This window comes from Bradyrhizobium sp. Mp19 (assembly GCF_029952935.1).
Taxonomy (GTDB): Bacteria; Pseudomonadota; Alphaproteobacteria; order Rhizobiales; family Xanthobacteraceae; genus Bradyrhizobium; species Bradyrhizobium elkanii.
Map to the genome: position 1 here is coordinate 56,335 of NZ_JASAUT010000014.1, position 55,122 is coordinate 111,456.

Here is a 55,122-nt window from a genome sequence, read left to right on the forward strand (position 1 = left end):
GCGCAGGCCGCTTCCGGGTCTCTGATCAACGCCGCCCGGACTCGCTTGAAGGTCTTGCCCGCCGCTTCGGACACCTCGGCTCGGAATTTGCGCGGATCGTAGTCATTGCCGTCGTGAGCCTTGATGGCCGCGTCGAACGCATTGATCATGGCCATCGCGGCGTCGGGGCTGCCGAGAAGTCTGGCGCCCGTTTGAACGCCGCCGGCACCATTGGCCTCATAGCCGGTGCATCGTTGTTCGAGCACCGCGGCTGCGGTAGCGAGCTGGTCGAGGAACGTCGCCTCGGCGTCGGTGAGCATCGCGGCACGCGCCTGTCCTGGCGCGATCATCGCGAGCAGCGCGATGACTGTCGGTTTGATGTGCATCGTGGTGGTTTCTCCTGCCGGAGCCGCGATCAAATCAACGGTTGCCGAATGACGATAACAAGTCTGCTTCCACGGCATCAGGAGCCACGTCAGCTATTGGCCCCGAGGCCAACGTGCTGAGCGTGCGCCCAGAGCCACCAACGCGCGAGGGCCGGTCGATACAATTCGACGGATCGCCCTAGCCAGCCGATAACCTTAACCGATCCTTGCGCGGTGGCCGCCGTCGCGCGTCGCTGCAATTACAGCGCGGACCCATTTACACGGCCTTAGACTGTTGCTCGGTATTTTCCGCAGATGCATGTCTTCGGGAGCACATCGATGCCCAGCCTGGCCGATCAGCTGGCGCTTTCGCGCAATCGGCCCGCGGGCTTCGATTACATGCGGATCGCGCTGGCGGCGTCGATCATTGGCCTGCACAGCACGAACGTGACGCTCGGGCTCGGCCGCGCGCTGGAAATCCAGAGCACGCTGCGCATCGGCGTCGCGATGATCCTTGCGCTGTTCTTTGCCCTGAGCGGCTTCCTGGTGACGGCGAGCCTGCTCCGGTGCAAGAGCCTGATTTCCTTCCTCGGCCTGCGCGTGCTGCGGATCGGGCCGGCGCTCGCGGTCGAAACCACGCTATCAGCAATCATCATCGGTTCGGTCTTCACAGAACTGCCGTTGGTGCAATATGTCGCCGATCCGAAATTCCACGCCTATTTTCTCAATATCGTCGGCGACATCCATTACGAGCTGCCGGGCGTATTCCTGCACAATCCGCTGCCGGATCTGGTGAACGCCCAGCTCTGGACCGTGCCGTATGAGCTGTGGTGCTACGTCATCCTGGCGCTGCTCGCCGTGCTCACGATTTGCTTCAACCGGGTGGCGTTCCTGGGGTTCATGGTGATCGCCCAGATCGGGCTCATCGTCTACGACATCTGCCGCTGGGACGAGGTGCCGATCCAGCTTCGCCCGCACCTTCTGGTGTTCTGCTTCCTTGCCGGCGTCGGCTTCTACCTCTGGCGCGACAAGGTGCCGTTCAACCGCACTGTGTGCCTGCTGGCGCTGGTGCTGTGCGCCGCCGGCATGGCGACCGGACGCGGCGACGCGCTGGCTCCCGTGCCGGCCGCCTATGTCGCCTGCTATCTCGGCCTGATGAACCCGCGGCGGAGCTGGATCGTCTCGTCAGGCGATTACTCCTACGGGCTCTATCTCTACGGCTTCGTCATCCAGCAATGCGTCGCCACCTTCGGCCCGCCAGTTCAGCACTGGTATCTGAACCTCCTGATCAGCCTGCCGCTCGCCTTCGGCGTCGCCGTCGTGTCCTGGCATCTCGTCGAGAAACACGCGCTTCGGCTCCGAACCCGGGTCGAGAGCCTCGAGGCCGCGGTGCTGTCGCGGATCTCGATCGTCGGCTTCTGGCGCAGGCCGCCCGAGCGGGCCGGCTTGCGCGCAACGCTCGGCAACAGCGGCGCGTCGATCTGACCCGCGCCGGCGGGAAGGACGAGCTTCGGTTCCGATTGAATCAGAACCGAGGCTCTCGCTTCTTGTTTTGACGCGTTTTCTTCACGCGAACCGGGTCCACTTCGCTCGAAAACGCTCTACCATCCTCCCCGCCGCGCTTCTCTTCACAGCAGCGCGTATTGCGACCGCTCGCGCTTGGCGAGCAGCGGCAGCGCTTGCTCCGCGATGTAGGTCTTGAAAGCCGCGCTGTCCTGATGTGCCTTGAACGCGGCTTCGTCCTGGAACAACTCGTAGAACAGGAATTGCGCCGGATTGTCCTTGCCGCGGCCGATCAGGAACAGCTTGGTGCCGGGGTCCTTCTGCGCCTCGGGCAGGAAGCCGTCGAGGATTTCCGCGAGCTTGTCGGCCTGTCCCTCCTTGGCTTCCCATTGCGCCACAACCAGAAGGCCAGCGGTGTTGATTGCATCGCTGATGGTTCTCGTGCTCATCGCATAGTGCTTCATTGGCAGTCCTCCGTTGCGTTGCTCCGATCGAGCTTGCGATCCGGCCCAGGGCGATACGCCGGCGATCGCCATGATCGCTGCGGACCAGCCGACGGCCGATCGCCGGGTGAGCATCATCGTCGTGGTCGAAACTTCCGAACGTTTCATGATCGCCTCCAGATGATTCGCGCCAACCGTCCTGCCGGCCGAACCGCAACGCGAGAGATAGTCGATCGTTCGGCGAACCGAGTTCGGTGATGGTCGAAATGTCGATGTCGTGAACATTTCGATCATGATCGAAGCGTTGCGGCGGCATGACGTGCGACAAACAGATGACTTCGATCAATGCGGAGCCGGCCATGCAGACCATCGCACCAGAGCTTGCCGAACTCGCCGGGCTGATCGCCGATCCCGGCCGCGCCGGCATCCTGTCGCGGCTGATGGACGGACGCCCGCAGACTGCGAGCGAGCTGGCGCTGGTCGCGGGCGTGACGCCCCAGACCGCGAGCTGGCACCTTTCGCGCATGGTCGAGCGGGCGCTGCTCAAGGTCGAGCGGCGTGGTCCGCGCCGCTTCTACCGGCTGGCCACGCCGCTGGTTGCGCAGATGCTCGAGGGCATGATGACGGTTGCCGCGATCGATCCGCACCCGTCCCGGCCGCCGCCGCGCATCGATCCCGAGATGCGCCGGGCCCGGACCTGCTACGACCACCTTGCCGGCGAGCTCGGCGTCGCCGTCACCGATGCGATGCGGGACCGCGGCCACCTCAATCTCGACCAGGAGGCCGGCGAGCTGACTGCTTCCGGCCGTGCATTGCTCGGCGATCTCGGCATCGACCTGCATGCGCCGGCGCGGAGCCGGCGGATCTTGTGCCGGCCGTGTCTCGACTGGAGCGAGCGGCGTCCGCATCTGGCCGGGCGGGCAGGGGCCGCGGTTGCCGACCTTGCGCTGCAACGGGACTGGATCCGGCGCCGGCCGCAGGGCCGCTCCGTCGAAATCACCGACGCCGGACTCCTCGCATTCAGAAATTTGTTCGGCGCGCGCATTTGATTTCGGAGCCGAATTTCGTTACCGGCTAGGGCGTGGATACGCTCAAGGTCAGAGACGCAAAAGACGTCGAAGAGGTGGTGCGCGCGGCGGTCGCCGGCGAGCAGCCACTTGAGGTCATTGGACATGGGTCGAAGCGCGCCATCGGCCATCCGATGGCGACCAATGCGCTGCTCGACGTCTCGGCGCTGAATGCGGTCAGTTCCTACGAGCCGAACGAACTGATCATCAGTGTGCAGGCCGGCGCGCCGCTCGCCGACGTGCAATCCCTGATCGACGCCAAGAACCAGCAATTCGCCTTCGAGCCGATGGACACGTCTGTGCTGCTCGGCACCGCGGGCGCCGGCACGATCGGCGGCATGATCGGCGCCGGACTGGCCGGTCCCCGCCGCATCAAGGCCGGCGGTATCAGGGATCATCTGCTCGGGGCGCACGCGGTGTCCGGGTTCGGCGACAGCTTCAAGACCGGCGGGCGGGTGGTGAAGAACGTCACCGGCTACGACCTCTGCAAGCTGCTGGCTGGCTCCTGGGGCACGCTCGCGGTCATGACCGAGGTGACGCTCAAGGTCATGCCGAAGCCGGAAGCCGAGCGGACGCTGGTGCTGCGCGGGCTCGACGACGCCACCGCCAACAAGGCGATGACGGCGGCGCTGGGCTCGCCCTTCGACGTCTCGGGCGCCGCGCATCTGCCGGGTTCGGCGTTGCGGTCCGGGGGCGGTGCGCTCGCCGGCCTCGCCGCCGGCCAGCCGGTCACGCTGGTGCGGCTCGAGGGGATTTCGGCGTCGGCGGCACACCGGGCGGCCTCGCTGAGCCAGACACTCTCGGCTTATGGCACGGTCGACAGCCTCGCCGACGATGCGTCGGCCGCAATCTGGAGCGCGCTGCGCGATGTGGCGCCGTTCGCGGCGAACGGCGCGCTCGGGGCCTGGCCGGTGTGGCGCATCGTTTGCCCGCCGGCCTCTGGCGGCGCGCTGGGCCAGGCGTTGTCGCGCGCCACCGGCGGCGACGTGATCTACGACTGGGGCGGCGGGCTGATCTGGGCCGCGGTGCCGCCGGGCGCCGACGCCCAGGCCACGCTGGTCCGCGGCCAGGTCGAGGCGATCGGCGGACACGCCACCCTGATCCGCGCCACCGAGGATGTACGCCGGGCGGTCGATGTGTTCCAGCCGCAGGCGGCCGGGCTTGCCGCGCTCGGTGAACGGGTCCGGGCGAGCTTCGATCCGAGGTCCGTCCTCAACCGCGGCCGGATGATGCGAGGCGGGGCTGCATGAAGACCGAGTTTTCCCTGGCGCAGCTCGCCGATCCCGACATCAAGGAAGCCGACAAGATCCTGCGCGCCTGCGTGCATTGCGGCTTCTGCACCGCGACCTGCCCGACCTATGTGCTGCTCGGCGACGAGCTCGACAGCCCGCGCGGCCGCATCTACCTGATCAAGGAGATGCTGGAGAAGGACAAGCCGCCGACGGCCGACGTGGTCAAGCATATCGACCGCTGCCTGTCGTGCCTCGCCTGCATGACCACCTGTCCGTCGGGCGTGAACTACATGCACCTCGTCGACCAGGCCCGAGTCCGGATCGAGCGGGATTACCGGAGACCGCTGACCGAGCGGCTGCTGCGCTCGGTGCTCGCCCTCGTGCTGCCGCGGCCGGGCCTGTTCCGGATCAGCATGATCCTGGCCGGGCTCGCCCGTCCGTTCGCCGCATTGCTGCCGACGCCATCGGTCGGTGCGTCGAGCCCGGGTCTGCTGCGGAGGATCAAGGCGATGCTGGCGCTCTCGCCACGCGGCCTGCCGCAGCCGGGGCCGGCTGCGGGAACCGTGTTTGCGCCGATCGGCCGGCGGCGCGGCCGGGTCGCGCTGCTGCAGGGCTGCGCCCAGCAGGTGCTGGCGCCGCGGATCAATCAGGCCGCGATCAATGTCCTGACCCGGCACGGCGTCGAGGTGGTGCTGGTCAAGGACGAGCAATGCTGCGGCGCGTTGACCCATCACATGGGACTGGACGGCGACGCGCTGGCGCGCGCGCGGGCCAACATCACGGTGTGGCAAAGGGAAGCGGACCAGAACGGGCTCGACGCCATCCTGGTGACGACCTCGGGCTGTGGGACAGTTGTCAAGGACTACGGCTACCTGCTGCGCGAGGACAAAACGTTCGCGGAGCCGGCCAAGCGAATCTCGGCGCTGGCAAAGGATATCACCGAGTATCTCTCGGCTCTCGAGCTCGCGCCTTCAACGCAGATAGGCGACGTCACCGTCGCCTATCACTCCGCTTGTTCGTTGCAGCATGGACAGAAAATCACTCAACTTCCGAAAGAATTGCTTTCCAAGAATGGATTCGTGGTGAAAGATGTGCCCGAGAGCCATTTGTGTTGCGGTTCGGCGGGGACCTACAACATTCTCCAGCCCGACATTGCGAGCAGATTGCGCGATCGCAAGGTCGCCAATATTGCGCTTGTCAAACCGGACATGATCGCTGCGGGCAATATTGGCTGCATGGTTCAGATTGCCGGCGGTACGTCAGTTCCTGTGGTGCACACGATTGAGCTTCTCGATTGGGCGACAGGAGGTCCCCGGCCAGGATTGAATTGATCGACTGCCACTCGAGCATGATCCGGACCTCAGCCTTGCCCTGACGCAACGTGAAGGACCGGCGCTTCCTTGCCACAGACGCGAAGCGATCGCGCGGCCATCATGCCCGACAAGCGAAGTGGAGAGTGCCTCTCCTCGAGGTGCAGCCAACGTCCGGCAAGCGATCACTTCAATACGCCCGGTGGACTCAGATAGCGGCAACAGGAGGACCACGATGGCGAAGTCGAAGAAGGCGAAGAAAAGCAAGAAGGCCAAAAAGGCCAAGAAGGTGGTAGCGGCGAAGAAGAGGTCCGCGAAGAAGTCGGCCAAGAAGGCTGCGAAGAAATCCGCCAGGAAGACTGCAAAGAAATCGGCGAAGAAGTCGGCCAAGAAAGCCGCAAAGAAAACGGCAAAGAAAGCTGCCAAGAAGGCTGCGCCGAAGAAGGCCGCCAAGAAAGCCGCCAAGAAAGCCGCCGCCAAGAAGAGCGCGCCGAAGAAGGCCGCTGCTCCGAAGAAGGCCGCCGCGCCGAAGCCGGCCGCCCCGGTCGCGGCACCCCCGGCGCCCGAGCCGCAGCCGGCTCCGAGCTGGGCCACACCGAGCCACGAACCGGCGCCGGGCTGGATTGCCGGGTCAGCCGATGGGGGCGAGCACCACTAAGCCGCCGCCACATTGCCGAGGTTCAACTGATCGAAGCCGCAGCGCGCCACGCTGCGGCTTCTTCCGTAGGTGCGGTGACGATCCGTGCTTTTGCGGGCACGGCGATTCGCGCCGATGCTCTCGCGCCGGGCCGACTGTTGCCGTTTCCCTCTCCGGATGATCCGTTCAACCGGGGCGGGAGCAGCAGTCTTGTGGTGCAAATGCAACACCCGCAAATCAACATGCGGCAAGATGGCTAGAACGCCTAAAAAGGCGGCACATGCATGTCTTTTTGGCTTCACGGTACCGTGCACGGGCCTCAGATTGATCCACGCGATTTAGTTGCAGTCCGTTAGCGCGCGCCCTGGGGGCCACCGGAGCTGGGCTGTCTGGAAAAGTTAGATGGGGATCGTCATGAAGAAACTGGCTTTGTTAGCAACGGCGCTAGCAATGATTTCGAGCTCGGCAATGGCAGCTGACATGGCGGTGAAGGCCGTCAAGGCGCCGCCGCCGGCTCCGTTCGACCCGTGGGACATCGCCTTTGGCGCTGGCATCATGAGCGACTACATCTTCCGCGGCGTCACCCAGTCCAACCACAATCCGTCGGTCACCGCCTATTTCGAGCCGCGCTACAACGTCAGCAAGGACCTGCAGCTCTACGTCGGTACGTCGACCGAAAGCATCTCCTTCGCCAACCGCGCCGCGGCTGAAGTCGACGTCTACGGCGGTATCCGCCCGACCTTCGGCGCCTTCGCCTTCGACATCGGTGTCTGGGGTTACCTGTATCCGGGTGGAACCTGCTACTACGGCGGCGGTGCCGTGGCCGACTTCGCGGGCAATCCGCTGAGCGCAGAATGCCAGGCGAACACTCTGACCAATTTCAACGTGATGAAGAAGGACGTCTCGTTCTTCGAAGTCTACGGCAAGGCGACCTGGACCATTAACGACAACTGGGCGTTCACCATCAACGAGTACTACTCGCCGAATTTCCTCAACACCGGCGCCTGGGGCAACTACTCGTCGATCATCGGCAAGTACACCGCGCCCAGCACCGTGTTCGGTTCCAGCGGCGTCGGCATGTATGTGTCGGGTGAGTTCGGCCGGCAGTGGCTCGGCACTTCGGACAGCTTCTACGGCGTTCCGGCCTTCCCGAACGGCATCAAGTATGCCGACTACAACACCTGGAACATCGGCATCGGCTTCACCTACAAGGTGTTCACGCTCGATCTGCGCTACTCCGACACCGACATGTCGAAGGGTGATTGCAGCGCCTTCACCAGCGACTTTACCGCGGGCGGCAATACCAACGTGACCCCGATCAATCCGGGCGGCACGGGCTCCAACTGGTGCGGCGCGGCCGGCATCGCCAAGCTCTCGGTCGACCTGACCGCGATGTCCAACTTGAAGTAATCTCTCCTTCCGGAGATCGAGGGGCGGCAGAGCAATCTGCCGCCCTTTTTGTTTTGCGGATAGGTCTGATGGGCACAGGGCGGACAATGGCGAAAGGCGCTCGCGAGACCTGTGGGCTGCCCCCGCTGGGGTAAGCCACAAGCCGTGGCCGCAGCTGACCCGTAGTGCCGCTACGACGCGGCGACCTTGGCCGCGTCGCGCAGGGTGAAGCGGTCGCCGTCGCGGACCAGCGTGACATTGCGCTGATGGAAGGCGTCGAGCGTCGAGCGGTGGCCGATCGAAACCACCGTGGTGCCGGGCAGCCTTTCGGCAATCAGCCTGTACAGCGCGGCTTCCGCCGGCTCGTCGAGCGAAGCCGTCGCCTCGTCCAGGAACAGGAATTGCGGCGCATGCAGCAGCGCCCGCGCGATGCCGAGGCGCTGCTGCTCGCCGAGCGACAGCATCCGGTTCCAGTGCGCCTGTTCCTCGAGCCGCGCCGCAAGCTGCGGCAGTCCGACGGCGGTGAGGACCTCGCGCACCCGTCCGGCATCGAATTGCGCGGCTTCGCCCGGATAGACGACGGCGTCATGCAGCGAGCCGATCGGCAGATAGGGACGTTGCGGCAGCATCATCAGGCTGGCATTGGCAGGGATCTCGACCGCGCCATCGCCGAACGGCCAGATGCCGGCCACGGCGCGGAACAGCGTCGACTTGCCGGCGCCGGAGGGGCCGGTCATCAGCGTGCGCTCGCCCTTGCGGAAGTCGAACCGGTCCGCGTTCAGCAGCGGCGTTCCGTCGGGCAGCCGCAGCACCAGGTCCTGCAGGCTGACGGCGCCGCCGCCCGGCGTCGCCGTGAGATGAATTCGGTGGTCGCGCTTGGCAAGGTTCGATGCCGTCGCGATCCCTGCCTCGAATCCATCGAGCCGGTTCACCACGGCCTGCCACTCGGCCAGTTGACGATAGATGGTGACGAAGTACGAGAACGCGCCCTGGACGTTTGAGAACGCCGATGCGGTCTGCATCATGCCGCCGAGCTGGATCTTTTGCGCAAAGTAGGCCGGCGCCACCAGCACATAGGGGAAGATCACCGAGGCCTGATTATAGCTCGCCGTGAACGCCGTGATCTTCTTGGTCCGGTTCATCAGGGCGATCCAGTTCTCCACCACGCGTCCGAAGCGAACGCGGAGGCGCTCGCGCTCGGCCGGTTCGCCCTGCAGCAGCGCGATCTGCTCGGAGTTCTCCCGCACGCGCACCAGGTTGAAGCGGAAATCGGCTTCATATTGCTGCTGCTTGAAATCGATGCCGACCAGCGGCCAGCCGATCAGATGGGTCAGCACGGTGCCGAGCGCCGAATAGATCAGCGCGCACCAGACAAGGTAGCCGGGAACTGAATATTCTGTACCGAACAAATGCAGCGGTGCCTCATTGGAAAGGCCCCACAGCAGTGTGAGAAAGGACGCCAGCGTGACGACCGAGCTCAACAGGCCGAGGCCGAGCGTGAGCGTGCGATCGACGAACAGTTTGACGTCGTCGGTCATGCGCTGGTCGGGGTTGTCGGCAGCGTCGCCCTGGAGCTGCATCCGGTAGTGATTGGCCTGGCGCAGCCAGTCACCGAGATAGTGCGTCGTCATCCATTGCCGCCAGCGGATCTGCAGCCATTGATTGAGGTAGAGCTGGTAGACCGCCAGCAGGATGAAGAAGGCGACCAGGACGGAGAAATAGATGATCTCGCTGACGAAGGAGTCCCAATTGCGTTCCTGCAGCGCGTTGTAGAAGCGGTTGTTCCACTGCGTGAGCAGGACGTTGATGCCGACGATCGCGAGTTCGATCGCGATCACCGCGGCAAGCAACCCGCGGCCCGCCCATTTGTCCTCGGAGCTGAAATAAGGCGAGGCGATCCGCCACACGGTCGCGAGCGTCGAGCGAATGTTGTTCACAGATTATCGTCTCCGGGGAAGGGGCCGCAAAGGCCTGAAGAATCGGAACAATCCGGGTGATCCTCGACTAAAGTCGTAGGTCTGGCATGCAAGCGTTGGCTTGTCCCGGCAATCGAGTCAACCCTAGCATGAGGACAACGGCGAGGGGCGGGGGACCTTCGATTTTTCGCGAGGATGTGAGCGATCCTTACCGATCGTTCATTCGCGAGCCGGGGCTGCAGATTTTCCGACGGACTCCCGCAATCGCACCAGTCGCGCCTGCCCGCATGCAGGCCGGCGCGCTGCATAAAAAATGTGGGAAGGATCCCGAGATGAACACCTGGAATCAAATCTACAATCCGCTGGGCAATGCGGCGCTGTCGACGGTCGCGGCCGCCATTCCCGTGGTCACGCTGCTGGTCCTGATCGCCAGCGGCAAGGTGAAGGCGCACATTGCCGCCATCATCGCCGTGATCGTGACCAACCTGATCACGATCTTCGTCTTCACCATGCCGGCCAACATGTCGATCCGCGCCACGCTGCTCGGCGTGATCACCGGGTTCTTCCCGATCGGCTGGATCGTGCTCAACGTCATCTTCCTCTACCAGGTCACGGTGAGGTGCGGGAAGTTCGAGCTGCTCAAGCGCGCGGTCGGCGGCGTCACCGAGGACCGGCGGTTGCAGCTGCTGTTGATCGCGTTCTCGTTCGGCGCCTTCTTCGAGGGCGCCTCCGGGTTCGGCACGCCGGTCGCGATCACCGGTGCGGTGCTGATCGGGCTCGGCTTCTCGCCGCTCGCCGCGTCCGGCCTGTCGCTGATCGCCAACACGGCACCCGTTGCCTACGGTGCGCTCGGCACGCCGATCCAGGGCCTCGCCTCGGTCACCGGGCTCGACCCCTATATCCTCGGCGCGATGGTCGGCCGGCAGCTGCCGCTGTTCTCGCTGATCGTGCCGTTCTGGGTGGTGTGGGCGTTTGCCGGCTGGCGCGGCATGAAGGAGGTGTGGCCGGCGATCCTGGTCACCGGCGTGTCGTTTGCGGTCCCGCAATTCGTGATCTCGAACTACATCAATCCCTGGATCGTCGACATCGGCGCCTCGCTTATCTCGATGGGAGCCCTGATCCTGTTCCTGAAGGTCTGGCAGCCGCGGCAGCTGTGGCTGTCGCCGGCGCTGCGCGGCCGCGATGAATCGGCGGCGACGATGGCCGCCGCACCGCCGCTCGACAAGACGCCGCTGACCCAGGGCGAAATGTGGAGCGCGCTGCTGCCGTGGATCATCGTCTGCATCCTGATGCTGATCTGGGGCAACGGTGCCTTCAAGGCCTGGGCGAACGCCAACTTCGTCTGGAACTATCCGGTCCCCGAGCTCGACAAGCTGATCTTCAAGGTGCCGCCGGTGGCTGCCAAGCCGACTCCGGAAGGCGCCGTGTTCGGCTTCACCTATCTGTCGTTCACCGGCACCGGCATGCTGATCGCCGCGATCATCTCGGGTCTGTTGATGGGCTTCTCGCCGCTCAAGCTGATCGCCGAGTATGGCCGCACCATCCGCCTCTGCGCGATCTCGCTGATCACGATCTCGGCGATGCTGGCGATCGGCACGCTGACCCGGCTGTCCGGCGTCGACGCGACGCTCGGCCTCGCCTTCGCCGCGACCGGCGTGCTCTATCCCTTCTTCGGCACCTTGCTCGGCTGGCTGGGCGTGGCGCTGACCGGATCGGATACCGCATCGAACGTGCTGTTCGGCAATCTGCAGAAGATCACCTCCGAGCAGCTCGGCCTGTCGCCGATCCTGATGGCGGCGGCGAACTCCTCGGGCGGCGTGATGGGCAAGATGATCGACGCGCAATCGATCGTGGTCGCCTCGACCGCGACCAACTGGTACGGCCACGAGGGCTCGATCCTGCGCTACGTGTTCCTGCACTCGATCGTGCTGGCGTGTCTGGTCGGCCTGTTCGTGACGCTGCAGGCCTATGTCTATCCGTTCACGTTGCTGGTGCTGAAATAGCGCCGCGACGCGTCTGGCGAACCAGGAATCCCCGCGAGCGGACGGCTCGCGGGGATTTGCTTTTCAAGCACATTTTCCGGCGTTGCCAATCTGGCCAATCGCGCTCTGCTCCCATAGAAGGGGCCCGCAGTTGCGCGTCGCATTTCGAGGATTGGCATGATTTCGATGAGGCGAAGTTTGAGCGGCATCGGCGCGTTGGCGCTGGTTGCCGCGGCTTTCGGCGCGGGTGCGGCGCGGGCCCAGGACGAGTTCCCGTTCGGCTTCGTGATGACGCTCGATGCCGCGCGCATGCCGGGCTCCAAGCGGATTCCCTCGATCGAGGTCGGCGACAATGGCGAGGTGATCCTCGAGCTGTGGTGCGACGGCGGCAAGGGCCAGTTTTCGGTGGCGGGCAACACCATCGTCTTCGTTCCCGGCGCGATGGAGAACCGCACCTGCACGCCGGCGCGGGCGCAGGCGGACAAGGATCTGCTGGCTGCGCTCGGCGACATGACGGGCTGGCGGCGGCACGGTGACGAGGTGACCTTCACCGGCGGCAAGTCGCTGCGTTTCGTGATCAACAGCAACTGACTAAAGCGCTTTCGAGCGAAGTGGACGCCGGCTCGCGTCAAGAAAACGCGTCAAGGCAAAACGCTCAGGGTGTTGCGATCAGTCCGCTTGCGGTGGCGACGATCCAGCGGTTGCCCCAGCGCACGATGGAATCGACCCTTCCAAGGCCCGGGACGACGTCGCCGCGCGCGGCCATCTTGACGCCCTCGGGTCCCTCGAGCACGGCGGTACCGTCGCGGACTTCGACCACCGACCATCCCGGGATGGTGCTCGGCCGCGTTTCCGGCGCCGCCGCCTGCGGCTGCTTCGGCCCCAATGCGGCGGCCTGTGCATTCAAGGTCGTCGGCGCGGCGCCCAGGGCGAGCGGGCGAGGGCCGGCCGGCGTGGTCCTCGGAATGCTGCCGGTGACGACGGGGTCGGCGTTGGACGCGGCCCGGCGTGGGCCCTCGTTCTTTCGGCTCGGCGCCACCTCCGCAATGTGCGGGGCCGGCGCCTCCTTCTGGGCCATCGGGACCTGGGCGGGAGCTGCGAGGTCGTGCCAGTTGGCTCCGCCGGTCCATCCCAAGACGAAGCTTGCGGCGAGCGCGGTGGCTGCCAAGAGCGCGGTGCCGATGCGGTCGGCAAACGGCTCCCGCAGCAGCAGGGCGGCGTCGTGATTCTCGCCGGTGACATCCCAGAGGTCCGCCGTCTGTGCCGGCGAATGCCCTTCCGTCACATCTGTTGGCCAGATGCTCGCAGCGCTGATCGGCTCGCGGTCTTGCATGGCGTGACCTGTGTTCGATGGCGCGAAGCATGATCCTCGAAACTAAATCGAGCCTTAATTTTCGGTGACCGAACTGCGGCAGTACGAAGTCTTTTGGTCGCAGGCCCGTAGATGCACGGGTTTCTTCTGCCTGCAGCGGTCGATTCCGGACGTCGTCTCCGCAAAGCGGGTCGTCGCGGCGCGCGGGCGGGGCTATAGCGGTCGCATGCTCGATTTCGCCGCGCAATATGCAGCCTTTCAACGCCGCGATCCGGCGTGGGACGGCATCGTGTTCGTCGCGGTCAAGACTACCGGCGTGTATTGCCGCCCGGTCTGCCGGGCGCGCACGCCGCTCGCGCGCAATGTGCAGTTCTATGGCAGCGCCGCGTCGGCCGAGCGGGACGGTTACAGGCCCTGCCTGCGCTGCCGTCCCGAGGCGGCGCCGTTCTGTCCGGCGTGGAAGGGCACCAGGACCACCGTCGAGCGCGCCCTGGCGCTGATCGAGGCCGGCGCGCTCGACCGCGGCAATGTCGAGGCGTTGGCGGGGCGGCTCGGTGTCGGCGCGCGGCATCTGTCGCGGCTGTTCGCCGAGCATCTCGATGCCTCGCCGCTCCAGGTCGCGCTGTCGCTGCGCGTGCAGCGCGCCAAGCGCCTGATCGACGGCAGCGCGCTGCCGCTTGCGTTGGTGGCGCAGCACGCCGGCTTCTCCAGCGCGCGGCGCATGAATGCCGCATTCGCAAAACTCTATGGCCGCTCTGCCGCGTCGCTGCGGCGCAAGCGGCCAGCCGTCACGATGCAATAAACCCCGATGGAGATCGGCAATGGCCAAGAGCTACGGCACCGTCAGTGCGGAACAGAAACTTGAGATGAGCGGTCTCGCATTCGTGCAGGGCCTCGCCAGCGGCGCATTGCCGCTCAACACCATCGCGCGGACACTCGGCTATGACGTCGCCGAGGCCGAGCGCGGTCGCGTCGTCGTCACGCTGGTGCCGACCGACGCGCATCTCAATCCGGCGGGCACCGTGCATGGCGGCCTCACCGCGACGCTGCTCGACAGCTGCATGGGGCTTGCGGTGCAGTCGACGCTCGATGCCGGCACCAGCCAGACCACGCTCGAGTTCAAGATCTCGCTGGTGCGTCCGATCACGCCCGATACCGGCCCGATCAGGGCGGAAGGCAATGTGCTCAATTGCGGCCGCCGCATCGGTACCGCCGAAGGCAGGGTCACCGACGAGCAGGGCCGGCTGCTGGCCCACGGCACGACGACGTGCCTGATCTTCCCTTCTTGACGCCGAGCGCCGCGGAGAGACTGCGCCGGCATTGCATCGGGAGATCCGATGCCGGCGCAGTAACATTGGAATGCCTCCAGCAAGCTTACGGCTTAGAGATCTTCAAGTTCACCGCACCGATCGATTGCGTTACCCGAACACGCAGCAAGCGCGTTCGGGTAGTGATGATGCGATCGTCGATGGAGCCATGCACTCCGGCCGTGTTCAGCGTGGCCCCTCCGGATATCCCGGCATGTTGTTCCAGCCGGCGGGCAGTTCGCCGCCCAGCCGTGCCGCGGCGCCTTCGTGTTCGGGCAGGCGGATGAGGCCGAGCTGAAGCATGGCGGTGATCGCATCTTCCTGTCCGAGCTCCTCGGCGATCCGTCCGTCCTGCACGCGCAGCACGGTCGTGCCGGCGAACGTCATCTTGCGGCCGGAGGCCGCCGGCAGCGAGCCGAGCCGGAAGTCGCTGAACGCAGGTCCCGTGTGCGTGCCGCCGCCTTCCCAGCGGCCGACGACGAGATCGCCTTCCGCGACGAGATCTCCGACGCCCCAGAAATTGAGATCCGGAAAGGCTGCGCGAAATTCGGTCATGAACTTCATGACCGCGGCGCGGCCCTTCTTCGGTTCGTGCATCGGGTAATGCACGACAATGTCTGCTGTGGCGAGCTCGTTGATGATGCGCGGATTCCAGGGGTTGCCCCAGAACTCCTTGAACCACCGGCCGACGACGTCCTTGTTTTCCTCTGACATCTCTTCGTCTCCATTTGCGCATTGCCGGTATCGCGGCCGGCGTTCTGTCGATGCGCGCAGTGAACATTTGGAGGCGTGTGTCGTGCCACCCGATTTCAGATCGGGCGCTCGGTCGGCGTGCAAGCGAGATTCCGCTGTGTCGATATGGCGCTTAGCACCGCTTCTCGATCGTCGTCGCGGAATCGGGAAGCGGGTGGTTCGCGGAACGCGAACGCGAGACCGTCTTCGCGATCACACGGGAGAACATCATGCGCAACTTCGATGCGATCGCCGCGCCGCGCGGCGACGGGCTTCGTCCCGAACTGCGGGCGCTGCTCGATCGCGCTGCGATCGAGCCCCGTTCTGAATTGTTCGTCAGAAGCGACGGGATGCTTCAGTCCGGTCCGGACGCCACCCCGAAGACGGTGCACGACAACGTCGTGCCGTTGAAGACGCGGGCGGCTTAACCCAAGACAGCGGCGGCCTTATCGCCACACCGACTTGTCGGCGTCCCAGCGCTGGCCCTTGAACTCCTTGAGCAGCGCGTCGATCGCGCCGTTGTCGTCCCTGGTCTCGCTGCCTTCCTCGTCGCTGCTGGAATCGTCAGACAGATTCAGCTTGGCGCCGGCGCTGTCGTCCGATGTCGAGACGGTGGGGCTCGAGACCCACAGCATCAGCCGGTCAGAACTTCCGGGCTTGTCGGGCGAGACCAGGGCAGTGACCTCGTAATTCTGGGTGAGGCCGAGTGCCGGGTAGATCGTGCTGGGCCGCTTCAGCACCAGCTTGAGCTTGCCGGTGTTCGCGTTCCACGTCGCCGAGGCGGGCTTTGCGGCAAGCGTCTTCGCCAGCACGCCCGCGATCGCGGTTGCCAGCTTGTCCTTGTTGATCTTGTCGCCTTCGCGCCAATCGGCTGCAGCAAAGCGGATGGTGCGGTCCATCTCGACGACGCCGCTGGTCCAGCCGGCCGCGGTCACGCCGGGCGCCGATTTTGCCTTGGCGAGCAGCGCGCCGGCGTGCTCGGGATCGACGGTGAGGTTGATGGTCTGCTCGCCGGAGCGCATCGCATCGCAGGTCACCGCGAGGCTGGAGGTGCCGATCTCGACGGCCTCGCCCTTCAGGCTCTTGAGGAAATCCGCCGCCGCGTCGAGCTTCACCCGCACACCGATCGATTCCGGCGAAACGTCGGTGAAATCCTTCGGCTGCGGCGTGATGCCGTCCTCGGTGGCCTGGTTGTCCTGGAATTCCTTCTCGCTGAGATCGGAATTGTCCGTCGAGGCGACCTCGGTCACCGTCTGGCCGATCGTGATCTGGCCGCGGAACTCAAAACCGTCGCCGGTCTGCTTGCGGTTCAGCTTGACCGTCACCGGCTGCTTGTCGGTGACGCTCTGGGCGGTCCCGGAAAGCGTCTGGCCGCTGACGGTCAGGTTGGCGACGAAGCGGTCCTTGCGGTCGGAGCTCTTGTCGGCGGGATAGCAGACGTCGAGCACGGCCGCGGTCACGGTCTTGCCCTGGCGGGTTTCCTTCAGGACGACGTCGGCATTGCCGTCCATCAGGCCGTCGATCGAGGTGAAATAGCGCGTCTCGGGGCCACTGGCGGGCGCCGCCTTCGATTGCAGCTTCATCTGGGCGAGAGCAGGCGCCGAGGCGACGGCAAGACCGAGCAGCAGGAGCGGGAGCGCGCGCATACGATAAGTCCTCGAAGGGCAGAATCGGTTCCGTCGTAACTAGCAAACCTCCATGTCATTGGCCAAAAAAGAAGGCCGCCTAACGGCGGCCTCGCGCCGCGATCGCGGTCATGTGCGTTCGTCAGGTTCCTGGCCGCTCTCCAGCCGGCCGCGCAGCACCGTCACGACGCGGCCCACGGTTTCGAGGTCTTTCATCGACAGCCCGTCGGCGAGGCCGTTCACCCAGGGCAGCTGCAGGCGCATCGCCGCGTCGAAGCTTTGCCGCCCCTTGGCGGTCAGCACGATGAGCTGGGCGCGGCGGTGATGCGGGTTGGTTTCGAAGGCAACGAGCCCGTCCCGCTCGAGATCGTTGACGATCCGCTGCACGTTCTGTCTGGCAGCGCCGAGGTCGCGCGCCAGCCATGCGACCGGTTGCGGGCGCTCGGCGGCGACGATGGCACCGAGGATCTGCCAGCGTGCACTGGTCAGTCCGAGCCCGGCCACCAGCCGGTCGCCTGATGTGAACAGCAGGCTGTTGAGCCTGAACAGGTCGGGAATCAGGGTGCTCAGGGCTTTGCCCGCCGGCGTTCGTTTTGCATTCGGCATTTGTCACCATATAAACGTATTGACATCATAGTGTCAACTTATATATGTATCCATCATAACGGAATGACATCATAACACCATATCGAACGGAGCCAACCATGCCGCAGATGCGCCCCCTGGACCCCGCTTTCCCGATCGACCGCCAGCTCGCGGTCGAGGCCACCAATGTGGTGCTCGTCAACCTCTTCACGCTCGATGCGGCCGACGAGGACACCTTTCTCAAGGCCTGGCAGGACGACGCCGCCATCATGAAGCGGCAGCCGGGTTTCATCTCGACCCAGCTGCACCGCGCGATCGGCGAGAGCCCGGCCTATCTGAACTACGCGGTCTGGGAATCGACCGCCGCCTTCCGCGCCGCCTTCATGAACCCCGAGTTCAGGGCCAAGCTCTCGGCCTATCCCGCCTCGGCGGTGGCCTCGCCGCACCTGTTCCAGAAGGTGGCGATCCCGGGCGTGTGCGTCGCGTAACGGACTGTCAGGCTGTCGCGTCAAGGATCGGTCAGCTGTGCACGAGCATGCCAGCCCCGAGCGTGGCGGCAGCGGCCAGAAACGATATGTCCAGAAATCGCAGCGGCGCTTTTGGACGATGACCGGCAGAACCGGAAATGACGTAATAGAGCCCATAGCCCGCGCCGAGGACGACGAACGTCAGCGTTTGCCTGAGCCAGAACGTCAAGACGACCGCAAGACCATCGATGCTGTCCAGGGCATAGGCGCCGACCGCGAGCAACGTGCCGATCGCGTAGAACAGCACGAGCGTCGACGTCAGTGATTTGGCGTCGCGGGACATGCGATGATCCTTGCATCCCGATCGTAATCAAACTGCAAAAAAGAAGGCCGCCCGGAGGCGGCCTTCGATCTCGATGGGGATGTGGGAGGCTTAGAAGCCGCCCATGCCGCCCATTCCACCACCCATGCCGCCGCCCGGCATTGCCGGCGCCGCGTCCTTCGGCAGTTCGGCGACCATGGCTTCCGTGGTCACGAGCAGGCCGGCCACGGAGGAGGCGTCCTGCAAGGCGGTGCGCACCACCTTGGCGGGGTCGATGATGCCCTTGTCGACCATGTCGACATAGTCCTCGGTCTGCGCGTCGAAGCCGAAGGTCTCCGACTTGTTTTCGAGGATCTTGCCGACCACGATCGAGCCCTCGACACCGGCGTTCTCCGAGATCTGGCGGACCGGAGCTTCGAGCGCCTTGAGCACGATGTTGATGCCGGCCTGGACGTCGGCATTCGGGTTGGTGAGCCGGCCGACCGCCTTCTTGGCGCGCAGCAGCGCGACGCCGCCGCCCGGCACGATGCCTTCCTGCACCGCGGCGCGGGTCGCGTTCAGCGCGTCCTCGACACGGTCCTTCTTCTCCTTGACCTCGACCTCGGTCGCGCCGCCGACCTTGATGACGGCAACGCCGCCGGCGAGCTTGGCGAGGCGCTCCTGCAGCTTCTCACGGTCGTAGTCCGAGGTGGTCTCCTCGATCTGCGCCTTGATCTGGCCAACGCGGGCGTCGATGTCCTTCTTCTTGCCGGCGCCCTTGACGATCGTGGTGTTCTCCTTGTCGATCACGATCTTGCCGGCGCGGCCGAGCATGTTGATCGTGACGCTCTCGAGCTTCATGCCGAGGTCGTCGGAGATCAGCTGACCACCGGTCAGGATCGCGATGTCCTCCAGCATCGCCTTGCGGCGATCGCCGAAGCCCGGCGCCTTGACGGCGGCGACCTTGAGCCCGCCGCGCAGGCGGTTGACGACCAGGGTCGCCAGCGCCTCGCCCTCGACGTCCTCGGCGAGGATCAGCAGCGGGCGGCCCGACTGCACCACGGCTTCCAGCACCGGCAGCATGGACTGCAGGCCGGACAGCTTCTTCTCGTGCAGCAGGATGTAGGCATCCTCGAGCTCGGCGGTCATCTTCTCGGCGTTGGTGATGAAGTAGGGGCTGAGGTAGCCGCGGTCGAACTTCATGCCCTCGACGATGTCGACCTCGGTCTCGAGCGACTTGTTCTCCTCGACGGTGATCACGCCCTCGTTGCCGACCTTCTGCATCGCCTGCGCGATCATCTTGCCGATCGCGGCATCGCCATTGGCCGAGATGGTGCCGACCTGGGCGACTTCGGACGAGGAGGCGACCGGCTTGGCGCGCTTCTCGATGTCCTTGATCACGGCCGCGACCGCGGTGTCGATGCCGCGCTTCAGGTCCATCGGGTTCATGCCGGCGGCGACCGACTTGGCGCCCTCGCGGACGATGGCCTGCGCCAGCACGGTCGCGGTGGTGGTGCCGTCACCGGCGGTGTCGTTGGTCTTGGAAGCGACCTCGCGCAGCATCTGCGCGCCCATGTTCTCGAACTTGTCGTCGAGCTCGATCTCCTTGGCGACGGTGACGCCGTCCTTGGTGATGCGGGGAGCGCCGAAGCTCTTCTCGATGACGACGTTGCGGCCCTTCGGGCCGAGCGTCACCTTCACGGCGTTGGCGAGCACGTCGACACCGCGCAGCATGCGGTCGCGGGCCTCTCCGGCGAATTTTACGTCCTTGGCAGCCATTGATTTGAACTCCTGGAATGTCTGTGGATTGCTTGTCGCTCGTTTTTCTCGTCATTGCCGGGCGAAAGCACGAAGTGCGTCTTCGTGCCAGATGACCCGGCAATCCATCGCTTCAGAAGATTGATGGATGCCCGGGTCATCTAGCGCGAAGACGCGCTTCTGCCCGGGCATGACAGCGGAGGGCGCGGCGGCCCTCGGAGTCCAAGGCGTTACGCCAGCACGCCCATGATGTCGGACTCCTTCATGATCAGGAGTTCCTGGTTGTCGAGCTTGACCTCGGTGCCCGACCATTTGCCGAACAGCACGCGGTCGCCGACCTTGAGGTCGATCGGGATCAGCTTGCCGGCCTCGTCGCGGCCACCCGGGCCGACGGCGACGATCTCGCCCTGGGACGGCTTCTCCTTGGCCGAGTCGGGAATGATGATGCCGCCCTTGGACTTCTCCTCGGCATCGATACGCTTGACCACGACGCGGTCGTGCAGGGGGCGGAAGGTGGATTTAGCCATGACGTTCCCTCTTGGAGGCTCGGTTTCAGGTCCGGTTCATCGGGACCGGCGTTGGATGCCGGCCGGTCGGCGCAGGGCAGGACGCCCGGCGCTCTTAGCAATCGTGGTGCGAGAGTGCTAATTGTGGGCCGGGAAATATGGCTTGGCGCAGTTTCTGTCAAGCAAACGGGTTAAGGCCTTGGTGAGGCCAATATAGGATGGTGGACCAGAAACCAAATCGTAGCGATGACGTAATTTTGTCAGACGTCATTGCTCCGCCTTAAGTTTTACGCTTGGCTGCAGGACGGGTGCGGCCGGGACATAGTCGGGGGATGCATATGATCAGGTCACTCAACGCGCGATTGGTCGCACGGTTCGCGGCTGTTTCGGCGCTGACGACACTCTTGGGGGCGTGCGGCAGCATGAGCCTGCCGTCGTTGTCGTCGAATCCTGAGCCGGCGCCAGCCGAGCCGGGCGTAGCCCCCGAAATGCCCGCAAGCATCCGCGCCGACGAGATCGTCGGCCGCTGGGGTCTCGCCTCGTTCCAGAATCCCGCCGACCGCGCCCGCACCGAGGCCGCCGCGCGCGGCCAGTGCAAGCAGCCTTACGTGATCGGCGCCGGCCAGAACGGCGGCGTCATCATGCATCTGGCCGACCAGGCCACCCCGCAGGAACTGCGGCTGAAGGGTTCCCCGAGCGGCAAGAACTATATCGGCCCGCCAGGACCGACGCCCGGCGAGCAGGACCGCGAGATCGTTTCGTTCGACGGCCGCGTCATGATCACCCGCTTCGTCGACAAGGACGCCGGGGTCCGCTACGGCAACATGGTCTATGTCCGCTGCGCCCCGAGGGCGTAACGGCGGGACTTCGAGCTATCTGCCGACATAGGGCCGCACAGTCGGCGCACCTCTCCCCCTGTGGGAGAGGTCGGCTTGCATCGCCAGATGCAATCCGGGTGAGGGGTCTCTCTTCGCGAGTGATCCTCTCGCGATCCGCGTGTGCGGCGACACCCATTCATCCGGCGCGCCATAGCGGATGCGAAGCATCGGCCCTCGACAGGACGGCGGCCGCGAGGCCTCCTCCCGTTTGAAAGTCGTGACCCGCAAACAACGGTCTTATCGCCGCACGCCAACCCGATTGACGCCGCCATTCAGGTTGCCGCCCGCATTGTGACGGACCGCGGCGCGCGCCACCGGACGCGGCCTGAGCACGACGCCCGCCCTCGCCACGCAACCCTGCGGATAACCGACATAGGTGCAGTAAACCACGGCCTTGGCCGGTGCTGAACTGACGGCGACACCGGCGATCCCCAACATGAGGCTCGCCGCAACGCCCGCAAGCGTCACGGACCTGGTCGAGAGAATGTTCGTCCGACGCATGGTGATCCTCCTCATCGCACGCGAACCGAAAGGTGATGGCGCCGCTTCAGATGCGGCCCAAGGTTATCTTCAGCGGCAAGGGGGAGGTGACGTTGACGTAGATCAACGGCGGGCGCGACCCGTCGCTCCGTGAGATCGATTTGCCTCATCAAGATGAGGACGGCTCAACGAGCCGCCCTCCTGGAGCGCCGTTGCGCCGACGTCACTGGCAGACGTACATGCGGCCGTCAGCCATCTTCGTCATCGTGCCAGGTTCGCAGCCGATGCCATTAGCTGCCTTGTACTCCGTCCATCCGGCGTATCCGTAATACGGACTGATCCTTTGGTAGGCTCGTGCCGGATAGTAGGGCTGGCCAAAGTAGGGATCCGTCTGGGCGGCATACGAATTGGTCCAATCGTTTGTGCCCCAGCCGGAATAGGCCGGCGCGGTAGCGGCCGCTGCGGCGACGGCTGCCGTAGCGGCGACACCCGCGCCAACCCCGTATCCGTACGCGGCGCGCCGGGTTTGGCGACGCGCAACGCCCGCGACGCTCACGGGCGTCAGCGGTCGGCCCACACGCGCCTGGGCGCTTTCGACCGAAGCCGAAATGCCGCCCTGCTCAGACCAGGTGACGGAGAACAGTGTCGCACAAGCGAAAGTCGAGAGCGCAATTGCAGTATTCCTGACAATTCCTTGCGTCATGTTCAATCTCCAGTGTTGAGTACTCCAGTGGCTCCCCCCAATCAGTGATACAAGGCGCAATGCGCGCGAATGAATTGAGCCCGCCGCTGACCGTCACGGCGTCAAGGACGGTATGGTGCTCACGCAGCGTCTGCGAACAGCGAGCCTGAGTTCTTGTGATGCGTGCAGCGAGCGGCTGCAGAATTGTGACTGTGTGTTGAGCGGACGCACAAATCCCCGTTCGGGGGCGACCGGATTCACTCCGGAAGTCCGATGCAACCGGCACCCAATGTTGGCTCCCGGCATGCGCATGACGAATTTCCCTCATGCACATTATGCGTCAGCGACGCCAGATCTACCAGTCAATTTCCAACTGCAGCATTGGCACAAACTGCATGCGGTCGAGAGCGGCTCTGCCTCGGTTCTCGCTCGCCTCGACAAGACTTGATCCATGTCAAAGGCCCTGAAGTCTTCGCATGGGACATTTGGTGACGATCATGCACGCCACGGAGCGGTCTTGCGGATGATACCCGCTTGACGCCGTGCTGAGCCATGCTTCAAACAAAACCGCCGGCCCTCGGGCCGGCGTTTTTCGTTTGATCAGACAAAGCTCAGTTGAACATCGCGTCGATGTCGTCCTGCGAGGCGTGGCCGGCGTCGCCGTCGAGCTTCGGGCCGTTGAGCAGGCGGGCATCGCCCTCGCGCGTGTCGACGATCGCCGGCACGTGCGACTTGATGGCGTCGACGCCGCCCCAGATGTTCATCATCTCGTTGATGTGCTGTTCGATGAACTTCATCGTCTGCATCACCTTGCTGATGCGCTGGCCGGTGAGGTCCTGGAAGTTGCAGGCCTCGAAGATCGAGACCACGCGCTCCTGAATATCTTCGCTGAGCCGCTTCTGCTGGTCGGGCGTGACGTTGTTCGCGAGCGCGCTCGCGGCCTGGTCGATCGCCTCCACCGCCTCGAGGATCTGCTGGGTCGCCTGTTCGGTGCCGCCGACCACGGCGCCGAGTTCGCCATTGACCTTGGCCATCTCCTCGCCGTTGAAGCTCTTGCCGTGCAGCACGGCGATCTCGCGCTTGGTGCGGCTGATCGCGTCGTGGATCAGGTCGAGCTCGACCTTGAGCTTCTCGCACTGTTCGACCTGCGCGCGGTAGGTCTCGAGCAGTGCGTGGGTCTCGGCGACTTCGCGGGCGACCGCGGCATCGACGCTGTCGCCGGTGCGCTGTGCCGGCGCTGCGGCCATCTGGGCGCGGATCGAGCGAAGCTCGGCCATGATCTCGCGATGCATCGGACCGAGATCGGCGCCGCTGGAAACATCCGGCTCCGGCATCACAACCTCGCCCATCGCCTGCTCGACACGAAAACGCTTGCGCTTCACTGACATGATTTTCATTCCCGCCCCTTCACTGAAGTCCGTTCTAGACGGAGCGGATTTAACGTCAGGTTCACGCCGGAACTGTTTGCGCGGATAGCGCGCAATCGCGGCGATACCGGCGATTAACCATGTCGCCGCGCCGTTCACGCAAAATAAACGCTGTCAGGGAAAACCGCGCTCCATTGCCGACGTGGTGAATCGAAACGGCCGATCCGTTTACCAAACCGATGCGGTTTTCATTGCCTATTGACCACGTGCAATGGCGCAAAGTCGGCGCCCTCGCGCATCACGTCACGACGAAACCAGTACAGAGTACGTCGATGTTCAGGAAAACCACGCTTGCGCTGCTCGCCGGCGCGTCTTCTCTTATTGCCGTTCCCCATCACGCCATGGCGATCGACGCGGCAGCGCCCGCCGAGCCCGCCGTCATCTATGCCAATCAGGGCGCTCCACAGCCGCCGATGCGCACCGCCTATGTGCAGCCGCAGCGCTCCAACATGGGCGGCGGCTTCATCGAATTCCTGTTCGGCGATGCGCCGTCGTCGCAGGGTTATTCGCCGCAGCCGATGTATCAGCAGCAGCCCGGCTATTACGGCAACCGTCAGCTGCCCCCGATGGATCCGCAGCAGCAGCAGATGCTCCGGCAGCAGGAAGAGGCCGCGGGCGACCCGGCGCAGCGTCCGTTCGATCCGAGATACGAAAAGCAGCTGGTCGACTATTCCGGCAAGGAAGGCGCCGGCACCATCGTCGTCGATACGCCGAACAAGTTTCTCTATCTGGTGCAGGGCGACGGCCGCGCGCTGCGCTACGGCATCGGCGTCGGCCGGCCCGGCTTCACCTGGGCCGGCGTGAAGACGATCTCGGCGAAGAAGGAGTGGCCGGCCTGGACGCCGCCGCCGGAAATGCTGGCGCGCCGTCCCGACCTGCCGCGGCACATGGAAGGCGGCCCGGAGAATCCGCTCGGCGCCCGCGCGATGTATCTGGGCTCTTCGCTCTACCGCATCCACGGCTCCAACGAGCCCTGGACGATCGGCACCAACGTCTCGTCCGGCTGCATCCGGATGCGCAACGAGGACGTCATCGACCTCTACGGCCGCGTCAATGTCGGGGCTAAGGTCGTGGTGATGTGAGGTTGGTTTTGAAGCAGCTGCCCCAAACATGGTGTCGTCCCGGCGAAAGCCGAGATCCATAACCACAGGCGGTTGTTACTGAGAGAAGCTGTAGCCCCAGCCGTGTCAAATCCCGCACGGTTGTGGTTATGGGTCCCGGCTTTCGCCGGGACGACGGAATCAAAACGGCCGCTCGATTGGAGCGGCCGTTGTCGTTTCAGCGATCGCGTTTACGCGTAGTTGCTGTCGTCGCCGTCGCCGCCACCATCGAAGCCGTCGTCATCATTGTCGAAGTCGTCGGCGTCTTGATCATCGTCACTGTCCCGGTCGGCCTGCGCCTGGTCGAACGCGCCGGCGCGCGAGCCGCTGTCGCGGTTGGAGCCGACATCGTTGATCCCGGCGTCACGCGCCAAGTCGCTCGACGACTGGTCGCCGCCCCAAGGACGCGACCCGCCGCCGAGGCTGCCGGCATCGGCCAGCGACTGGTGGCTGCCGCCACCCATCATGCCGCGGATGCTGGAGAGCAACAGTCCGCCGCCGACCACGCCGGCCGCGGCCGCCGCTGCGGTGCCGAGGAACGAACCGCCGCCGCCACCGGGAGCGCCACCGCCGAACGCCGGCGGCTGCGGGCCGCCGTAAGGCTGACCGTATTGCTGTGGCGGCTGGCCGTAGGGCTGGCCGCCGCCGGCCTGCTGCATCGCCTGGCCCGAGTTCCAGACCGGGCGGCCGCCCGGATCGCGGCCGCCCATGTCGGGCGCCCGCACCGGCGGCACCGAACCATGCTGCTGGCCCTGTCCGCCGAAGATCGCATCGCGCATCGAATCGAGGAAACCGCCGCCCTGCTGCTGGGCTCCCTGCTGCTGGCCGACCGCGGCCTCGAGTTCCTGGATCCGGTCATGGGCGCGCTTCAGCGCCTCGTCCTGAACCAGCGCGGTCTGCACCAGCGCGTAGACCGCATTAGGCGCGCCGCGCAGGCCCTGCACGATCGCGGACATGGCCTCGCCGTCGCGCGGGGCATTCTCCAGCTTGGCGAGCCGGTCGAAGAGATCGTCGATCAGTTGGCGTTCTTGCGGTGTCATGGCGTTCTCCATCGCGCCGATCGAATCGGCGCGTCCGGGATGTAGGACTGGGTTTGTGGCGCAAGGAGTGGGGGCCAGAATTAAATTTATGTATGCGACAATACGACCGGCGGCTTTTCGCGAACCTCAAAGCGTTTTCGAGCGAAGCCTGCCCGGCACTTGATGCGGGGTGGGGACCGGTTCAGGCCAGTGTAACTTTATTCAGGGCCAGCAGCGCGGGGAAATCGTCGCCTGCCAGATAGGCATGCTCGGTCTCGCGCTGCGTCGTCAGCGGGTCGAGGCTCTTCAGCGTTTCGTCGACGAAACCGGGATGGCACATCACGAGCCCGTCCTCCGGCATGCCGTCGAGGAAGCCCTCCATCAGCGCCGCGAAATCATTGCCGCGCGTGAAATCATAGGCGCCGGCGAAGGCCGGATTGAACCGCAGGCCCGCTCGCTGTGCCTTGATCCGGAATTGCGTGCTGAGCACGTTCAGCACCAGCGCCTTCGGCGCCGCCAGCTGGCGCGCCAGCGGGCCTTCGCGTCCGCACTGCCGCACCCAGGCATCGGGCGCGCGCTCCTTCACGGCGCGCAGGAAGCCGTCGCGCACCTGCGGGAACAGCTGCGCGTGCTGGTGGCCGTCGACGAAGTCAGGTGCGCGGCCGAACAGATCATGGAAGGCGTCGAGCTGCGCCAGCACCTCGGCATGGACCAGTTCGGCGTCGAGCCGGTGCATCAACCCGGCGCGCAGCAGCCGTGGGAAGGGCAGGAACATGTCGCCGTCAAGCGGGCGGAAATGCATCGTCAGCGGCCGGAACGGCGCGGTCAGCGTCACATGCAGCCCGATCGCGCAGCGCGGGCTGTTCGCCACCGACGCCGTGAGCGCGGCAGCTGCATCGCGGCCGATCGCCGGCGTCACCATCATCACCGACGTCGCATTGAGGCGCCCGCGCTCGATCAGATCGCGGATCGCGCGGTTGACGCCGTCGCTCAAGCCATAGTCGTCAGCACACAGCCAGATCCGGCGCGGCGTATCGGTGTTCATTCCGCGGCGGTCCGCTCGGAGGCATTTTGCGCCGCGCCGCCGTCGGCGTGCTTCTCGGTGTGCTCGGCGACGAAGTAGATCGGCCGCGCCTTCAGCTCGGAGAGGATCTTGCCGATATATTCGCCGACGATGCCGATCATGATCAGCTGCACGCCGCCGATCGTCATCATGCCGATCATCAGCGACGGATAGCCGGGGACCTGCTTGCCGGTGGTCAACACTTCCCACAGGATCGAGAGGCCGAACAGGAAGGCCGCACCGGCGAGCAGCGCGCCGAGCAGGCTGGCAAAGCGCAGCGGCGCCACCGAGAACGAGGTCAGGCCCTCGATCGACAGGCCGATCAGCCGGCCGGCATTGAAGGTGGTGACGCCGTGCGCGCGCGGCGCCGGCTCGTAGTCGACGCGGATCTGCCTGAAGCCGATCCAGCTGGCGAGGCCCTTGAAGAAGCGGTTGCGCTCCGGCAATTGCCGCAGGGCCGCGGCCGCGCGCGGCGACAGCAGGCGGAAGTCGCCGGCATCCTCCGGGATCTGCTGCCGGGCGCCCCAATTGATCAGCGCGTAGAAGCCGCGCACGGCCAGCCGCCGCGCGGCCGATTCATTGTCGCGATGCGCCTTCGCCGTGTAGACCACGTCGTAGCCGTCATCGATCCAGTGCGCGACCAATTGCTCCACGAGCGTCGGCGGATGCTGGCCGTCACCATCCATGAACAGCACCGCGCCGCGGCGGGCGTGGTCGAGGCCGGCCATCAGCGCCGCCTCCTTGCCGAAATTGCGCGACAGCGACACCACCTGCAGGTCGAGCCCGTCGGCGGGCAGGCCGCGCGCGATCGTCAGCGTGTTGTCCGCGCTGCCGTCATCGACATAGATCACCTCGCAGGCGAGGCCGTAGCGGGCGCGCAGCGTCCTGGCGAGGCTGACCAGCCGCTCATGCAGCGCCGCAAGCCCGGCCGCCTCGTTGTAGACGGGCACGACGATCGACAGACCCTGCCCGGCGGCGGTCTTGGCGGTCGTGGTCAGGCTGGAAACGTCAGAGCCCAGCATCATCGATCAGGTTCCGGAACTAGAGCGTTTTCGAGCGAAGTGGCCTTCCGCCTCGCGCAAGGAAAACGCGTCAAAACGAGAGATCCCTCGAACACAATATGGTACCGCAGGGTAGCTGTCGCCAACATGAACGGCGCGGCCGCCTCATTGTCGCAGGAACGCCTCAAGCCGGGCGAACAGCGGGTTCTCGCGATCGAACACATAGTCCAGCGACACCACCGACACGGTTTCGGCGCCGTGCTCGCGCAGGAAGCTGCCGAGCGCGTAGAGCTTGCCCGGTGGGCAGTGCAGCGTAAGCATGCCCGACGAGGTCGGGCCGCCGAACGGGGCGACGACGCCGAAACAGTTATGCGCCTCCGACAGCAGCGCATCGTTGCAGCCGGCGAAGCGGGTGCGGACCTCGCGATACTTGCTGGCGCGGGCGCGCGCCGCGATGTGGTCGAGGATAACGCGCGCGGTCTCGCGGGCTCCGGTCGACCAGTCGGCATCCCGCGACGCAACGAGGTTGGCCTGGCTGCGCAGCATGACGCCGTCGTCGAGCACCTTGAGCCCGTTGGCGGTGAGCGTCGCCCCTGTCGTCGTGATGTCGACGATCAGTTCGGCGGTGCCGGCGGCGGGCGCGCCCTCGGTGGCGCCGGCGCTTTCCACGATGCGGTAGTCGCCGACGCCGTGCCTGGCAAAGAAGCCGCGCGTCAGATTGATGTATTTGGTCGCCACCCGCATGCGGTGATTGTGCTGCTCGCGGAAGCCGGAGGCGACGTCATCGAGATCGGCCATGGTGCGGACGTCGATCCAGGCCTGCGGCACCGCGACCACGACATTGGCATAGCCGAAGCCGAGGCCTTCGATCATCAGCACGCGCTTGTCGGCATCGGGAATGCTCTCGCGCACCAGGTCCTCGCCGGTGACGCCGAGATGCACCGAGCCGCGAGCCAGATTGGCCGCGATCTCGCTCGCCGAGAGATAGGCGATCTCGACATTGTCGACGCCGGCGATGGTGCCGCGATAGTCGCGGGCGCCGCCGGCCTTCGACAAGGTCAGCCCGGCGCGGGCGAAGAAGCTTTCGGCGTTTTCCTGCAGCCGCCCCTTTGAGGGAACGGCGACGACAAAGGGCGTGCTCACTGGGCGCCTCCGAAGGAGGTGGCCTGGCCATGCCGGGTCATCGCCTCGATCCAGACCGAGAAGCCGACCGCTGGGATCGGGCTCGCCGAGCCGAGCTGCGTCATCAGCCCGTCATAGCGCCCGCCGGCGACCAGCGGTTCGGCGCCGTTGCCCTTGGCGTGCAGTTCGAACTCGAAGCCGGTGTAGTAGTCGAGGCCGCGGCCGAACGCGGTGGAGAACCGGGTCTTTCGGATGTCGATGCCGCGCGCGGCCATGAAGCCGATCCGGCTCTCGAGCTGGTCGATCGCGCCGGCAAGGTTGAGCTTGGCGTCGGAGGCAAGCGCGCGCAGTTGCGCGACCGCGTCGTCGGGATCGCCCGCGATCGCCAGGAAGCGCTTGATGGTCGCGACCGCGTCGCGCGGCAGCGCGCCGCCCTTCAGTGTCGATTGCTCGAGGAAACGGTCGGCGATCTCGGCGACCGTGCGGCCGCCGACATTGGTGGTGCCGGCGATCGACATCAGATCGGTGACCAGCGCCAGCGCCGCCTTGCGGTCGGAGCCGGCCAGCGCCGCGAGCACGCCCTCATATTCGTTGCGGCCCGGCGCGGTCTTGAGCGTCAGCTGCTCGATGTCGTCGGTCAGCGAGACCTTGCGGTTGAAGTCCTTGATCAGCCGGCGCCGCCACACCGGATAGAGGTCGAGCGCATCGATCAGCGCGTTGAACAGCGCGACGTCGCCGGTGCGGATCTCGACGTCGTTCAACCCGAACGCCGTGGTCGCCTCCAGCGCTAGCGCCAGCATCTCGGCGTCGGCCGCGGCGCGGTCCTGCCGCCCGAACGATTCGATGCCGGCCTGCAGGAACTGGCTCGGCGCACCGCCGCGATAGCGGAACACCGGACCGAGATAGCTGAAGCCGGCGGGCTGGCCGGCGCGGGCGGAGGCGAGGTAGTCGCGCGCCACCGGGATCGTGAGGTCCGGGCGCAGGCAGAGCTCCTCGCCGCCCGGGTCCGTCGTCAGATACAGGCTCTTGCGGATGTCCTCGCCGGAGAGGTCGAGGAACGGCTCGGCCGGTTGCAGGATCGCGGGCTCGGACCTCTGATAGCCGGCCTGCGCGAACGAGGCCAGCAGCGCATCCGCCCAGACGGCGGATCCGGCGGCGGATCGTGGTGCGGCAGCTTCGGTCATCTCGACGTCCAATTCGTTCCGAAATCGCGTTCCAGAGCGGGTTCCATGGGTGGTGTTTGCGGAGCCCTTAGCACGGTCGGCCCATGCTTTCGACAGGGATCGGCCAAGTGGCTTAATGATTGGGTTCGTTAACGATTTTGCGACGGCTTGGCTAGGGGCAGATGTTCCCCACAACCGGGTGGCCGTAGCCCGGATGAAGCGCAGCGAAATCCGGGGCATCTCGCGCCGCCGACAGGCTTTCCCGGATTGCGCTTCGCTTCATCCGGGCTACGCAGCGCGCCAATCCCCCAGTGCGGCTTGCACCAGTGCCAGCGCCGCGACGGCGGCGGTGTCGGCGCGCAGGATGCGCGGGCCGAGGGCGAGGCGGAGGATGGCGGGCTGGCGCAGCAGCAGCGCGCGCTCTTCCTCGGCGAAGCCGCCTTCCGGGCCGATCAGGACATCGATCCCGGCATTCGCGGCCGTTGCCGCCTGTAGCGCCCGCACCGGGCTTTCGACCTCGGCGGCCTCGTCGCAGAACACCAGCAACCGCGCCTGATCGCGCCCCGCCAGGAAACGTTCGAGGGGGAGGGGATCGGCGACCTCGGCGAGCGAGATGATGCCGCATTGCTCGGCCGCCTCGACCACATTGGCGCGCATCCGCTCGCCGTTGACCCGCGACACCTGGGTGAAGCGTGTCAGCACCGGCACCAGCCGCGCGGCGCCCATCTCGACCGCCTTCTGCACCATGTAGTCGAGCCGCGCATGCTTCAGCGGCGCGAACACATAGGTGACATCGGGCAGGCGGTCCTGCGCGCGGGTCTGCGCTGATACCGTCAGCATGTCGGCCCGCTTGCGGCCGGAAATCTCCGCGCGCCATTCGCCGTCACGGCCGTTGAACACCAGCACGCTGTCGCCGGCGTTAAGCCGCAGCACGTTGCCGAGATAGTTGCTCTGATCGCGTGCGAGCGGAACGGTTGCGCCGGCGCCGAGCGGGGCATCGACAAACAGGCGGGGGCTGCGGAAATCGTGTTCAGGCATGTCCGAGGCGGCTTCATTGCGGTGTGGCAGGTTTACCAAACTATGCGACACCGTAGTCCCGCGGACTCGTCAGGAACTCGCCGGCCGGGTAGTAAGGAGGCGTCGATATATTGCTTCAGTCACCAAGTCATTTCTTTAGTCCAAAGGGGCCGCTTGCACGCAGCCCCTTTTGCTTTTCGGTCGCCCGTGCGCGGCAATCGGGCCGTTAATCCAAACTGAGGCCTTGCCGAAAATCGCGTTCAGGCAAATTTGATGGTCCGGTTTTACCGCCGTTCGTAGCCTAAAGGCTTAGAATCGGGGAACAATTTAATGTGGCCGGTGTGGCCCTACGCCGCGCTGTCGCCCAAATCGACGGGTTGTTAAGGCCTCACAGGAATCGTAAAACGCCCCCAAAATTCGTTGCTTCGTTTTTGTTGCGCTGGGGTTGCCTGGACCTTTTGCCGGAGAAACACCCTCGATGATCCGCCGACTGATCGTGCTGACCGTTGCCGCGACCGCCCTGTCCGTGGGGCAAGCCGCCGCGCAGAGCGCCTTTCCGGCCCCGTTGCCCAATCAGGCCGGTAAGGCCGGCACCGCGTCCGACCCCGCGTTTCCGCCGGTCAATGGCATGCGTCCAAGCCAGGCCGGAACCGCCTCGGATTCCGCATTCCCGCCGGTCAACGGCGCGCCGGCGGCCAGGGTCGGTGCCACGCCGTCGGCATTTCCGAGCAGTGGCGCGGCCCCCATCGCCGGCGGCGGGGTGTCGTCGCCGCCCCCGCCGGGTGCGGGTGGTGGTGCCGCCGACGCCTGCATGAAGAATTTCACGCCGCTGCGTGAGGATGCGGAGAAGCGCGGCAAGGCGATCAAGGCGGCGAGCGATCGCCACGCCAGCCCCCAGGAGGCCTGCAAGCTGATCGGCAATTACAGCCAGGCCGAGATCAAGATGATCAAATATGTCGACACCAACGCGCAGAAGTGCGGAATTCCGCCGCAGATCGCCGACCAGCTCAAGGCCGGGCACAAGAATACCGAAGCGCTGCTGAAGAAGGTCTGCAATGTCGCTGAGCAGGCGGCGGCGCAGCCGCGTGGGCCTGCGGGGCCGAGCTTGAGCGACGTGCTCGGCTCGTCCGCCTCGCTGCCGGAAGCGACGCCGACCAAGAAGGGCGGCAGCACCTTCGATACGCTGAACGGCAACGTCCTCACCCGTTGATGGATCACCCATGAGCGACGTCTCCACCCGCGTTGCCGATTCCACAGGCAACTGGGTGGATACCCATGCGCCGGTCTGGTCGCGGCCCTATCTGCGGCTTGCGCGCTACGACCGGCCGATCGGCTCCTGGCTGCTGTTGATGCCGTGCTGGTGGTCGGCGGCGCTTGCCGCCGGCGTCGCGCATGACGTGCGCTCGCTGCCGCTCGTGGTCCTGCTGTTCTTCGTTGGCGCCTTTGTGATGCGCGGCGCCGGCTGCACCTGGAACGACATCACCGATCGCGATCTCGACGCCAAGGTCGAACGCACGCGGTCGCGGCCGATCCCCGCCGGACAGGTTACGGTGACGCAGGCGGTGGTCTTCATGGTCCTGCAGGCGCTGATCGGGCTTCTCGTGCTGCTGCAGTTCAACCGCTTCGCGGTGATGACCGGCATCGCCTCGCTTCTGATCGTCGCGATCTACCCGTTCATGAAGCGGATCACCTGGTGGCCGCAGGTCGTGCTCGGCCTCGCCTTCTCCTACGGCGCGCTGATGGGATTTGCGGTGACGCTCGCGCGCATCGATCTGGCCGCGATTGCGCTCTACGCCGGATCGATCGCCTGGGTGATCGCCTACGACACCATCTACGCCCATCAGGACGCCGAGGATGATGCGCTGATCGGCGTCAAATCCACCGCGCGCCTGTTCGGTGCACGCACCCATCGTGCGCTCGTGATCTTCTATGGTCTCGCCGTGCTCTTGATCGGCGTGGCATTCGCACTCGCGGGGGCGCGCTGGCCGGCCTGGATTGGGCTAGCGGCGTTCGCGCTGCATCTCGCCTGGCAGGTCCGGCGGCTCGACATCAGCGATGGCGCGCTCTGCCTGCGGATCTTCAAGTCCAACCGCGACGCCGGCTTCATCCTGTTCGCGAGCCTGGTCGTCGACGCGGTGCTGCGCGCGGCGTGATGACTTCGCAGGATGGGTTTCGCTTCGCTCTACCCATCCTACGCAGCTCGAAATGAAGGCGAGAGGTGCGACAAGTCACGCATGCGCGGGTGATGACACCGCGTGGCGTGAGACGATGAATCGAAACCCATCCTCATCGTCGACCCATCCTCATCGTCGTCCTGGCGAAAGCCAGGACCCATTACCCCAAATCACAATTGTTGCGCGACGCTGGGGCCGCGATCCCGTTCATCACCGAATGCGGTGGTTATGGGTCCTGGCTTTCGCCAGGACGACGGCGATGGAGGGAATGCTGAGTGTGGCGAACTCAATCCCGCGCGATGATCTCGCGTTCGCCGCGATGCACGCTGGTGCCATCGGGCCGGAAGCCCGCGCGGCGGCGGACCAGGAATTTCGGCCTCCGCGCGCGGATCGCGTTGCGGCGACGGCGGCGCGGGGAGGGCGTCCGCGGCGCCGGCTCGGTCAGTTGCGGGAGACGGAAGATGTCGCTCCACATCTGCCAGGCGGAGCTGATCTCCTCGGCATCCGAACTGGAGCCGAGCGGAATGCTGAGCGCGGGATCGCGGTGAACCAGCACCAGCATCTGCGCGTCGTCGATCCCGCGCACCGCGACGCCGAGAAAGTCGCTGACGCGAACATTGACCGCCATCCGCATGCCGAGAACGGCGCGGCGCAGCACGACATGTTCGCGATGAAGCTCGACCTGCCGCATGCCGCCATCCGCGCGCGCGTCCTGCGCGTGGAAGCTGAGCGGAAGGGAAAGAGGGTCGAGCCGCAATGCGCAGCTCGACCCGGCGGAATTGATTCCGCTTGTTGGTGTTTGACGCCTCAAAGCTCTGTCTCCCCGCCGGGATTTTGTTCCCGGTCGTTGTGTGAGAGCCTAGCCGAGCGATGTCCGTTCCCCCTTAAAAAGCCTGGTTAATCCCTCCTCACCTCGTGCCATGATTGACAAGAGGTTGGCCCGCATGATTGACGAAGCCTTGCCCCGATCACTCAAATCTTTGTTGCCTGCCGGCGCAAAGTGCTTGAAATCCCTGTGAAACCGGCACATCTGGTGGATCTGTCGACCTCGTTCCGGGCCCCCCTCAATCCGCAGGAATTCGTTCGTGAACTCTTCACCATCTGCATCGCGACACGGCGATACCTCCGATCTGTTCGACCAATCGGGCCTGAGCGACCTCGCGCAGCGCCTGGTCGATGCCGCAAAGCGCGCGGGGGCCGATGCGGCCGATGCCATCGCGGTGCGCGGCGTCTCGCAGGGCGTCGAGGTGCGCGACGGCCGCGTCGAGGAAACCGAGCGCTCCGAAGGCGATGACGTCGGCCTGCGGGTGTTCGTCGGCCAGCGCCAGGCGGTGGTGTCGACCAATGACGTCAGCGGCGACGGGGTCGCCAAGCTTGCCGAGCGTGCGGTCGCGATGGCGCGCGTGGCGCCGGACGACAAATATGTCGGTCTCGCCGATCCGGCGCTCCACGCCCGCGATTTCCCCGATCTCGATCTGCTCGATCGCAAGGTTCCGAGCACGGCCGAACTGGAGCAGCGCGCGATCGAAGCGGAGGCCGCGGCGCTCGCGGTCAAGGGTGTCACCAAGTCCGGCGGCGCGTCGGCCTCGACCGGGATCGGCGGCATGGTGCTGGTGACGTCGACCGGCTTCCACGGTTCTTATCTGCGCTCCAGCCACGGCATCTCGACCACGGCGATTTCCGGTGAGGGCACCGGCATGGAGCGCGACTACGATTTCACCAGCGCGCCGCATGCGTCCGATCTCGATTCACCTGCCACCGTTGGCCGCAAGGCCGGCGAGCGCGCGGTGGCGCGGTCGAATCCGCGCAAGGTCGAGACCTGCAAGGTGCCGGTGGTGTTCGATCCGCGGGTCGCCGGCTCGATCGTCGGCCATCTGGTCGGCGCCATCAACGGCGCCTCGATCGCGCGCAAGACCAGCTTCCTGAAGGACAAGCTCGGCGAGCAGCTGTTCTCCAGGGACATCCGCATCATCGACGATCCCTTGCGCGTGCGTGGCCTGCGCTCGCAGACCTTCGATGCCGAGGGCGTCAGGGTGAAGAAGACCGCGCTGATCGATGCGGGCGTGCTCACCACCTGGGTGCTGGATTCGGCGACCGCGCGCGAGCTAGGCCTCGTGACGACGGGGCATGCGCATCGCGGTGTGTCGTCCTCGCCGTCGCCCGGAACGTATAATCTGCATCTCGAGCCGGGTGCGGTGACGCCGAAGGAGCTGATCTCCGACATCAAGCAGGGCTTCTATGTCACCGACCTGATCGGATCCGGCGTCAACGGCGTGACCGGCGATTACAGCCGCGGCGCGTCCGGCTTCTGGATCGAGAACGGCGAGATCACCTATCCGGTCAGCGAAGTGACCATCGCCGGCCATCTGCTGCCGATGTTCAAGTCGCTGGTCGCCGCCAACGATCTGGAATTCCGCTACGGCGTCAATTCGCCGACGCTGCGCATCGAGGGCCTGACGCTTGGCGGACGCTGATACGGACGACTGGACCAAGGCGCGCGATGCCGCCTTGCTGATCAGATCGGTGCAGGAAGCGGGCCGGCTCGCCTCGTCGCTGTTCCGCACCGAATTGAAGAACTGGATCAAGGGCGCGTCCTCGCCGGTCTCCGAGGCCGACATCGCGGTCAACGACCTCCTGGAGCAGCAGCTGCGTTCGGCAACGCCCGGCTATGGCTGGCTGTCGGAAGAGAGCGCCGACAACGACTCCCGGCTTGGCAGGCGCTTCACCTGGATCGTCGATCCGATCGATGGCACCCGCGCCTATCTCGCCGGTCGCGAGGATTGGTGCGTTAGTGTGGCGCTGGTTGAAAATGCATCGCCGGTGCTCGCGGCGGTGTATGCACCGGTCAGCGAGGAATTCTTCTTCGCCGCCCGCGGACAGGGCGCCACCCTGAACGACGGCGCGGTGCATGCAACCGCAGGCACCGATTTCAATTTTCCACGGATGGCGGGACCGAAGCCGCTGGTGCAGCGGCTCAGCCCGACGCCGGACGAGATCACGCTCTATCCGCGGATCGGATCGCTGGCGCTGCGGTTGTGCCGTGTAGCACAAGGTCGACTTGACGCGGCCTTTGCGGGCGGGCAAAGCCGCGACTGGGATCTTGCCGCCGCGAATTTGATCGTGCAGGAAGCGGGTGGTAAGATGACTGCGCTCTCGGGGGACGCGATTGAGTACAATCGCCGGGAGGTGACGCATGGGGTGCTGGTGGCAGCAGGACGCGAACGTCATGCACGCATTGTCGAGCATTTCCGCAGCCGTCCTTTGCCGTGAGGCCCCGCCGATCCGCGCCGCGTTTCCGATTGTGACGACCAGACCTGCTGCGACAGCCTTGTGACGACCAGACCTGTGACGACCACGACTTCATTTGTTTGCCGGGCATCTCGTTAGGAAAACCACCATCATGTCAGACAATGCCCAGCCCCAGCTGCTTCACCTCGTGATCGGCGGCGAGTTGACCGATCTCGAGCACAACACCTTCAAGAATCTGGACGAAGTCGAGATCGTCGGCGTCTACCCGAACTATGCGACCGCCTATGCAGCCTGGAAGGCGAAGGCGCAGCAGACCGTGGACAACGCCCAGATGCGCTATTTCGTCGTTCATCTCCACCGGTTGCTCGATCCTGAGCAGGACACAAAGCATTCCCATTGAAACGACTTTTTCGCGATCTGCTGCGCAGCGGCTTCGTGCAGCGCGCGCTGGGTGTGCTTGCGGCCGAGTATCTGAGGCTGGTGTGGTACACCAACCGCTTCAGCTACCAGCCGCATGACGTGTACGGGATCGTCGAGCCCCTGATGCCGGCGATCTTCGTGTTCTGGCACGGCCAGCACTTCATGACGCCGTTCATCAAGACCAAGGAGAGCTACCGCGCCAAGGTGCTGATCTCCCGCCACCGCGACGGTGAATTCAACGCCCTCGCGGTGGAGCGGCTCGGCATCGGCACGATCAGAGGTTCCGGCGATCATTCCGGCGCGTTCCATCGCAAGGGCGGCGTCGGCGCCTTCCTGGAGATGGTTCGGGCGCTGGAAGACGGCTGCAACATGGCCACCACCGCCGATGTGCCGAAGCGGGCGCGGGTGGCGGGCCTCGGGGCTATCATGCTGGCGCGGGAGACCGGCCGGCCGATCATGCCCTTTGCGATGGTCACCAGCCGATTCATCCGGTTGAAAAACTGGGATTCGACCACCATCAATTTGCCATTCGGGCGCGGCGCAGTGGTAGGTATTGAGCCGGTCTATGTGCCGCCCGATGCCGACGCCGCGACGATGGAAAAGCTTCGGCAGCACGTGGAGGAACTTCTCAACGAAGCGACCCGACGTGCCTATGCAGCGGTCGGGCGGCCGGAGGCAGCGCTTGGCTAGCTCGCTACCGATGACGTTGCGTGTGTACCGCAAGCTGTCGTCCGCGATGGTGCCGCTCGCGCCTGCCCTGATCAAGCGGCGGCTCAAGCTCGGCAAGGAAGATCCCGAACGCGTCGGCGAACGCCGCGGCGTGAGCGCCGATACCAGGCCGCAGGGCCCGCTGGTGTGGATTCACGGCGCCAGCGTCGGCGAGGTGCTGGCGGCGGCCGGGCTGATCGAGCGGCTGCGCGCGCTCAATCTGCGCATCCTGCTCACCTCGGGCACGGTGACCTCGGCCGCGATCGTCGCCAAGCGCTTCCCGCCCGACGTGATCCATCAATACGTGCCGTACGACTCGCCGCGCTATGTGACGCGCTTCCTCGATCACTGGCATCCGTCGCTGGCGCTGTTCATCGAGTCCGATTTGTGGCCGAACCTGATCCTGTCGAGCGCCGCGCGGCGGCTGCCGATGGTGCTGATCAACGGGCGGATGTCGCAGCGCTCGTTCCCGCGCTGGCGCCGGGTCTCCAACACCATCGGCGCGCTGCTCGGACGGTTCGACATCTGTCTCGCGCAGTCGAACACCGACGCCGAACGCTTTGCCGCGCTCGGCAGCCACAACGTCGTCGTCACCGGCAACCTCAAGCTCGACGTCGCGGCGCCGCCGGCCGATCCGGCCAAGCTGGAGCGGCTGATGTCGGTGACGCGCGGCCGCGCCATCGTGGTCGCCGCATCGACCCATCCCGGCGAGGAAGAGATCCTGATCGAGGCGCACAAGTCGCTCGCCGGATTCTTCCCCGGCCTGCTCACAGTGATCGTGCCGCGGCATGCCGCGCGCGGCGAGGCGGTGGCGCGGCTGGTGACGGAGGCGGGCCTGCGCCCCGGCCTGCGCTCGCACGAGGATCTGCCGGTCGCGACAACGGATATCTATGTCGCCGATACGATGGGCGAGCTCGGCCTGTTCTATCGCCTCGCGCCGATCGTCTTCATGGGCGGCTCGCTGGTCGCGCATGGCGGCCAGAATCCGATCGAGGCGATCAAGCTTGGCGCGGCGATCGTGCACGGCCCGCACGTGTTCAACTTCACCGATGTCTATGAGGCGCTCGATCGTGCCGGCGGCGCGCGCCGCGCCGATGATCGGGAAGTGCTGGTCAAGCAGCTCGGCCAGTTCCTTGCTGATTCCGCGGCACGCGACACTTCGCTGGCGGCCTCCGAGCGCGTCGTCGAACAGCTCGGTGGCGCGCTGGAGCGCACGGTGACCGCTCTCGAGCCCTATCTGTTGCAGTTGCGGCTCGAGATGGGAGCCGCCAATGCGTGAGCCGGCCTTCTGGCACCGGCCGTCGTCTTGGACATCGCAACTGCTCCAACCGCTTGCCGCGCTTTACGGCGCGGTCGCCGCACGGCGGATGCGGCAATCCGGCGTCGACGCCGGCATTCCCGTGGTCTGCGTCGGCAATTACCATGTCGGCGGCGCCGGCAAGACGCCGACGGTGCTGGCGCTGGCAAAATTGCTGCGCGAAATTGACGAGCGGCCGGTGGTGCTCAGCCGCGGCTATGGCGGCAGGCTCGGCGGCCCGGTCAAGGTCGATCGCGACAGCCACACGGCGGCCGATGTCGGCGACGAGCCGCTGATGATGGCGGCGAGCTTGCCGGTCGTGGTGTCGCGCGACCGCGCCGCAGGCCTGGCGCTGGCGCGCGCCCAGAATACCAGCGTGATCCTGATGGATGACGGCTTCCAGAATCCCTCGGTGGCCAAGGATGCCTGCCTGATCGTGATCGACGGCATGCGCGGCGTCGGCAACGGCCACGTGATTCCTGCGGGACCGTTGCGCGCGCCGCTGGTGCCGCAGCTGGAACGGACCGACGCGCTGATCGTGGTCGGCGAGGGGAGCGCGGCGCAAAGGATCGCGGCCGATCTGGCGTCCCGCGGCAAGCCGGTGCTGTCGGCGCATCTGAAGCCGGACCAGGCTTCGCTGGCGGCGCTGAGCGGAGCACGTGCGCTCGCCTTTGCCGGCATCGGCGATCCCGCGCGCTTCTTCAACACGTTGCGCTCAAGCGGCGTCGACGTCGTGCGCAGCAAGGCTTTCGCCGATCATCATGCCTTCACGAAGGAGGAGATCGAAGCGCTCGTTGCCGACGGGCGTCGCGACGCGCTGACGCTGGTGACGACGGAAAAAGATCTCGCGCGGTTGCGTGGTCCGGACGGGATGCCGGCCTGGGCACAGGCGATCGTGCCGTTCGCGGTGACGCTGCAATTCGATGACAGCGACGCGCTGCGGCGGCTGGTGGCCGATCAGCTGTTCAGGGCGCGGGGCAGGAGGCTCTCCAAATGAGCCAGGCGTCGAGCCTAGGCTTGCGGCTTGAGGACGCCGGGATGGTGGCGCTGCAGCACGGCGGTCGGGGTGGCGTAGGCTTCCTGCAGGTCGACGCTCCAGTACTTCAGCTCGTCGAGCGGAATCCGGACGTCGGTGATGGCACAGCGCACAAAGGTGCCGGGCGAGATCACGCGGAAATCGCCGTCGAGATATTGCACCTGCGCTTCGCCATGGCCCGAGGGACCGAACTTGTTCAGCACGATTGAGCTCTCCGCCTTGCCTCCGACGAGGCCATCTGGATGTCGATGAAACCGTCTATCACAGATAGGGTGTCATGTCCGCCCGTTAAACCACCGACTTGTGATGATTTGGCGGCGGACGCGCATGGTAGCCTTGCGGCCGTGGTCCGCTGTGTTTGCAGCGCCATAACGAGCCGGCCGGATCGGATGCGCCTCAAGTCAGTTTTCATGTGCCTCGCCATGCTTGCCGTGCCGGCCGCGGACGCGGCGCCACTCCCGGCTCCGCATCAGGTCGAGATCCCCGAAGGCAACGTCACGCTGCACGCGCAGCTCTACCGGCCCGATGGCGACGGCCCGTTCCCGACCGTGATCGCGCTGCATGGCTGCGGCGGTCTCGCCGGCCGTTCCGAGCCGGTCCTGCCGCGCTATCGCGACTGGGCCGAGCAATTGCTGACGACCGGCCATGCGGTGCTGCTGCCGGACAGCTACGGTTCGCGCGAGCTCGGTCCGCAGTGCCGCATCAGGGAGCATCAGGTGCAGACCCGCCGCGCGCGGGTCGCCGACATCAACGCGGCGCGGCAGTGGCTGGTGCAGCAGAAATGGGTGGCGAAGCGCCGCATCAGCCTGATCGGCTGGGGCAACGGCGCCGCCGCCCTGCTGTGGGCGGTGCGGCCGCAGATGTGGTCGCGCAACGTCGAGCCGGATTTTCGCTCGGCGGTCGCGTTCTATCCGGATTGCCGCGCCTCGTTCGGCCTCGGCTGGAGCGCGCGGGTGCCGACGCTGGTGCTGATCGGCGCGCGCGACGACGTGACGTCATCATCGGCCTGCCATCAGATGGTCGACGGCGCCCGCGGCCGCAGCGCGCTGGCGCGGATCGTGGTCTATCCCGAGGCCTATCACGACTTCGACCGGCCCAACCTGCCGCTGCACGCGGTCGCGGCCTCCGATGCCGAGATCGCCGAGCGCGGTCACATCGGCACCGATACTGGCGCGCGCAAGGATGCGCAGAAGCAAGTCGCCGAGTGGCTGTCGCGCTAAGACAGTTGTTGCCGGACTAGAACAAGCTGCCCTGATCGACCGGCTTGGTGACGCGCTTCGGCGCCGCCGGTTTCGCCTCTCGCGGCTGGGGCTTCGGCTGGCTCTCGGGCGCCACCGTTGCCGGGGGCTGATTGGCGTCAGCGGTGGCGGCGACGCGGCCATCGGCGAACTCGATCGACAGGCCGGCGTTCGGGCCGACCGCCGCAGCGGAGTGCACGGCATGGCCGTGCGCGTCGCGCACCAGCGCGAAGCCGCGCGCCAGCACGCCGCGATAGGACAGCGCCGACAGCAGCTGGCCGCTATGGGCAACGCGCGCCTCGAGCCGCTGCATCGTAGTCACCAATGCGCGCCGGGCGCGCTCGGCCAGGCGATGGGTGCGCTCGAGATCGCGGGCGATGGCGTTGCGCTGGGCCTTCGCATTAGCGAGCTTCGAGGCCTTGAGCCGGATTTCGAGACCGCTGAAGCGCTCGCGGCGGCGATGCAGCAGCGCGCGCGCCGACAGCGTGATGCGCTCGCCGGATGCGGTGAGCCGCTGCCGCGCATGGGCGATCTGGCCGCGCAGCACGCCGATGGTGAGGCGCGAACTGCTGGCGGCAAAGCGGCGGAAATGCGCGTGCGTATTGGCCTTCAGCCCGCGCGGCAATCCTGCTGCGAGATGATCGAGCCGTTGCCGCGGGATCGCCAGCAGCTCGTGTGCCGCCGGCAGCGCCCGCGCCGCGGCGCGCAGCTCGGTACGGCGGGCCTCCTGGGCGCGCTGCCAGCACACCACGGTGCGGCGGGCGAGCGCGGCAACCTCGACGAACAGCTCGCTGCGCACCGGCACCGCCATCTCCGCGGCGGCGGTCGGCGTCGGCGCGCGCTTGTCGGCGACGAAGTCGATCAGCGTGATGTCGGTCTCGTGGCCGACCGCGGAGATCAGCGGGATATGGCTCTCGGCCGCGGCGCGGACCACGATCTCCTCGTTGAACGACCAGAGGTCTTCCAGCGAGCCGCCGCCGCGCGCGACGATCAAGAGGTCAGGCCGTGGAATCCTGCCGCCCTCCGGCAGCGCGTTGAAGCCGCGGATCGCGGCCGCCACCTGCTCGGCCGAGCCGTCGCCCTGCACCTTGACCGGCCAGACCAGCACGCGGCGGGGAAAGCGGTCCTCCAGCCGGTGCAGGATGTCGCGGATCACGGCGCCGGTCGGCGAGGTGACGACGCCGATCACCTCGGGCAGCCAGGGCAAGAGCTGCTTGCGGGCCTCGTCGAACAGGCCCTCGGCGGCGAGCTTCTTCTTGCGCTCCTCCATCAGCGCCATCAGCGCGCCGACGCCGGCGGGCTCCAGCGAATCGATGACGATCTGGTACTTCGAGGAGTTCGGATAGGTGGTCAGCTTGCCGGTGGCGATGACCTCGAGGCCCTCCTGCGGCTTGAAGCGCATGCGGGCGTGGGCGAACTTCCAGATCACCGCCTCGATCTTGGCGCTCTCGTCCTTCAGGGCGAAATAACAGTGGCCGGAGGAATGCGGGCCGCGAAAGCCCGAAATCTCGCCGCGGACACGGACATGGCCGAAGCGGTCCTCCACCGTCCGCTTCAGGGCGGAGGAGAGTTCCGAGACGGTGAATTCAGGCGCGTTGACGAGATTCGGAGCAGCGGTCATCTGATCTATAGAATCGGGGTTTTCGACCCCGTGTGCAAGGTCCGGACGCCGCGTTTCAGGCGTCGAATCACATATCCACATCTGATCGAACCGCGTGTTGCTGTGGTTCGGGAGCGTGCTAAACCGGACGAAATGGCGTTACAACCCCTCTGATCGGCGACACAGATGAACATCCTCCTGCTCGGTTCCGGTGGCCGCGAACATGCGCTGGCGTGGAAGATCGCCGCGTCTCCGCTGGTGACGAAACTCTGGTGCGCGCCGGGCAATGCCGGGATCGCGCGCGAGGCCGAATGCGTCGCGCTCGACGTCGCCGACCACGCCGCGGTGATCGAATTCTGCCGGCGCAATGCGGTCGATCTGGTGGTGGTCGGTCCGGAGACGCCGCTCGCCGCCGGGATCGTCGACGACCTCGCCGCGGTCGATATCAAGGCGTTCGGGCCCGCCAAACAGGCCGCCCAGCTCGAGGGCTCCAAGGGTTTCACCAAGGACCTCTGCAGCGAGTTCGACATTCCGACCGGTGCCTATCGCCGCTTCGACAATGCGAAGGACGCGGTGGCCTATGTCCGCGCCCAGGGCGCGCCGATCGTGGTCAAGGCCGATGGGCTTGCGGCCGGCAAGGGCGTCGTGGTGGCACAGACGCTGTCCGAGGCCGAGGCCGCGATCGCGATGATGTTCGAGGGCGCGTTCGGCTCGGCCGGCGCCGAGGTGGTGATCGAGGAATTTTTGTCGGGCCGCGAGATCAGCTTCTTCGCGCTGTGCGACGGCGAGACCGCGATCCCGCTGGCCTCGGCGCAGGACCACAAGCGGGTGTTCGATCACGACAAGGGGCCGAACACCGGGGGCATGGGCGCCTATTCGCCGACGCCGTTCGTGACGCCTGATGTGCACGACCAGATCATGGCGCGGATCATCCTGCCGACGGTGGCCGGGATGAAGAGCCGCGGCATGCCGTTCAAGGGCGTGCTCTATGCCGGCGTGATGCTGACCGCGCAGGGCCCAAAACTGTTCGAATACAATGTCCGCTTCGGCGATCCCGAGTGCCAGGTGCTGATGCTGCGGATGATGTCGGACATCGTGCCGGCGCTGCTCGCCTCCATCGACGGGCAACTGAAGAACTTCGATCTGCGCTGGTATCCGGACCCGGCGCTGACGGTGGTGATGGCGGCGAAGGGCTATCCCGGCGACTACATCAAGGGCACGCGGATCGACGGTCTCGACGACGCCGCCAAGGTCGAGGGCGTCGAGATCTTCCACGCCGGCACGGTGGCGAAGGATGGCGTAATCATCGCCAATGGCGGGCGGGTGCTGAACGTCTGCGCGATGGGCAAGACGGTCACCGAGGCGCGCGACCGCGCCTATCAGGCTGTCGATCGGATCAAATGGCCGGACGGATTCTGCCGCCGCGACATCGCCTGGCAGGCGGTGGAGGCGGAGAAGGGTTGATCGATCCGGCCTCAGCGGCGACAATGGCGCGCCCGGGGGCCTTCGAATGACCGATTTCAGACTGCCCGAGACGCACTACGCGCAAAGCGCCGACGCGAGCATCGCCTATCAGGTGATGGGCGATGGTCCTGTCGACATCATCCTTGTCCCCGGCTTGTTCTCGCACATCGAGTTCATGCACGAGATGCCCGGCTACACCGCCGTGCTGCGTCGCCTGTCGCGCTTCGCCCGGGTCGTGACCTTCGACAAACGCGGACAGGGATTGTCGGATCGGATGACCGGCGCGCCCTCCCTCGAGCAGCGCATGGACGACGTCCGGGCCATCATGGATGCCATCGGCTCCACGAAGGCGGTGTTGTTCGGCTTCTCCGAGGGCTGTCCGATGAGTGTGCTGTTTGCAGCGACCTATCCGGACCGCGTTTCGCATCTCGTTCTGCTCGGCAGCTTTGCCCGCTCGAAGGATCGCCTGCCGGACGACGTGTGGCAGCTGCGCTGCGACGAGATCGTGCAGAACTGGGGGTCTGGCGACACGGTCAAGACTGTCGCGCCGAGCCAGGCAACGAATGCAGAAGTGATCGCGCAGATCGCGAAATTCGAGCGGCTGTCGAGCAGTCCGGGAGCGTTGCGGACGCTGCTCGTTCTCAATCGCGCGATCGACGTCACGACGATCCTGCCGATGCTCCAGACTCCGACGCTTGTCCTGCATCGGATCGGCGATGCCCGCGTTCCCGTGGCGCTCGGCCGTGCCGTCGCGCGCTCGATCCCCGCCGCGAAATACGTGGAATATCCGGGCTGCGATCACTACTATTGGGTCGGCGAGACCGAGGCGATGCTCGGCGATGTCGAGGAATTCGTCACCGGCCATCGCGATGGTGGTGATGCCGAGCTCGACCGTGTGCTTGCGACCGTGCTGTTCACCGATATCGTCGATTCCACTCGCAGTGCTGCGGTGATGGGTGATCATCGTTGGCGACGCCTGCTCGACGATCACGATCAACTCGCGCAGCAGATGGTTGGCCGCCATCGCGGCCATCTGGTGAAGAGCACTGGTGACGGCATTCTGGCGACCTTCGACGGTCCCGGCCGCGCCGTACGCTGTGCGCTGGCGTTCGGCTCGGCCGCGCGGCAGATCGGCCTGCCGGTGCGAGCAGGCCTGCACACCGGCGAGATCGAGGTGAGGGGGACGGATATCGGCGGCATAGCGGTACACGCCGCGGCGCGCGTGATGTCGCAGTGCGGCTCGAACGAGGTGCTGGTGTCGCGCGTGGTGACCGATCTGGTCGCGGGCGCCGGGTTGAAATTCGCCGAGCGCGGCGCGTTCGAGCTGAAGGGACTGCCCGGGACATGGGAGCTGTTTGCGGCGAGCGGCTAGGCCCCGCCCCACGCCGTCATTCCGGACGACGCGCATCGCGCGCCGATCCGGAATCTCGATGTTGTGGGCACCTTCTCACCTTATCTCGAGATTCCGGGTTCGGCGCGTTGCGCCGCCCCGGAATGACGAAGTGGTCAGAGCAGATCGCCGCCCGCCGCTGACGCCGTGGTGCCGTGCTCGCGGAACGCCTTGATGACGTTTTTGCCGATCTTCCACTTGTGCACCTCGTCGGGCCCGTCGACCAGCCGCTGCGACCGCACCTGGGTGTACCATTTCGCCAGCGGCGTATCCTGGCTGAAGCCGAGCGCGCCGTGCAGCTGGATCGCGGTGTCGATCACCTTGTGCACCATGTGGGCGTGGAAGATCTTGGCGATCGAGTTTTCCTGGCGGATATCGAGGCCCTTCTCGGCCTTGTAGGCGATGTGCAGCAGCATCAGCCGGCCGATATAGAGCTCGCTCGCGCAGTCGGCGAGCATGAACTGCACCGCCTGGCGGTCGGCCAGCAACTGCCCGAAGGTCGAGCGCTTGGTGACATGGGCGGCCGCCATGTCGAGCGCGCGCTGCGCCTTGGCGACGTTGTGCATGCCGTGGCGTAGCCGGCCGTAGGCGAGGCGGTGCTGACCCATGTTGAAGCCGTTGCCTTCGCCGCCGAGCAGGTTGTCGGCCGGCACCTTCAGATCCTTGATCTCGATCTCGGAGTGGCCGCCATGGATCACGTCGTCATGCGGACCCTCGATCGCCATGTTGGCGACGTTGCGCTTGATGCGGTAGCCGGGATTGGGCAGCTCGACGATGAAGGTCGAGTACTGCTTGTGGCGCGGCGCGTTCGGATCGGTCTTCGCCATCACCAGCGCGAGGTCGGCGACGCTCGCCGACGAGGAGAACCATTTCTCGCCGTTGAGAATGTAGTTCGCGTTGCCGTCCTTCACGGCGGTGGTCTGCATGCCGGTGGCATCGGCGCCGGCGGCCTTTTCGGTCATCGAGAAGCAGATCCGCTTCTCGCCGTTCAGCAGGGGCTTGAGGAATTTTTCCTTCTGGTACTCGGTGCCGTGCGCCAGGATCGTCATCATCGAGGCGTCGTCCGGTCCCTGCGTGTTCATCGAGAGCGCGCCGAGCATGCTCTCGCCGAGCTCCATCTGCACCAGCGCGTTGGCGAGCGGGCCGAGCCCCATACCGCCATACTCCTTCGGCACGAACGGGCACCACAGACCCTGCGCGCGGGCCTTCTTCCGCAGCGGTCCCAGCACCTCGGCGAGCGGCTTGCTGTCGAGTTCCTTTTCCGCCGGAATGCACTCGTCGTGCACGAATTTGCGAACCTTCTCGCGGATCGCCTTGGCCTCCGCGGGGATTTCGAAGTCGATCGACATGGCACTTCCTCGTTTCATGTTGTTGTTGGCAGGACTTGAGGATGGCATAAACCTCGCCAAAGCCAGCGGCAACGCCGAACAAAGTTTGAAGCAGCGCCCGCGACAGGGAAGGAGCTACCGATGCCTGATCTCGCTGATCTTTTTCCCGGCTATGAATCAAAATGGATCAACACCTCGCAGGGCCGCATCTTCGCCCGCGTCGGCGGCAAGGGCCCGCCATTGCTGTTGCTGCACGGCTTCTCCTCGACGCATGTGATGTGGCACACGGTTGCGCCGAAGCTCGACGATGCATTCACGCTGATCATCGCCGACCTGCCGGGCTACGGCTGGTCCGATATGCCCGACAGCGACAAGGATCATACGCCCTACACCAAGCGGGCCTGGGCGAAGACCATGGTCGAGGTGATGGAGCAACTCGGGCATGTGCATTTCGCGCTCACCGGCCACGATCGCGGCGGCCGGGTGTCGTACCGGCTCGCGCTCGATCATCCCGGCCGGCTGTCGAAGCTTGCGGTGCTCGATATCGCGCCGACCTATGATTACTGGCAGAAGCTCAATCGCCTCTCGGCGCTGAAGATCTACCACTGGGCGTTCCTGGCACAGCCCTATCCGCTGCCGGAGACGCTGATCTCCAACAATGGCGAATTCTTCCTCAAGGAGAAGATGGCGAGCCAGACCAAAAGCAAGACGCTGGAGGCGATCGATCCGCGCGCGCTCGCGCACTACCTCGCGCCATTCCGCGATCCCGCGCGCATCCACGCGATGTGCGAGGACTATCGCGCCGGCGCCTATGCAGACTACGAGATCGACAAGGCCGATGTCGACGCCGGCAAGAAGATCACGGTCCCGATGCTGGCGCTGTGGGGCGATGCCGGGGTTGCGAGCGCCGCAACGACGCCGCTCGACACCTGGAAGACCTGGGCCACCAATGTCAGCGGCGCGCCGGTGGCGTCGGGGCATTTCCTGCCCGAGGAGGCTCCGGAGGCGACGGCGAAGCTGCTGCGGGAGTTTTTCCTGGCGGGATGACTCCGCTCGCGCACCGTCATCCGAAGAGACCGTGAATATATGACTCTCGATGACGCAACACACTCGATGTCGTCCCGGCGTAAGCCGGGACCCATAACCACCGAAGGTCATTGTTGCACGACGCTGGGGCCACAGCTTTCTAACGACTCAACCCTGTGGTTATGGGTCCCGGCTTTCGCCGGGACGACGAGGGGAGAGATTGCGCTGCGCTTCATCCGGGCTACGGATTCGTCAGCGTCGCTCCCTGAAGAACTCGCGCAGCAGGCGCGCGGACTCGGTCTCGCCGACCGCGCCATAGACCTCCGGCACATGGTGGCAGGTCGGCTGCGCGAAGAACCGCACGCCTGACTCGACCGCACCGCCCTTGGGGTCGGCGGCGCCGTAATAGAGCCGGCGGATGCGGGCAAAGGAGATTGCGCCGGCGCACATGGTGCAGGGCTCCAGCGTCACGTAGAGGTCGCAATCGACCAGCCGCTCGGTGCCGATGGCCTCGGCGGCCTGCCGGATCGCGAGGATTTCCGCATGGGCCGTCGGATCGCGGTCGGTCAGGGTGCGGTTGCCGGCGGTGGCGATCACCTCATAGCCCCGCACAATCACGCATCCGATCGGAACCTCGCCCGCTTTTCCGGCATTTTCGGCGGTTTTTAGCGCCAGATCCATGAAAGAAGGGGCAGACATGCCTCGTATCATCGGAAGAAACCTGCTAGTAGCGTCGCCTTCAGCAGAAGTGGATGCCGGTTTTGCGCCAGTCGCGCCCAGATGGCGCGCGTATCGCCGGTTGCCCTGCGCCCCAATTGAACATCCAGGCGAGAACATTCATGCCCCGCGACAGCGACAAAAACAACGATTCCCGCGGCCGGCGTGATCGACCCGGCGGCGGCAAGGGTCGCTCCGGTGCCGCCCGTGGCCCGGACAAGAAGTTTGCGAAGCGCGGCTTTGGCGACAAGAAGTTTGCCGGCAAGGGTGATGGCGAAAAGCGGCCCTACCGCGGCGATCGCGAGGACCGTCCGCCGCGCCGCGAGTTCGGCGACAAGCCGAGGTTCAACCGCGACGACCGCCCCCGCGGCGATCGGCCGTTCCGCCGGGATCGCAACAGCGACCCTAGTGATCGGCCCGCGCGTGACGGCGATGGCGAGAGGCGCACGTTCAAGCCGCGCGAAGACCGCAGCGGCGAAAAGCGACCCTACACGCCCCGTGGCGACCGCCCGAACTTCAATCGCGACGACCGCGCGCCGCGGCGCGATCGCGATGATGCCCGCCCGGCGGGGCGGTCTTCCGATCGGAAGTTCGGCGACCGCAAGCCTTACGCGGCGCGCGAGCGCGACGGCGAGAAGCGGCCGTATACGCCGCGTGGCGAGCGATCGTTCGGCGATCGTCCCTCGCGCGGCGGCGACCGGCCCGCGCGGAAATTCGGTGGCGACAGCAAGTTCAAGCGCGGTGCGGCGGATCGCGGGGGTGATCGTGGCGATCGCGGCCCGCGCAAGGACTTTGGCGATCGGCCGCCGCGCGGCGAATCCAAGCCATGGCAGAAGCGCGAGGGCGGCTCCGATCGTCCGGAGCGGGGTTCGCGTCCGTTCCGCGACGGCCCGCGCAATTTCGACAAGCCGCGTTACGACAGGCCGCGCGATGATCGTGGCGGCGGCGAGCGGCCCAGGTTCTCGCGCTCACGCGACGATCGCGAGCAGGGCGATCGCCATGAGCGGCCGAAGTTCAGCCGGCCGCGCTGGGAGCGGGACGAGGCTGGTGGCGACAATCGCCGCCGCGAGCGCCCCGAAGGCCGCACCGATTGGCAGGAACATCCGCGCAGCGAAGGCCGCTTCTCCGACCGGCCGCGCCGCGACAATGAAGACGACAGCAAGGTCTTTGCGAAGCGCCCGGCCTTCGGCGGCCGCGGCGCCTATCGCGAACGCTCCTACGACGAGCGCCGCGAGCGTCCCGAGCCGAAGCCGAAGAAGACCGGCGAGCGCATCGCCAAGGTGCTGGCGCGCGCCGGTCTTGCCTCACGCCGCGATGCGGAGGAGATCGTCACCCAGGGCCGGGTCACGGTCAACGGACGCGTGATCAACTCGCCGGCGCTCGATATCACCGAGAACGATGTCGTGGCGGTCGACGGCAAGCCGTTGCCGCCGCGCGAGCGGACGCGGCTGTTCATGTATCACAAGCCGCGCGGGCTGATGACGACGCATGCCGATCCCGAGGGGCGGCCGACCGTGTTCGACAATCTGCCCGAGGGCTTGCCGCGGCTGATCTCGATCGGCCGGCTCGATTTCAACACCGAGGGCCTGTTGCTGCTGACCAATGACGGCGGCCTGGCGCGGACACTGGAGCACCCCGACACCGGATGGCTGCGCCGCTATCGCGTGCGCGCGCATGGCGAGGTGACGCAGGGCCAGCTCGACCAGCTCAAGGGTGGCGTCGAGGTCGACGGCGTCAAATACGGGCCAATCGACGCGACGCTGGAGCGCGACCAGAGCTCCAACGTCTGGGTGGTGTTCGCGATCCGCGAGGGCAAGAATCGCGAGGTGCGCAATGTGATGGCGCATCTCGGGCTCGAGGTGAACCGGTTGATCCGGATCTCCTACGGCCCGTTCCAGCTCGGCGAGCTCGAGGAGGGCAAGGTCGAGGAGGTCAAGACGCGGGTGCTGCGCGAGCAGCTCGGCGAGAAGATCGCCAAGATCGCGGGTGCGGACTTTGCGCGGCCGGAGCAGCGTGACGCCGCCGACGGCGACGATGCGCCCGCCAGGAAGCCGAAGCCGAGCAAGCGCGAAACGATCAATGACCGCAAGGGCCGCCGCGTGCTGGTGCAGCGCACCGGCAGCGAGGAAGCGCGTGCCCGTAACGAGGACGAGGCCAGCGGCTACGGCCCGCCGCGTCGTCCCAAGCGCGGCTACCACGGCAAGCGCGATCTCACGCCGAAGGACGAGTAACGGTCAATGCGTGTCGTTGGGGGCAGGCTGAAGGGCCGCAACCTGGCTTCGCCGTCGGGCCACGAGATCCGCCCGACCGCGGACCGCCTGCGCGAGTCCGTGTTCAATATCCTGATCCACGCCTACGACAATCCAATTGAGGATGCGCGCGTGCTCGATCTGTTTGCCGGCACCGGCGCGCTCGGCATCGAGGCGGTCTCGCGCGGCGCCAGGTTCACGCTGTTCGTCGACAATGGCGCCGAGGCGCGGGCGCTGCTGCGCAACAATGTCGAGTCGCTCGGCCTCGGCGGCACGACCAAGGTCTATCGGCGCGATGCCACCGATCTTGGACCTGCACATCCGGTCGAGCCGTTCTCGCTGGTGTTTCTCGATCCGCCCTACGGCAAGGGGCTCGCCGACAAGGCGCTCGCCTCGCTGCGCGACGGCGGCTGGCTGACGACGGGCGCGCTGCTTGTGGTGGAAGAGGCAAAGGCCGCGGCGTTCGCGGCGCCCGATGGCTTCGAGGAGCTCGAGCGGCGGGCGTATGACGACACCGAGTTCGTGTTCCTGAGGATTTCGAATCCGTAGGATGGGTAGAGCGAAGCGAAACCCATCAACTTCTGAGCCGCGGGAGAGATGATGGGTTTCGCTGCGCTCTACCCATCCTACGCGATACTGATTCATCACCGCTAGCGGAGCGCGAACCATGGCCGACACTCTTGCCGGGCTGGCCGGTCAGCTGGAGACGCAGGTCAAGGCGTTGCGCGGCGCTGGCGATGATGCGGCGCTGCTTGCCGCAGCGCGCGATGCCGCCGACCAGATCGAACGCCGTCGCGGCGCGCAGGATGGTGACGAACGTGAAGTGCTCATGATGGTCCAGCGCTGGACGTTCAATGCGGCGGCCGATTGCTGGCCGGGCTGGAGCGTGTCCGACAAGCCGATCAATCAGGACAATCTGCTGGCCGCACGCGAGCTTGCGGAACGTTCGTTAGCGCTGGTGCGGAGCCTGGGGCTCGCACCGCTGCGCGAGGGAACGGGCGTCTGGATGGTGGGGGCCTTCGACCTTGCGCTCGGCCGCTACGACGACGCGTCCCGGCTGTTCCGCGATGCGCGGGAGCAATATGTTGCAGCGAGCGCGCCCGGCCTCGTGCTGCTGGTGGACGGCTATGCCGCGATCACTCGGCAAGTCAGCAGGCACGCGGCCGACGGCGATGATCTCGATAAGGTCTGCCAGCGGATCGCGGCAGGCGGGTTCGAGGATGGCGACGAATGGATCGCGCAGTTGCGCACGGCGCTGGAGGTGTTCACTCGGCAAAATTCGTAGGATGGGTAGAGCGCAGCGAAACCCATCAAGCTACGTCTGTGCGGCGAGATGATGGGTTTCGCTAGCGCTCTACCCATCCTACGGAATCTTCACCTCCGCCCGAACAGCTTCTCGATATCGCTCAGCTTCAACTCGACATAGGTCGGGCGGCCGTGGTTGCACTGGCCGGAGTTCGGCGTGTCTTCCATCTCGCGGAGCAGCGCGTTCATCTCCTCCGGCTTGAGGCGCCTTCCGGCGCGGACCGAGCCGTGGCAGGCCATGGTCGCGGCGACGTGCATCAGCCGGCGTTCCAGCGGCAGCGCCTCGTCCCACTCGGCCATGTGCTCGGCGAGGTCGCGCAACAGGCCCGCCGCATTGGACTTGCCGAGCAGCGAGGGCGTCTCGCGCACGGCGACGGCGCCGGGGCCGAAGGATTCGATAGCCAGCCCGAACGACGCCAGCTCCTCGCCGCGATCGAGCAGCTTCTCGACAGTCGCCTCATCGAGCTCGACGATCTCGGGGATCAAGAGGATCTGCCGCTGCACGCCGTTCTTCGCCAGCGAGGCCTTCAGCTTCTCATAGACGATGCGCTCATGGGCCGCGTGCTGGTCGACCACGATGAGGCCGTCGCGGGTCTGCGAGACGATGTAGGTCTCGTGGATCTGGGTGCGCGCAACGCCGAGCGGACGGTCGAGCAGGTCGGGTGCGGGCGCGGCCTCGAAGCGCACATCGGCAGTCGGCGCGCCGACGTCGAAGGCAGCCTGTCCGGGCTCGGCGAAGGCGGGCGCTGCGGCACCCTCGAACCCGCGCATCGGACCAGCCGGATGGGACGGCGAGCCGCGCCAGTCCCAATTGCCCGGGCGTGGCGGCGTGAAGGCCGGGCGGAAGGCCGAGAGCGCGGCGCCGTCGGCGGTATTGGCCGCGGTGCGCTTGCCTTCGCGCGCGAGGCCCTCCTTCAGGGCGTGCACGATCAGCGCGCGGACCAGGCCGGCATTGCGGAAGCGCACCTCGGTCTTGGCCGGATGCACATTGGCATCGACCTCTTGCGGGTCGCAGGTCACGAACAGCGCCACGACGGGATGGCGGTCGCGCGGCAGGTAGTCGGAATAGGCCGCGCGCACCGCGCCGAGGATCAGCTTGTCGCGCACCGGGCGGCCGTTGACGAACAGATATTGCCCGAGCGCATTAGCGCGGGTCAGCGACGGCGCGGCGGCAAAGCCTTCGACCACGACGCCCTCGCGCTCGGCGCGCACCTCGATCGCACTGGCGCGAAAATCCGCACCCAGGATATCGCCGAGCCGCGTCAGCCGGCCCGCGGCGCCGGGCAGCGCCGCAGCCCAGGTGACCGGCGCGCGCTCTTCGCCGGCCAGCGTGAAGGCGATGTCCGGGCGCGCCATGCCGAGCCGCCGCACCACCTCGCGGATCGCCTCCGCCTCGGTGCGGTCGGTCTTGAGGAATTTCAGCCGCGCCGGCGTCGCATAGAAGAGTTCGTTGACCTCGACGCGGGTGCCCTGGCCGAGCGCGGCCGGCATGACCTCGGACTTCTCGCCGCCTTCGACCGACAGCGACCAGGCATGCGGCTCGCTGGCATGACGCGTCGTGATGCCGAGCTTGGCGACCGCGCCGATCGAGGGCAGCGCCTCGCCGCGGAACCCGAGCGTGCGGATGCGCAGCAGGTCTTCGTCGTCGAGCTTGGAGGTGGCGTGACGGTCGACCGCAAGCGCAAGGTCCGCGCGGGTCATGCCGCCGCCATCGTCGGTGATGCCGATCCGGCGCCGCCCGCCGCCATCGGTGAAAACGTCGATCCGGCTGGCACCGGCGTCGATCGCGTTCTCGACCAGTTCCTTGACCACGCTCGCGGGGCGTTCGACCACTTCGCCGGCGGCGATGCGGTTGACGAGCTGTTCGGGAAGCTGGCGGACGGGCATGGATTGGACGTTCGGAGAGCGATTCGAGGCTGGCCATTACTATAAGTCGCCGCGCCGGCAAATGCATGGGACCGATCTGGCGGCCGGATGCGCGGTGGGGATGAGTCCGGCCTATCGCCTTGAAGACGCTTGGCTTCGGCGGCCGGCGCGTTACGCCCTCCGTCCCGATTGTGGGGCAGCGTGCACAGGTATATCGTTTAGAAAAATTATAAGTTCTCGCCGGAGGAACGCCATGTGCCATCTTTTCGCGCATCAGCCGCAACGCGACTATGAATCGCAGACCCGATCGTTGCGGATCGACGGCCATTGCACCTCGATCCGGCTGGAAATGTCGTTCTGGGATACGCTGGAGGAGATCGCGGCCAAGGAAGGCATGTCGCTGGCCAAGTTCCTCACCACCTTGCACAACGAGGTGCTGGATCATCACGGCGAGGTGAACAATTTCGCCTCGCTGCTGCGCTGCTCCTGCCTGATCTACCGCGCCAAGGCGAATGCGCCGGCGGTGGTCCCGGACTATCGCGGGGCGGCGGCGATCATGGATGCCGCGGAATAGCGTCAGCCGCGATCCATCGCGCAAAGAAGAAAGCGGCCTTGTCCAGTTGGGCAAGGCCGCTTCACTGAGAGGGAATTGTATTTTCTTGCTGGATCTCCTCGCTAGATCTCCTT

56 protein-coding genes (2 of these 56 cut by a window edge) are annotated in these 55,122 nt (G+C 66.0%); 30 read left to right on the forward strand and 26 right to left on the reverse strand.

The genetic code is table 11. From position 1 onward, the window contains the following. Positions 1 to 365: the 5' portion of a hypothetical protein gene (locus tag QJT82_RS17805; RefSeq protein WP_028341114.1), read on the reverse strand. 49 nt of this gene lie to the left of the window's left edge; only the first 365 of its 414 coding nucleotides appear in the window; its start codon is at positions 363 to 365; the stop codon falls past the left edge of the window. Positions 366 to 683: 318 nt separating this feature from the next. Here QJT82_RS17805 and QJT82_RS17810 point away from each other — a divergent pair, with 318 nt between their 5' ends. Beyond that, entirely contained in the window at positions 684 to 1,829 is a 1,146-nt protein-coding gene (locus tag QJT82_RS17810) for an acyltransferase (RefSeq protein WP_028341113.1), read from the forward strand. 143 nt (positions 1,830 to 1,972) lie between these two features. Here QJT82_RS17810 and QJT82_RS17815 read toward each other — a convergent pair whose 3' ends face one another. Then, positions 1,973 to 2,458, reverse strand: a complete 486-nt coding sequence (locus QJT82_RS17815; RefSeq protein WP_245288729.1) for an antibiotic biosynthesis monooxygenase family protein — start codon at positions 2,456 to 2,458, stop codon at positions 1,973 to 1,975. Between the two features lie 146 nt (positions 2,459 to 2,604). Between QJT82_RS17815 and QJT82_RS17820 the strand changes: the two genes are divergently transcribed. From QJT82_RS17820 to QJT82_RS17840, 5 genes are all read left to right on the forward strand, one after another. Continuing rightward, positions 2,605 to 3,339 carry a helix-turn-helix transcriptional regulator gene (locus QJT82_RS17820; protein ID WP_080686763.1) on the forward strand — a complete coding sequence of 245 codons (735 nt, stop codon included), beginning with the start codon at positions 2,605 to 2,607 and terminating at the stop codon, positions 3,337 to 3,339. Positions 3,340 to 3,371: 32 nt separating this feature from the next. Further along, complete coding sequence (locus QJT82_RS17825; protein ID WP_028341110.1) at positions 3,372 to 4,607, forward strand: FAD-binding protein; 1,236 nt, start codon at positions 3,372 to 3,374, stop codon at positions 4,605 to 4,607. Next, positions 4,604 to 5,920, forward strand: a complete 1,317-nt coding sequence (gene glcF / locus QJT82_RS17830; protein WP_028341109.1) for a glycolate oxidase subunit GlcF — start codon at positions 4,604 to 4,606, stop codon at positions 5,918 to 5,920. The genes QJT82_RS17825 and glcF overlap by 4 nt, the downstream gene beginning before the upstream one ends. Before the next feature lie 214 nt (positions 5,921 to 6,134). Beyond that, a complete protein-coding gene (locus QJT82_RS17835) occupies positions 6,135 to 6,557 on the forward strand; it encodes a hypothetical protein (RefSeq protein WP_028341108.1) in 423 nt (140 codons plus the stop codon). A 393-nt stretch (positions 6,558 to 6,950) separates the two neighbouring features. Further along, positions 6,951 to 7,946 carry a TorF family putative porin gene (locus tag QJT82_RS17840; protein WP_026192245.1) on the forward strand — a complete coding sequence of 332 codons (996 nt, stop codon included), beginning with the start codon at positions 6,951 to 6,953 and terminating at the stop codon, positions 7,944 to 7,946. A gap of 170 nt (positions 7,947 to 8,116) precedes the next feature. Here the strand turns inward: QJT82_RS17840 and QJT82_RS17845 are convergent, their stop codons facing one another. Then, positions 8,117 to 9,862: an ABC transporter ATP-binding protein/permease gene (locus QJT82_RS17845; RefSeq protein WP_028341107.1), complete on the reverse strand. Its 1,746-nt coding sequence runs from the start codon at positions 9,860 to 9,862 to the stop codon at positions 8,117 to 8,119. 311 nt (positions 9,863 to 10,173) lie between these two features. On the opposite strand from QJT82_RS17845, the gene QJT82_RS17850 reads away from it, so the two are divergent. Together QJT82_RS17850 and QJT82_RS17855 are read left to right on the forward strand one after the other, a co-directional pair. Beyond that, the gene (locus QJT82_RS17850) at positions 10,174 to 11,844 is read left to right on the forward strand and encodes an L-lactate permease (protein WP_028341106.1); all 1,671 of its coding nucleotides are present in this window, start codon (positions 10,174 to 10,176) and stop codon (positions 11,842 to 11,844) included. A 156-nt stretch (positions 11,845 to 12,000) separates the two neighbouring features. Next, positions 12,001 to 12,414: an META domain-containing protein gene (locus QJT82_RS17855; RefSeq protein WP_028341105.1), complete on the forward strand. Its 414-nt coding sequence runs from the start codon at positions 12,001 to 12,003 to the stop codon at positions 12,412 to 12,414. Between the two features lie 64 nt (positions 12,415 to 12,478). On the opposite strand, the gene QJT82_RS17860 is transcribed toward QJT82_RS17855, so the two are convergent. Further along, positions 12,479 to 13,156, reverse strand: a complete 678-nt coding sequence (locus QJT82_RS17860) for a hypothetical protein (RefSeq protein WP_028341104.1) — start codon at positions 13,154 to 13,156, stop codon at positions 12,479 to 12,481. Between the two features lie 205 nt (positions 13,157 to 13,361). Between QJT82_RS17860 and QJT82_RS17865 the strand changes: the two genes are divergently transcribed. After that, positions 13,362 to 13,937: an Ada metal-binding domain-containing protein gene (locus tag QJT82_RS17865; protein WP_028341103.1), complete on the forward strand. Its 576-nt coding sequence runs from the start codon at positions 13,362 to 13,364 to the stop codon at positions 13,935 to 13,937. A 19-nt stretch (positions 13,938 to 13,956) separates the two neighbouring features. Continuing rightward, on the forward strand, positions 13,957 to 14,424 hold the full coding sequence (locus QJT82_RS17870; protein ID WP_028341102.1) for a PaaI family thioesterase: 468 nt from the start codon (positions 13,957 to 13,959) through the stop codon (positions 14,422 to 14,424). Positions 14,425 to 14,628: 204 nt separating this feature from the next. On the opposite strand, the gene QJT82_RS17875 is transcribed toward QJT82_RS17870, so the two are convergent. Continuing rightward, positions 14,629 to 15,156, reverse strand: coding sequence for an ester cyclase (locus QJT82_RS17875; protein ID WP_028341101.1), 528 nt, complete (start codon positions 15,154 to 15,156; stop codon positions 14,629 to 14,631). Positions 15,157 to 15,404: 248 nt separating this feature from the next. Here QJT82_RS17875 and QJT82_RS17880 point away from each other — a divergent pair, with 248 nt between their 5' ends. Beyond that, entirely contained in the window at positions 15,405 to 15,602 is a 198-nt protein-coding gene (locus tag QJT82_RS17880) for a hypothetical protein (protein WP_028341100.1), read from the forward strand. An 18-nt stretch (positions 15,603 to 15,620) separates the two neighbouring features. Here QJT82_RS17880 and QJT82_RS17885 read toward each other — a convergent pair whose 3' ends face one another. Both QJT82_RS17885 and QJT82_RS17890 read right to left on the reverse strand, forming a co-directional pair. After that, the gene (locus tag QJT82_RS17885; protein WP_028341099.1) at positions 15,621 to 16,820 is read right to left on the reverse strand and encodes a hypothetical protein; all 1,200 of its coding nucleotides are present in this window, start codon (positions 16,818 to 16,820) and stop codon (positions 15,621 to 15,623) included. Positions 16,821 to 16,928: 108 nt separating this feature from the next. Next, entirely contained in the window at positions 16,929 to 17,405 is a 477-nt protein-coding gene (locus QJT82_RS17890; protein WP_028341098.1) for a MarR family winged helix-turn-helix transcriptional regulator, read from the reverse strand. Between the two features lie 98 nt (positions 17,406 to 17,503). Here QJT82_RS17890 and QJT82_RS17895 point away from each other — a divergent pair, with 98 nt between their 5' ends. Next, positions 17,504 to 17,872 (forward strand): antibiotic biosynthesis monooxygenase family protein, encoded by a 369-nt coding sequence (locus QJT82_RS17895; RefSeq protein WP_028341097.1) that lies wholly within the window; start codon positions 17,504 to 17,506, stop codon positions 17,870 to 17,872. A 31-nt stretch (positions 17,873 to 17,903) separates the two neighbouring features. On the opposite strand, the gene QJT82_RS17900 is transcribed toward QJT82_RS17895, so the two are convergent. The 3 genes from QJT82_RS17900 to QJT82_RS17910 form a co-directional block, all read right to left on the reverse strand. Beyond that, positions 17,904 to 18,194: a hypothetical protein gene (locus QJT82_RS17900; RefSeq protein WP_028341096.1), complete on the reverse strand. Its 291-nt coding sequence runs from the start codon at positions 18,192 to 18,194 to the stop codon at positions 17,904 to 17,906. 90 nt (positions 18,195 to 18,284) lie between these two features. Beyond that, positions 18,285 to 19,931, reverse strand: coding sequence for a chaperonin GroEL (gene groL, locus QJT82_RS17905; RefSeq protein ID WP_028341095.1), 1,647 nt, complete (start codon positions 19,929 to 19,931; stop codon positions 18,285 to 18,287). Between the two features lie 209 nt (positions 19,932 to 20,140). Beyond that, positions 20,141 to 20,437: a co-chaperone GroES gene (locus QJT82_RS17910; protein WP_018269780.1), complete on the reverse strand. Its 297-nt coding sequence runs from the start codon at positions 20,435 to 20,437 to the stop codon at positions 20,141 to 20,143. 317 nt (positions 20,438 to 20,754) lie between these two features. Here QJT82_RS17910 and QJT82_RS17915 point away from each other — a divergent pair, with 317 nt between their 5' ends. Then, entirely contained in the window at positions 20,755 to 21,273 is a 519-nt protein-coding gene (locus tag QJT82_RS17915) for a hypothetical protein (protein WP_028341094.1), read from the forward strand. A 258-nt stretch (positions 21,274 to 21,531) separates the two neighbouring features. Here QJT82_RS17915 and QJT82_RS17920 read toward each other — a convergent pair whose 3' ends face one another. The 3 genes from QJT82_RS17920 to QJT82_RS17930 all read right to left on the reverse strand — a co-directional run bounded on the left by QJT82_RS17920 (position 21,532) and on the right by QJT82_RS17930 (position 23,844). Beyond that, on the reverse strand, positions 21,532 to 21,810 hold the full coding sequence (locus QJT82_RS17920) for a hypothetical protein (protein ID WP_155258526.1): 279 nt from the start codon (positions 21,808 to 21,810) through the stop codon (positions 21,532 to 21,534). Positions 21,811 to 21,997: 187 nt separating this feature from the next. Then, a complete protein-coding gene (locus QJT82_RS17925; RefSeq protein WP_245288728.1) occupies positions 21,998 to 22,477 on the reverse strand; it encodes a hypothetical protein in 480 nt (159 codons plus the stop codon). Between the two features lie 590 nt (positions 22,478 to 23,067). Then, positions 23,068 to 23,844: a protein phosphatase CheZ gene (locus QJT82_RS17930; RefSeq protein WP_028341092.1), complete on the reverse strand. Its 777-nt coding sequence runs from the start codon at positions 23,842 to 23,844 to the stop codon at positions 23,068 to 23,070. Between the two features lie 311 nt (positions 23,845 to 24,155). Between QJT82_RS17930 and QJT82_RS17935 the strand changes: the two genes are divergently transcribed. Then, positions 24,156 to 24,965: a L,D-transpeptidase gene (locus QJT82_RS17935; protein WP_028341091.1), complete on the forward strand. Its 810-nt coding sequence runs from the start codon at positions 24,156 to 24,158 to the stop codon at positions 24,963 to 24,965. 209 nt (positions 24,966 to 25,174) lie between these two features. Here QJT82_RS17935 and QJT82_RS17940 read toward each other — a convergent pair whose 3' ends face one another. The 6 genes from QJT82_RS17940 to QJT82_RS17965 form a co-directional block, all read right to left on the reverse strand. Further along, a complete protein-coding gene (locus QJT82_RS17940; RefSeq protein WP_028341090.1) occupies positions 25,175 to 26,023 on the reverse strand; it encodes a DUF2076 domain-containing protein in 849 nt (282 codons plus the stop codon). A 181-nt stretch (positions 26,024 to 26,204) separates the two neighbouring features. Continuing rightward, entirely contained in the window at positions 26,205 to 27,047 is an 843-nt protein-coding gene (locus QJT82_RS17945) for a ChbG/HpnK family deacetylase (RefSeq protein WP_028341089.1), read from the reverse strand. Further along, positions 27,044 to 28,090: a glycosyltransferase family 2 protein gene (locus tag QJT82_RS17950; RefSeq protein ID WP_028341088.1), complete on the reverse strand. Its 1,047-nt coding sequence runs from the start codon at positions 28,088 to 28,090 to the stop codon at positions 27,044 to 27,046. The genes QJT82_RS17945 and QJT82_RS17950 overlap by 4 nt, the downstream gene beginning before the upstream one ends. 141 nt (positions 28,091 to 28,231) lie before the next feature. Then, positions 28,232 to 29,209 (reverse strand): ATP phosphoribosyltransferase, encoded by a 978-nt coding sequence (hisG, locus tag QJT82_RS17955; protein ID WP_028341087.1) that lies wholly within the window; start codon positions 29,207 to 29,209, stop codon positions 28,232 to 28,234. Next, entirely contained in the window at positions 29,206 to 30,372 is a 1,167-nt protein-coding gene (locus tag QJT82_RS17960; RefSeq protein ID WP_028341086.1) for an ATP phosphoribosyltransferase regulatory subunit, read from the reverse strand. The genes hisG and QJT82_RS17960 overlap by 4 nt, the downstream gene beginning before the upstream one ends. Before the next feature lie 267 nt (positions 30,373 to 30,639). Further along, the gene (locus tag QJT82_RS17965) at positions 30,640 to 31,389 is read right to left on the reverse strand and encodes a 16S rRNA (uracil(1498)-N(3))-methyltransferase (protein ID WP_028341085.1); all 750 of its coding nucleotides are present in this window, start codon (positions 31,387 to 31,389) and stop codon (positions 30,640 to 30,642) included. 457 nt (positions 31,390 to 31,846) lie between these two features. Between QJT82_RS17965 and QJT82_RS17970 the strand changes: the two genes are divergently transcribed. Then, positions 31,847 to 32,578 (forward strand): hypothetical protein, encoded by a 732-nt coding sequence (locus tag QJT82_RS17970; RefSeq protein ID WP_028341084.1) that lies wholly within the window; start codon positions 31,847 to 31,849, stop codon positions 32,576 to 32,578. A 10-nt stretch (positions 32,579 to 32,588) separates the two neighbouring features. Continuing rightward, complete coding sequence (gene ubiA / locus QJT82_RS17975) at positions 32,589 to 33,521, forward strand: 4-hydroxybenzoate octaprenyltransferase (RefSeq protein WP_028341083.1); 933 nt, start codon at positions 32,589 to 32,591, stop codon at positions 33,519 to 33,521. A gap of 307 nt (positions 33,522 to 33,828) precedes the next feature. On the opposite strand, the gene QJT82_RS17980 is transcribed toward ubiA, so the two are convergent. Further along, the gene (locus QJT82_RS17980) at positions 33,829 to 34,353 is read right to left on the reverse strand and encodes a DUF6101 family protein (RefSeq protein WP_028341082.1); all 525 of its coding nucleotides are present in this window, start codon (positions 34,351 to 34,353) and stop codon (positions 33,829 to 33,831) included. A gap of 274 nt (positions 34,354 to 34,627) precedes the next feature. Between QJT82_RS17980 and QJT82_RS17985 the strand changes: the two genes are divergently transcribed. The 6 genes from QJT82_RS17985 to lpxK all read left to right on the forward strand — a co-directional run bounded on the left by QJT82_RS17985 (position 34,628) and on the right by lpxK (position 40,213). After that, entirely contained in the window at positions 34,628 to 36,016 is a 1,389-nt protein-coding gene (locus QJT82_RS17985) for a TldD/PmbA family protein (protein WP_028341081.1), read from the forward strand. Further along, positions 36,003 to 36,812 carry a 3'(2'),5'-bisphosphate nucleotidase CysQ gene (locus QJT82_RS17990; RefSeq protein ID WP_028341080.1) on the forward strand — a complete coding sequence of 270 codons (810 nt, stop codon included), beginning with the start codon at positions 36,003 to 36,005 and terminating at the stop codon, positions 36,810 to 36,812. Before QJT82_RS17985 ends, QJT82_RS17990 begins: the two co-directional genes overlap by 14 nt. A gap of 130 nt (positions 36,813 to 36,942) precedes the next feature. Continuing rightward, positions 36,943 to 37,191 (forward strand): DUF4170 domain-containing protein, encoded by a 249-nt coding sequence (locus QJT82_RS17995; protein WP_016848023.1) that lies wholly within the window; start codon positions 36,943 to 36,945, stop codon positions 37,189 to 37,191. Beyond that, complete coding sequence (locus QJT82_RS18000) at positions 37,188 to 37,901, forward strand: lysophospholipid acyltransferase family protein (protein WP_028341079.1); 714 nt, start codon at positions 37,188 to 37,190, stop codon at positions 37,899 to 37,901. Before QJT82_RS17995 ends, QJT82_RS18000 begins: the two co-directional genes overlap by 4 nt. Continuing rightward, positions 37,864 to 39,198 carry a 3-deoxy-D-manno-octulosonic acid transferase gene (locus QJT82_RS18005; RefSeq protein WP_035631689.1) on the forward strand — a complete coding sequence of 445 codons (1,335 nt, stop codon included), beginning with the start codon at positions 37,864 to 37,866 and terminating at the stop codon, positions 39,196 to 39,198. The genes QJT82_RS18000 and QJT82_RS18005 overlap by 38 nt, the downstream gene beginning before the upstream one ends. Further along, positions 39,191 to 40,213 (forward strand): tetraacyldisaccharide 4'-kinase, encoded by a 1,023-nt coding sequence (lpxK, locus tag QJT82_RS18010; RefSeq protein WP_028341077.1) that lies wholly within the window; start codon positions 39,191 to 39,193, stop codon positions 40,211 to 40,213. The genes QJT82_RS18005 and lpxK overlap by 8 nt, the downstream gene beginning before the upstream one ends. 14 nt (positions 40,214 to 40,227) lie before the next feature. On the opposite strand, the gene QJT82_RS18015 is transcribed toward lpxK, so the two are convergent. Then, positions 40,228 to 40,455: a DUF2093 domain-containing protein gene (locus QJT82_RS18015; RefSeq protein ID WP_016848019.1), complete on the reverse strand. Its 228-nt coding sequence runs from the start codon at positions 40,453 to 40,455 to the stop codon at positions 40,228 to 40,230. Positions 40,456 to 40,641: 186 nt separating this feature from the next. Between QJT82_RS18015 and QJT82_RS18020 the strand changes: the two genes are divergently transcribed. After that, positions 40,642 to 41,472, forward strand: coding sequence for a dienelactone hydrolase family protein (locus QJT82_RS18020; RefSeq protein ID WP_028341076.1), 831 nt, complete (start codon positions 40,642 to 40,644; stop codon positions 41,470 to 41,472). A 16-nt stretch (positions 41,473 to 41,488) separates the two neighbouring features. On the opposite strand, the gene xseA is transcribed toward QJT82_RS18020, so the two are convergent. Beyond that, entirely contained in the window at positions 41,489 to 43,111 is a 1,623-nt protein-coding gene (xseA, locus tag QJT82_RS18025; protein WP_028341075.1) for an exodeoxyribonuclease VII large subunit, read from the reverse strand. A 165-nt stretch (positions 43,112 to 43,276) separates the two neighbouring features. On the opposite strand from xseA, the gene purD reads away from it, so the two are divergent. Both purD and QJT82_RS18035 read left to right on the forward strand, forming a co-directional pair. Next, positions 43,277 to 44,554, forward strand: coding sequence for a phosphoribosylamine--glycine ligase (purD, locus tag QJT82_RS18030; RefSeq protein ID WP_028341074.1), 1,278 nt, complete (start codon positions 43,277 to 43,279; stop codon positions 44,552 to 44,554). Between the two features lie 46 nt (positions 44,555 to 44,600). After that, positions 44,601 to 45,926 carry an adenylate/guanylate cyclase domain-containing protein gene (locus QJT82_RS18035; protein ID WP_028341073.1) on the forward strand — a complete coding sequence of 442 codons (1,326 nt, stop codon included), beginning with the start codon at positions 44,601 to 44,603 and terminating at the stop codon, positions 45,924 to 45,926. A gap of 134 nt (positions 45,927 to 46,060) precedes the next feature. On the opposite strand, the gene QJT82_RS18040 is transcribed toward QJT82_RS18035, so the two are convergent. Then, positions 46,061 to 47,293, reverse strand: coding sequence for an acyl-CoA dehydrogenase family protein (locus QJT82_RS18040; RefSeq protein ID WP_028341072.1), 1,233 nt, complete (start codon positions 47,291 to 47,293; stop codon positions 46,061 to 46,063). Between the two features lie 120 nt (positions 47,294 to 47,413). Here QJT82_RS18040 and QJT82_RS18045 point away from each other — a divergent pair, with 120 nt between their 5' ends. Beyond that, positions 47,414 to 48,319, forward strand: coding sequence for an alpha/beta hydrolase (locus QJT82_RS18045; protein WP_028341071.1), 906 nt, complete (start codon positions 47,414 to 47,416; stop codon positions 48,317 to 48,319). A gap of 231 nt (positions 48,320 to 48,550) precedes the next feature. On the opposite strand, the gene QJT82_RS18050 is transcribed toward QJT82_RS18045, so the two are convergent. Next, positions 48,551 to 48,997 carry a nucleoside deaminase gene (locus QJT82_RS18050; protein WP_244978690.1) on the reverse strand — a complete coding sequence of 149 codons (447 nt, stop codon included), beginning with the start codon at positions 48,995 to 48,997 and terminating at the stop codon, positions 48,551 to 48,553. Positions 48,998 to 49,137: 140 nt separating this feature from the next. On the opposite strand from QJT82_RS18050, the gene QJT82_RS18055 reads away from it, so the two are divergent. The 3 genes from QJT82_RS18055 to QJT82_RS18065 all read left to right on the forward strand — a co-directional run bounded on the left by QJT82_RS18055 (position 49,138) and on the right by QJT82_RS18065 (position 52,549). After that, complete coding sequence (locus QJT82_RS18055) at positions 49,138 to 51,246, forward strand: pseudouridine synthase (RefSeq protein ID WP_028341070.1); 2,109 nt, start codon at positions 49,138 to 49,140, stop codon at positions 51,244 to 51,246. Positions 51,247 to 51,252: 6 nt separating this feature from the next. After that, positions 51,253 to 51,813 carry a 16S rRNA (guanine(966)-N(2))-methyltransferase RsmD gene (rsmD, locus tag QJT82_RS18060; RefSeq protein WP_028341069.1) on the forward strand — a complete coding sequence of 187 codons (561 nt, stop codon included), beginning with the start codon at positions 51,253 to 51,255 and terminating at the stop codon, positions 51,811 to 51,813. 118 nt (positions 51,814 to 51,931) lie between these two features. Then, positions 51,932 to 52,549 carry a hypothetical protein gene (locus tag QJT82_RS18065; protein ID WP_028341068.1) on the forward strand — a complete coding sequence of 206 codons (618 nt, stop codon included), beginning with the start codon at positions 51,932 to 51,934 and terminating at the stop codon, positions 52,547 to 52,549. Between the two features lie 89 nt (positions 52,550 to 52,638). On the opposite strand, the gene mutL is transcribed toward QJT82_RS18065, so the two are convergent. Beyond that, positions 52,639 to 54,456 carry a DNA mismatch repair endonuclease MutL gene (gene mutL, locus QJT82_RS18070; RefSeq protein ID WP_028341067.1) on the reverse strand — a complete coding sequence of 606 codons (1,818 nt, stop codon included), beginning with the start codon at positions 54,454 to 54,456 and terminating at the stop codon, positions 52,639 to 52,641. A gap of 232 nt (positions 54,457 to 54,688) precedes the next feature. On the opposite strand from mutL, the gene QJT82_RS18075 reads away from it, so the two are divergent. Beyond that, positions 54,689 to 55,009 carry a ribbon-helix-helix domain-containing protein gene (locus QJT82_RS18075; protein ID WP_028341066.1) on the forward strand — a complete coding sequence of 107 codons (321 nt, stop codon included), beginning with the start codon at positions 54,689 to 54,691 and terminating at the stop codon, positions 55,007 to 55,009. 101 nt (positions 55,010 to 55,110) lie between these two features. Here QJT82_RS18075 and QJT82_RS18080 read toward each other — a convergent pair whose 3' ends face one another. Further along, positions 55,111 to 55,122 carry the end of a GMC family oxidoreductase gene (locus tag QJT82_RS18080; RefSeq protein ID WP_028341065.1) on the reverse strand. Its footprint extends 1,557 nt past the window's final position, so only the last 12 of its 1,569 coding nucleotides appear in the window; its start codon lies beyond the right edge, outside the window; its stop codon occupies positions 55,111 to 55,113.

Coding starts and splice junctions, on each gene's coding strand:
- QJT82_RS17810 (WP_028341113.1), top strand. CDS start 684: ATGCCCAGCCTGGCCGATCAGCTGGCGCTTTCGCGCAATCGGCCCGCG.
- QJT82_RS17815 (WP_245288729.1), bottom strand. CDS start 2,458: ATGAAACGTTCGGAAGTTTCGACCACGACGATGATGCTCACCCGGCGA.
- QJT82_RS17820 (WP_080686763.1), top strand. CDS start 2,605: ATGACGTGCGACAAACAGATGACTTCGATCAATGCGGAGCCGGCCATG.
- glcF (WP_028341109.1), top strand. CDS start 4,604: ATGAAGACCGAGTTTTCCCTGGCGCAGCTCGCCGATCCCGACATCAAG.
- QJT82_RS17835 (WP_028341108.1), top strand. CDS start 6,135: ATGGCGAAGTCGAAGAAGGCGAAGAAAAGCAAGAAGGCCAAAAAGGCC.
- QJT82_RS17840 (WP_026192245.1), top strand. CDS start 6,951: ATGAAGAAACTGGCTTTGTTAGCAACGGCGCTAGCAATGATTTCGAGC.
- QJT82_RS17850 (WP_028341106.1), top strand. CDS start 10,174: ATGAACACCTGGAATCAAATCTACAATCCGCTGGGCAATGCGGCGCTG.
- QJT82_RS17855 (WP_028341105.1), top strand. CDS start 12,001: ATGATTTCGATGAGGCGAAGTTTGAGCGGCATCGGCGCGTTGGCGCTG.
- QJT82_RS17860 (WP_028341104.1), bottom strand. CDS start 13,156: ATGCAAGACCGCGAGCCGATCAGCGCTGCGAGCATCTGGCCAACAGAT.
- QJT82_RS17865 (WP_028341103.1), top strand. CDS start 13,362: ATGCTCGATTTCGCCGCGCAATATGCAGCCTTTCAACGCCGCGATCCG.
- QJT82_RS17870 (WP_028341102.1), top strand. CDS start 13,957: ATGGCCAAGAGCTACGGCACCGTCAGTGCGGAACAGAAACTTGAGATG.
- QJT82_RS17875 (WP_028341101.1), bottom strand. CDS start 15,156: ATGTCAGAGGAAAACAAGGACGTCGTCGGCCGGTGGTTCAAGGAGTTC.
- QJT82_RS17880 (WP_028341100.1), top strand. CDS start 15,405: ATGCGCAACTTCGATGCGATCGCCGCGCCGCGCGGCGACGGGCTTCGT.
- QJT82_RS17885 (WP_028341099.1), bottom strand. CDS start 16,820: ATGCGCGCGCTCCCGCTCCTGCTGCTCGGTCTTGCCGTCGCCTCGGCG.
- QJT82_RS17890 (WP_028341098.1), bottom strand. CDS start 17,405: ATGCCGAATGCAAAACGAACGCCGGCGGGCAAAGCCCTGAGCACCCTG.
- QJT82_RS17895 (WP_028341097.1), top strand. CDS start 17,504: ATGCCGCAGATGCGCCCCCTGGACCCCGCTTTCCCGATCGACCGCCAG.
- QJT82_RS17900 (WP_028341096.1), bottom strand. CDS start 18,194: ATGTCCCGCGACGCCAAATCACTGACGTCGACGCTCGTGCTGTTCTAC.
- groL (WP_028341095.1), bottom strand. CDS start 19,931: ATGGCTGCCAAGGACGTAAAATTCGCCGGAGAGGCCCGCGACCGCATG.
- QJT82_RS17910 (WP_018269780.1), bottom strand. CDS start 20,437: ATGGCTAAATCCACCTTCCGCCCCCTGCACGACCGCGTCGTGGTCAAG.
- QJT82_RS17915 (WP_028341094.1), top strand. CDS start 20,755: ATGATCAGGTCACTCAACGCGCGATTGGTCGCACGGTTCGCGGCTGTT.
- QJT82_RS17920 (WP_155258526.1), bottom strand. CDS start 21,810: ATGAGGAGGATCACCATGCGTCGGACGAACATTCTCTCGACCAGGTCC.
- QJT82_RS17925 (WP_245288728.1), bottom strand. CDS start 22,477: ATGACGCAAGGAATTGTCAGGAATACTGCAATTGCGCTCTCGACTTTC.
- QJT82_RS17930 (WP_028341092.1), bottom strand. CDS start 23,844: ATGTCAGTGAAGCGCAAGCGTTTTCGTGTCGAGCAGGCGATGGGCGAG.
- QJT82_RS17935 (WP_028341091.1), top strand. CDS start 24,156: ATGTTCAGGAAAACCACGCTTGCGCTGCTCGCCGGCGCGTCTTCTCTT.
- QJT82_RS17940 (WP_028341090.1), bottom strand. CDS start 26,023: ATGACACCGCAAGAACGCCAACTGATCGACGATCTCTTCGACCGGCTC.
- QJT82_RS17945 (WP_028341089.1), bottom strand. CDS start 27,047: ATGAACACCGATACGCCGCGCCGGATCTGGCTGTGTGCTGACGACTAT.
- QJT82_RS17950 (WP_028341088.1), bottom strand. CDS start 28,090: ATGATGCTGGGCTCTGACGTTTCCAGCCTGACCACGACCGCCAAGACC.
- QJT82_RS17960 (WP_028341086.1), bottom strand. CDS start 30,372: ATGACCGAAGCTGCCGCACCACGATCCGCCGCCGGATCCGCCGTCTGG.
- QJT82_RS17965 (WP_028341085.1), bottom strand. CDS start 31,389: ATGCCTGAACACGATTTCCGCAGCCCCCGCCTGTTTGTCGATGCCCCG.
- QJT82_RS17970 (WP_028341084.1), top strand. CDS start 31,847: ATGATCCGCCGACTGATCGTGCTGACCGTTGCCGCGACCGCCCTGTCC.
- ubiA (WP_028341083.1), top strand. CDS start 32,589: ATGAGCGACGTCTCCACCCGCGTTGCCGATTCCACAGGCAACTGGGTG.
- QJT82_RS17995 (WP_016848023.1), top strand. CDS start 36,943: ATGTCAGACAATGCCCAGCCCCAGCTGCTTCACCTCGTGATCGGCGGC.
- QJT82_RS18005 (WP_035631689.1), top strand. CDS start 37,864: ATGCAGCGGTCGGGCGGCCGGAGGCAGCGCTTGGCTAGCTCGCTACCG.
- lpxK (WP_028341077.1), top strand. CDS start 39,191: ATGCGTGAGCCGGCCTTCTGGCACCGGCCGTCGTCTTGGACATCGCAA.
- QJT82_RS18020 (WP_028341076.1), top strand. CDS start 40,642: ATGCGCCTCAAGTCAGTTTTCATGTGCCTCGCCATGCTTGCCGTGCCG.
- xseA (WP_028341075.1), bottom strand. CDS start 43,111: ATGACCGCTGCTCCGAATCTCGTCAACGCGCCTGAATTCACCGTCTCG.
- purD (WP_028341074.1), top strand. CDS start 43,277: ATGAACATCCTCCTGCTCGGTTCCGGTGGCCGCGAACATGCGCTGGCG.
- QJT82_RS18035 (WP_028341073.1), top strand. CDS start 44,601: ATGACCGATTTCAGACTGCCCGAGACGCACTACGCGCAAAGCGCCGAC.
- QJT82_RS18040 (WP_028341072.1), bottom strand. CDS start 47,293: ATGTCGATCGACTTCGAAATCCCCGCGGAGGCCAAGGCGATCCGCGAG.
- QJT82_RS18045 (WP_028341071.1), top strand. CDS start 47,414: ATGCCTGATCTCGCTGATCTTTTTCCCGGCTATGAATCAAAATGGATC.
- QJT82_RS18050 (WP_244978690.1), bottom strand. CDS start 48,997: ATGTCTGCCCCTTCTTTCATGGATCTGGCGCTAAAAACCGCCGAAAAT.
- QJT82_RS18055 (WP_028341070.1), top strand. CDS start 49,138: ATGCCCCGCGACAGCGACAAAAACAACGATTCCCGCGGCCGGCGTGAT.
- rsmD (WP_028341069.1), top strand. CDS start 51,253: ATGCGTGTCGTTGGGGGCAGGCTGAAGGGCCGCAACCTGGCTTCGCCG.
- QJT82_RS18065 (WP_028341068.1), top strand. CDS start 51,932: ATGGCCGACACTCTTGCCGGGCTGGCCGGTCAGCTGGAGACGCAGGTC.
- mutL (WP_028341067.1), bottom strand. CDS start 54,456: ATGCCCGTCCGCCAGCTTCCCGAACAGCTCGTCAACCGCATCGCCGCC.
- QJT82_RS18075 (WP_028341066.1), top strand. CDS start 54,689: ATGTGCCATCTTTTCGCGCATCAGCCGCAACGCGACTATGAATCGCAG.